The following is a 55050-nucleotide window of genomic DNA, read 5'->3' as shown; positions in this document are numbered from 1 at the left end:
CGCGGGCTCCGAGACCTACCGCGGCGCCGGGGCCGAGTCGGCCCCCGAGGTGAAGGTCGTCGCGGACTTCGCGCGCAGCCGGGTCATCGGCGGCAAGCAGCAGCTCAAGGCCGCCATCGACTTCCACACGTACAGCGAGCTGGTGCTGTGGCCGTTCGGCTGGACGTACAGCGACACCGCGACCGGGATGACCAAGGACGACCACGACGCGTTCGCCGCTGTCGGCAAGAAGATGGCCGCGAGCAACGGCTACACCCCCGAGCAGTCGAGCGACCTCTACATCACGGACGGGACGATCGACGACTGGCTGTGGGGCAGCCAGAAGGTGTTCGCGTACACGTTCGAGATGTACCCGACGTCGAGCGGCGCGGGCGGCTTCTACCCGCCGGACGAGGTCATCGACCGCGAGACGAGCCGTAACAAGGACGCGGTGCTCCAGCTGCTGGAGAACGCGGACTGCATGTACCGGTCGATCGGCAAGGAAGCCCAGTACTGCGCGACGACCTGACCCCGCGTGCGGATGCCCCGGGGCGCGATCGCGCCCCGGGGCGTACCCGCAGCTAGATCACCAGGCTCAGCAGGCCCGCCACCACGAAGCCCGCCACCGACAGCACCGACTCCAGCACGGTCCACGACTTGAGGGTGTCCCGCTCGGAGATGCCGAAGTACTTCGCCACCATCCAGAAGCCGCCGTCGTTGAGGTGCGAGGCGAAGATCGAGCCCGCCGAGATCGCCATGATGACCAGCGCCAGATGGGCCTGTGAGTAGTCGCCCGAGGCCAGCATGGGGGCGACGATGCCCGTGGTGGTGACGATGGCGACGGTCGCCGAGCCCTGGGCGACCCGCAGCACCAGGGAGATCAGGTAGGACAGCAGGATGACCGGCAGGCCCGCGCTGTCGAACGAGTCCGCGAGGGCCTGGGCGACGCCGCTGCCCTTGAGCACGGCGCCGAAGACGCCGCCCGCGCCGACGATCAGCAGCAGGTTGCCGACGGGCTTGAGGGAGGTGGTGGAGACGGTCTCCAGCGACTTGCGGGACCAGCCGCGCCGGATGCCCAGCAGGTAGTACGCCAGCAGCAGGGAGATCGTCAGCGCCACGAAGGGGTGGCCGAAGAACTCGATGACCGAGCGGACGGTGCTCGGGTCCAGCGCGATGGAGGAGAAGGTCGCGCAGAGGATGAGGATCAGCGGCGTACCGATGATGGCCAGGACCGTGGACACCGCGACCGGCGCCTCGGCCGGTGCCGCGCCCGCTTCCCGCCGCTCGGCCTCGACCGCCTCCCGCGCCTCCTCCGCCGCCTCGATCATGTCCTGCGGTACGGGGACGAAGATGCGGTTGCCGATCCAGGCGGCGTAGACCCACGCGGCGATCACGGACGGGATGCCGACCAGGATGCCCATCAGGATGACCCAGCCCAGGTCGACATGGAGCAGTCCGGCGGCGGCGACCGGGCCGGGGTGCGGCGGCAGGAAGGCGTGGGTCATGGAGAGCCCGGCCAGCAGCGGCATCGCGTACAGCACGATCGACTTGCCGCTGCGCTTCGTCGCCGCGTAGACGATCGGCGCCAGGACGAAGATGCCGACGTCGAAGAAGACGGGTATGCCGAAGATGAGGCCGGTGAGCCCCATGGCGAGCGGGGCGCGCTTCTCCCCGAAGAGGCCGAGGAGGCGGGAGCTGAGCGCCTCGGCGCCGCCGGAGACCTCCAGGATCGCGCCGAGCATGGTGCCCAGTCCCATGATGATGGCGACGTGGCCGAGGATGCCGCCCATTCCGGTTTCGATGAGCGAGATCGCGTCGGACTTCTGGACGGTGCCGAAGAGTTCGGTGACCGAGAGCCCGGCGGCCAGGCCGACGGCTATGGAGACGGCGAGCAGCGCCACGAAGGGCTGCAGCCGGACCTTGATGATCAGGTAGAGGAGCAGCGCGATACCGAGGGCGGCGACGGTCAGCAGACCGGCGGTGCCGGGGATGATCGCGAGCAGGCCACCGGTGTGGGGTGGGGTCTCGGGAGCGGGAGCGGCTGCGAGCAGCATGGGGAACTCCGGAAAGTGGGTAAGGCGTATCGCCGCACGGCGGAGGGCCGCGCGCGGGGGACGGGGGTGTGGGCTGGGTGCGGGTGATCAGGGGTCTGGTCCCGGCGACGTCGAACAGTGGGTGTGGGGGGTTCCGGGCGCGGGCGGGGGTTCGAGACCCCGCCCGCGCCCGGAAGTTCTCAAAAGGGCTGGACTCAGCCGAGGACGGCGAGGGCGTCGATCTCGACGAGCAGCCCGGCGGGGAGGCCGACGTAGATCGTCGTACGGGCCGCCGGGGCCTCCTTCAGGTCCGCGAAGAACTCGTTGTAGATCTCGTTGAACTCGGCGAAGTGGCCGGTGTCGGTGAGGTAGACGCGGATCATCATCACGTCCTCCCAGCTCGCCCCGCCCTCTTCCAGCACGGACCGCACGTTGCGCAGGGTCTGCAGGGTCTGCTCGCGCAGGGACGGCCCGACCGGGGCGGGGGCCTGGCCGGGGACCGCGGGGCCGAAGCCGACCTGACCGGCGACCTGGAGGATGTTCCCCTTCTTGACGCCGTGCGAGAACTTGGCCGGCGGGGTGGTGTGGGTGGCCGGAGTGATCGCGGTCTTGTTCAGCTTCTCGGTCATGAGGAGGGTTCCTCGGCTCTCTTCTCGGGTGGTACTTGCGGTGATTCTTCTGATGGTTCTTCGGGTCCGGCGGACGGCCGCTCCGGGGCGCCGCCCGAGTACTCCCGGCTGATGTCCTGGGCGGTGCGGCGCACGGCCGGCAGCAGGGTGAGGAGTTCGTCCGCGGTGACGACGACGTTCGGCGCCGACACCGAGCACGCGGCGACGACCCGGCCGTCCGCTCCCCGGATCGGTGCCCCGACGCAGTTGATCGACTCCTCGTGGCCGCCGAGGTCGCTGGCCCAGCCCTGTTCCCGTACGGTCTCCAGCTCCTTCAGGAACGCGGTGGCGTTCGGCGTGGAGCGGGCCGTGTACGCCGGGTACGGGAGCCGTTCGGCCAGCGCCCGCCGCTCCGCCTCCGGCAGGTCCGCCAGCAGCAGCTTGGCGACCGCGGCGACGGTGATCGCGACGGGCTTGCCGATCCGCGAGTACATCCGGACCGGGTAGCGGCTCTCCACCTTGTCGATGTAGAGGACCTCGTTCTCCTCGTACACCGCGAGGTGCACGGTGTGTCCGCACCGCTCGTTGAGCGCGACCAGATGGGGGTGGGCGATCTCCCGTACGTCCAGGTTCTCCACCGCCTCCTGCGCGAGCGCGAAGAGGCGGGCGCCGAGCCGGTAGCGCTGGTCCTGCTGGCGGTAGACCATGCCGTGCTCGTGCAGCGTGCGCAGCAGCCGCAGCGCGGTCGACTTGTGCACGCCGAGCCGCGAGGCGACCTGCTCCAGGTTGGCGGGTCCCTCCGCCAGCAGGGGCAGGATGCTCAGCGCTCGGTCGACGGTCTGGCTCATGGGTCGGTTACCTCCACCACCGCGGTATCGGACCCCGAGTGCGGCGGGTTTGCCCAGCCGGGGCCGAATCGCAGTGTGCCCCACTCGGCGTCGTCCAGTGTCACCAGGCGGTCGGCGTACGCGCGGGGCGGCGGGGTGCCGAGGTCGCCGGGGACGGTGAGGGCCGCGGCCGCCATCAGATGGCCGTGGCGCAGCCGCTGCGCGACGGGCAGGCCGCGCAGGGTGCCGGAGAGGAAGCCCGCGGCGAAGGCGTCGCCCGCGCCGACCGGGGCCACGACGTCCACGCTCAGAGCGGGCGCGAAGGTGACGGTGTCGGCTCCGTCCGCCCCGCGGGCGTACGCGGTGGCCCCGGCGGCGCCCTGCTTGACCACCAGCACGTCCGGCTCGGGCAGGGCCTCGCGGATCGCGGCCGCGCCGCCGTGTACGCCCCCACGTATGCCCCAGGCGGCCTCCGCCTCGTCCTCGCCGACGAAGACCAGGTCGCAGCCGCGGGCGAGGTCGAGCAGCACGCCCGGCCCCTCGTCCGGGGCCCGCTCGGGGTCCTCCCACAGGGACACGCGGTAGTTGAGGTCGAAGGAGACCAGCGGGCGGCCGGGGGCGCGAGTGGTCAGCTCGCGCATCAGGGCGAGGCAGTCGTCGGAGAGGGCGGGGGTGATGCCGGTGAGGTGGAGGATCCGGCCGGACCAGGTCTGTTCACGCGGCATGAGCGCCGGGGACATGGCCGCGGCGGCGGATCCGGCGCGGTAGTAGACGACCTCGGCGAGCGGCTGCTCGCCGTCCTCTTCGGGAGCCCCCTCTTCGGCAGCCCCCGACTCCACTGCCCGCTCGCCCGCCGTGCGGAAATAGATGCCGGTGGGGCGGCGCGGGTCGCGCTGGACGCAGCCGACGTCCACCCCGGTCGCCGCGATCTCCGTCAGCAGATGCTCCCCGAAGCCGTCCGTGCCGACCCGGCTGATCCAGCGCACGCTGTGCCCGGCGCCCGCCAGCCCGCACGCCACGTTGGACTCGGCGCCGCCGATCCCCCGCGCGAAGGCGGGCACCTCCGCGAGGCGGCCCGGGTGGGACGGCACGAAGGTCACCATCGACTCGCCGAGGCACACGACGTCGACACTCGGGGCTGGACGCACGATCGGTCTCGCTCCTTGGGCGTGGGGGTAGGGCCACACCGTTGACCCGGTGCTTGGCGGGATGTTAAACAGCGCTAAGCGTTATACGCAATGAACGTTGCAGAGAATGCAACCAGAATATTTCCCTGGAGGCTCCTCCATGGCCACCGACCACCGCGATCAGGCCGTCGCGCGGCTCGCCCAGGAGCGCGTCGATCACCGCTTCAAGGGGCTGCCCCCGGACGCCGAAGGCCGTACGGTCGGCGAGCTGGCCGCCGAGCGCCGCTCCCTGTTCACCGGCGGCTTCACCACCCCCGTACTGGCGCTGTCGGCCGAGGCCCTGGAGCACAACCTCCTCGCCATGGAGCGCTATTCCGCCGCCCACGGCCTGGCCTTCGCCCCGCACGGCAAGACCTCCATGGCCCCGCAGCTCTTCGAGCGCCAGCTCGCCCACGGCGCCTGGGGCATCACCGCCGCCGTCCCCTCCCACGTACGGATCTACCGGGCCTTCGGCATCCAGCGGATCTTCCTCGCCAACGAGGTCGTCGACGCCGCCGCCCTCCGCTGGCTCGCCGCCGCACTCGACGCCGACCCCGACTTCCGCTTCGTCTGTTACGTCGACTCGGTGCGCGGCGTCGAGCTGATGGACGCGGCGCTCCGCGAGGCCGGTGCGCCGCGGCCCGTCGACGTCGTGGTCGAGCTGGGCGCGGGCGACGGCGCGCGCACCGGCATCCGTACGGAGGCCGAGTGCGCCGCGGTCGCCGACGCGGTGGCCGCCGCGGGGACGCTGCGGCTGGTCGGCGTCGCGGGCTACGAGGGCGAGGTGCCCAAGGCCGATGGCGAGCGGGTACGGGCCTGGCTGCGCCGCCTCACGGCACTCGCCGCCGCCTTCGACGCGGCGGGCCGCTTCGACGGCGTGGACGAGGTGGTCGTCAGCGCGGGTGGCAGCGCCTGGTTCGACGCGGTCGCCGACGTCTTCGCCGAGCTGCCCGCGCTCTCCCGGCCCGTCCTGAAGCTGCTCCGCTCGGGCGCGTACGTCTCCCACGACGACGGCCACTACCGGCACATCACCCCCTTCAACCGCATCCCGGAGGAGGGCGACCTCCAGCCCGCCTTCCGGCTCTGGGCCCAGGTCGTCTCCAGCCCCGAACCCGGCCAGGCCTTCCTCAACGCGGGCAAGCGGGACGCCGCGTACGACCTCCACATGCCCGAACCCCAGCTCGTCCGCTCCGCCCGCGACGGCTCCGTCCGCCCCGCCCACGGCCTCGTCGTCACCTCGCTCTCCGACCAGCACGCCTGGGTCACGGTCGCGGAGGGCGCGCAGCTGGAGGTGGGCGACTGGGTCGCCCTCGGCCTCTCCCACCCCTGCACCAGCTTCGACAAGTGGCAGATGATCCCGCTGGCGGAGGCGGACGGCACGGTCACGGACTACATCCGCACGTTCTTCTGACCCACCCACCCGCCCTTCCCGGGGCCGTGGCCCGGAGCCGTGGCCCCGGGGCCCCCACCTCGGCGGGGCGGCGTCCCGCCCGGCGCCGAGCCGCCGCGGCGGTCGGGCCACCGGGCCAGACGGGTGGGCGGGGAAGGACAACGCGTCCCACCGGCGCGATCGGTAGCACCCATTGTGAGAGAGGCAAGGGGACCCATGGACCTCGTCATCCGCGACGCGCGCGTCATCGACGGCACCGGCGGTGCCGCCTACCGGGCCGACGTGGCCGTGGACGGCGGCCGGATCGCCGCCGTCGTCCGCGAGGGCGGCGGCGCCCGGCCCACCGCCCGCCGCGTCGTGGACGCCGACGGCCTCGCCCTCTCCCCCGGCTTCATCGACATGCACGCGCACAGCGACCTCGCGCTGCTCCGCGACCCCGACCACTCCGCGAAGGCCGCCCAGGGCGTCACCCTGGAGGTCATCGGCCAGGACGGCCTGTCGTACGCCCCCGTCGACGACGGCACGCTCGCCCAGATCCGTACCGCCATCACCGGCTGGAACGGCGACGGCTCCGACATCGACTTCACGTGGCGCACCGTCGGCGAGTACCTGGACCGCCTCGACCACGGCTTCGACGGCCGGGGCATCGCCGTCAACGCCGCGTACCTCATCCCCCAGGGCACCGTCCGCATGCTCGCCCTCGGCTGGGAGGACCGCGACGCCACGCCCGCCGAGGTCGAGCGCATGAAGCAACTCGTCGCCGAAGGGCTCGAACAGGGTGCCGTCGGCCTGTCCTCCGGGCTCACCTACACCCCCGGCATGTACGCCACCGACTCCGAACTCACCGAGCTGTGCCGGGTCGTGGCGGCCTACGGCGGCTACTACTGCCCGCACCACCGCTCCTACGGCGCGGGCGCCCTGCGCGCGTACGAGGAGATGGTGGCCCTCACCCGCGAGGCCGGCTGCGCGCTCCACCTCGCCCACGCCACCATGAACTTCGGCGTCAACAAGGGCCGCGCCCCCGAACTCCTCACCCTGCTCGACACCGCCCTCGCCGACGGCGCCGACATCACCCTCGACACCTACCCCTACCTCCCCGGCTGCACCACTCTCGCCGCCATGCTGCCCAGCTGGGCCGCCGAGGGCGGCCCCGAGGCGATCCTCGCCCGGCTCCGGAACGACACGGAGGCGGCCCGGATCCGCCACGTCGTGGAGGTGGAGGGGGCGGACGGCTGCCACGGCGTGCCGATCGACTGGGACGCGATCGAGATCTCCGGCGTGAACGACCCGGCCCTCGCCGGATACGTCGGCCGCACCATCGCCGCGAGCGCCCGCGAACGCGGCGAGGAGCCGTGGACCACCGCCCGCCGCCTACTCCTCGACGACCGGCTCGGACCCACGATCCTGCAGCACGTGGGCCACGAGGAGAACGTCCGGGCGATCATGCGGCACCCCGTCCACACGGGCGGCAGCGACGGCATCCTGCACGGCGCGAAGCCCCACCCCCGGGCGTATGGCACCTTCCCCCACTACCTGGGCCACTACGTCCGCGAACTGGGCATCCTGTCCCTGGAGGAGTGCGTCGCCCACCTCACCGGCCGCCCCGCGGCACGCCTCCGCCTCCCCGACCGGGGCCGCGTCCACGAGGGCTACCGCGCCGACCTCACCCTCTTCGACCCGCAGACGGTCGCGGCGGGCTCGACGTTCGAGGCCCCCCGCACCCTGCCGGTGGGCATCCCCCACGTCCTCATCGACGGCCGCTTCGTCATCGAGGACGGCCGCCGCACGGACACCCTGGCGGGCCGCGCCATCCGGCGCGTCGCCCCGCGCCGGAATTGACCCATGCTGCCGCCCGGCTCGGCGGGTGCCAGTTGCTTGCGCATCGCCTCCACTTACCAGGCCGAGAGCCGCAGGTTCTCGGCCTGGTAAGCCAGGTCCATCACCGCGGGCGGAGCGGCGCCTACCCGTAGAGGTCAGTTGGGAATTTCATCCCTGTAAGTGGTCGTGAGATACCACAGTTGTTCAGTGGTCGAAAAGTTCCTGACCAGGGCGGCCTCAGTCCACTCCACTCCGAATTGATCCCTGAGCCCCAGCCCGGCCGAACGATTCAAATACGGAGCGATATTCGTCAAATGGGTGCCTCCTCCTGACCAGTCGGAGCGGAAGCACCACTTTTGCCGATCCGAGTCGTCGGGCTCCTTGAGCTGGGGCTGGCTGGCGAGAGATATTTTGGGCTCATCGCTGCCGACGTCCAGACGGAAGGTTTTGCCGTCTTGAGAAATTTCGACATGGCAAACCGTCCACTCGCCTACCTCTCCGATTTTCCGCGTCGTCCACCGCTGCGGGTAGTTGTCATAGGTCGCGTAGCGAACGCTGCATATGAGTGCTCCGTCGAAACACCTGCCCCCTTGTACGGTGAGACGGCTCCCATTGAGGCGGTTCACCAGCAATTGCTTTTCACCCTCATACGCCATAATTACTCCCTCGCTCTCGTCGTTCACCTGCTCCGGGGAGGTCTGCGCGGAGTACGGGGAGGTAAAACTTCTACCGACGCGGTTCACTCATGCGGGTGAATCTATCGAGCCACGGTTGCATGGCGTCCGTTCCGATAGACCCACCTGGTCATCGACACCCGTGCCGCACCAAGATCGGTCCGCGCGTCGACGCCGCCGAACAGGTCGCGGTCGAGCGCCTGGCATCCCACGGCACCCAGCGCGAAGCTTGGGGCCTCTACCCCGACGACGCAGACTTCGCGGTCCTCGCCGACCCGGACGGCAATCGCTTCTGCTCATCGACACCGGCCACCGCGACCCGCAACATCACTCCTCGTTCAGCAGCGCCAAGCGCCGTCAACTCGATCTACTCCACGGAAGCTTCCATCGCCGACTCGGCGGGATACTTCTTCCCATTCCCGGATAACCCTCCGTTTGGCCTCCGGGATGGATGGCCAATGGGAGCGGGTGACAAGCTTGCCCGTGTACACAGGCTCCCAGGATATAGCGTAAAAGGGGCCTATCTCAGGGAGTAGAGTTGCAAGGGAATGAAGTGTGCGGCGGTGATACCATTTACCGATGGCCACAATTCTCAATCCGGACTCCAGGGCTTCACGTAAGTAAGGAAGAGCGAGTTCTACGTTCTGCCAAGTGTTAACAGATTGACCCTCACAGCGAATGACGACCCCGGGAACACCGCGCTCAATGAGCAGCCTACGGATTTCGCACCCCTCCACAATTCCGTTGTGGCGATTAACACCGCCAGTTGCAATAATGAGCGGAGCCAGACCCTGGTGGTATCGTTCGGCTGCGATCTCAATAGGCTTAGCCTGATTGGTCCCGAAGACGAGATGAGCAGTCGGCAACTCCTTCGGTGGCGGCGCCTCGATGTCCACGAATTTCGTGATTTCATCAATCTGACCGAGGTCTAGGTCTTCGCTGTTCATTCGCGCCCCCTCGAAGATTTTGGCTAGTCAGTCGCTGTGAACCATGAGGTGACTGGAAACCTCCCGAAATCGAGAACGATATTTGACTGTCTGTCGGGCGTCAGCGAAATCTCGTTGGAGGACCTGGTTAAATTTCCCAGCAAGAACCACGGTCGGCCATGCGGGCCGGTTGTCAATGAGGGCAGAATGCGCAGCTGAAACAGCCTCATCAAGGCGCCCGCTTCCGGCCTGAGCAAGAGCCAGGACAAGGAGAGCGCGAGCATACCCGGAAGGATGTTCACCCTGCGGACGTACACCAGGGTAGTGCGTTTCAATTACCCGATTCGTCGACGACACAGCTTCTCGGAATCGCCCCAGCAACATCAGGGAAGTTGCCGTGTACGGCGGATCTTCCGCGGGGGGGATGGAGAAGACTCCGGCCGCCTTCGCGTCGGAGGGTAGATTCTTCATTGCTTTCGCGGCATAGCGCCAGGATTTTTCCATTCCCTCGGTGTCGCCGACCATTCCCGCTGTCCGCATTTCTTGTGCAGCGAGCTTGGCGTGAATAACCGTGCCCATCACGGTGGCCGCCTGCCCCTGAGAAGCAAGTGCCATCGACTGACGTGGCCGCCCCTGATAGAAGGCGATCATGGACCTGGTCCACATGGACCAGCCCGCGAGTTCCGGTTTCCCTACCTCTTTGCTTCGGCGCTCAGCATCAGCACACCAGAGGTGGGCAGATGCATGGGCCCCCATATCGCACGCCGCGATGCCGAGCAAGCAAGACAGCCATCCAGCGGCTAGGTTTATATCCTTACGCTGCCGCACAGTCTCGCCAACTTCGAGAAATCTGTTTGCGTACGACCTGACCATCAGAAGTTCGTCGTACATCTCCGATGGCGGCATAGCGGAAATCGAATGGGCGTAGTGGTCGACAAGTTCGCCGAGACCGCCGGCGACGGCGTCAGGGCTATCGCTGCCCATCACGTCAAGAGCTTGAATGACGCGTCGGCCTCGGTCCAACTGCGCAGCGGCCATGGGTCCTACCGCCAGTGCAGCGGCACTCGCGGAGACGAAAGCGCGGCGGTTCACAGACACCACCTCCCCATGCCCTGACGTTCCGGGTACGAGACTGTCAGAGTTTTCCGGCTCTGGAGCGATCACCTTCTCGACGCTATTGCTGTCGTTGCCGTCAATTCCCTGAGGGGAACCCTCCCATGCCCGTCTCGGCAGGCCCAACATCTCGCCTGGGATTCCGAACCCATCGGCCACGCGTTCGATGACCTCGTGCCCTCGGATGCCACGAACGCCTCGGATGATGTCACTCACGCGGGAGCTGGTCATTTTCCCGATGGCCGCTGCCATCGCGGCATGGCTTGTCCCGGTGCGCCGGTTCACGAGTCGGAAGATCTCTCGGAAGTCCCGGGTAGCGCATGCACGCTGCATGGCCTCGCTCTGTAACAGCACGCCAGGAATCGTCAGTGGATAGTCGCTGCGTCGTGTTTCGCGTTCGTCCATGGGCCACCTAGCAGGGACGGCAGGGATCTCTTCTCAGAGTAGCCCCGGCCCCGGAGCGGGGTTCCCCAAATGAGCCAGCGGGGTTCCCCATTGGTGGTTCCGCTGCATGCCCTCAGGCTCGAAGCTCTTGATGCGGCATTCCCGTGCCGAGCAAGACCCCCGCGACCGCTGCACACGGCCCGGGCATGGCCAACGCTGAAGAGGAGCGTCAACATGCGGAAGAGTACCGCCCGAACGGTACTGCAGAGACTGCGCGAATTGATCAGCCCTCGTGCGGGCCGACACAGCGCGGCGTATCTCGCCACCCGTCCCGCCCGCATGGCCCCAGACCGCCGGCCGCATCCTTTCTCGTACGGCGATACGCCCACTCTTCACCTTCCGCGTGTCCCGGTCGAAGAGCGTGTGCCGATCCTCTGGGATACGGACCCGGCGCCTCCATACATCCCCCACTTCCGCCTTGGTGGCCAAAGTGTGTGGTCCAACGCGGTCGGGGAGGTGGCGCGGTGACCGCGACAAACGGCCTACGGCTACTGCCGTGGTCCAGCCCCGAAGGCAAGCCGTGCTTCCTCTCAACGGACGGCGGCAGCAGCCGCTTGAGCCGCAGGGCGGATGAGATCGAGGACCTTCAACTGTCCATGGGCACCGAACTCCTCGGCCACGCCCGCGCGCTACTCAAGGAACAGAAGGCCGACGTCCGGGAAGTCCGCTTCCTCGCGGAACGGCTCTGCGAAGCGCTGCGCGACGCACTGCGCGTCGCGGAGAGCCGGGGCGAACGCTTGCCCACACACGATGACGATGACGACAGCGATGCCGACCAGACGGGCGAAGACACCGAGCGGGTGCCCGCTGCCCCGCAAAGTCCGTTGTCTGCCACGTGACTCATGGGAGCAACGGCCGGTGGCGCTCGGTGGCCAGGGGCCAGAAGAACGTCACGTCGGGCGGCGGCAGCTCTCGCCGGGCCAACGTGCGCAAGACCTGCGTGAACGCGCAGAAACGGCAGTGGCGGAGCCTGATCGACGTGGACATCATTGGCGTCAGCGACTCGCCGGAGAAGGCGGTCACCAAGGCCGTGACGGTTCGCTGCGGCCTCTGAGCCACAGAGGAGTGACGACATGAGGGATGCCGGTCGCGGGGCCGCCAACGACCCCACGCTCATCGTGGGACTGCACGGGGTCCTGGACCGGCATCCCTGGTTCGAGCGCGCGAGCGCCGAATACGACCTCGACGAGGATGTGTTCAGCCTCGCCACCAAGCGGGCCACCGCGTACGGGTTCAGCTCGACCCTGATCGGCCGGGCGGCGGCGGCCAACGCGGAACTCTGGGAGCACAACGACGCCGGCGGCGACTGGACTGCGGACGGCCGGGTGCGACAGATGGCCTCGCTGCAGGCCCGCCTCCCGGAGCGGCGGGGCGGCCGGCGGCTGCCGCTGCTGCCCATGGTCACCGTCCTCACCGACGCGCTGCGCCGCGTCGGCCCTGTACGCCTCACCGGTCTGCACGCGCTCGTACCGCTTCACGGCACCGCCGACGTCCGCGCCGAACTGGCCACCGTGGCGGACTGGTTCGCCCTCGGCGACCCGGACGGCACGGCTCAGCTGACGGTCACGGTGTCGGCGCGGCCCTCGGCCGGGCTGTCCGGCCGAGCCGCCGAGGTGTGCGAGGGGGCGCGGGCGCGGGTCTACGAGCGGATGACCGTCGAGACAGCCGACAACCCCGGCTCGCCGCCCGGCCTGGCGCTGCCCCTCGCCGGAGAGGTACAGGCGGAGGGGATGCGACAGGCCCTGGCCTTCCGGTGCGGGGCCCACGAGTGGTCACCGGATGTCGCCGCGTGGACGGCGGAGGTCTTCGCCGACGCCCTCCGTGACGCCGGTACGGCCGAGCCGGTACTGATCACCGTCTCCGTCGCCTGAGCCGGTCGCACCGCGCCCTCAGCCCCCAGCTCCGATGATCAGGCGACTTGGTAGGCTCCCTTGCTCATCGCGGCTTCGTCGCGTGTGGAGCTGCTGTGGTGAAGGTTCGCCACATCCCTGTGATCTGCTGCCCCTTGCGGTCGCCAGGACTATGGATCAGCTCTGGGTATGCGGGCCGGGAGGCGCGGCGAGCACATAGGCGGTGACCAGCCCCGCTATGCCGAGAGCGCAGTGCAGGTAGATCGACGTGGATTCCGAGATTCCGTTCCCTGCGATGATCAGGACGATTCCGATCACGAGAATCGCCAGGAATGCCAGGTAGTGATCATGAAGCACGTTCCTGAAAGTGATGTGCACGGGTCCTCACCTATTCCTGTCTTGTTCTGGCCGGGGTGAGGTCCATTCGATCAGTTCCCCTGTCGACCGTCCACGGATTCCCGGTGGTTCCGACCGACACGGAACCCGGGCGTATTCTGTGCGTGCGATGCCGAACGTGGGCTCTCAGCCGCCCGCAAATACGGCGCTCTTCACCGAACTTCAGCGAAGTTCGGTGAAACTCTGCGCCTTCGATGGCTCTCGTGGGACGATCTCAGTCGCCCGGTGGGGTATGCATGCGAGGGGGCACCATGGGCACCAGCCGACATTCCGAGACACCGCCCGTGCGACGCTTCGCCGCGGAGCTGCGACGGTTGCGCATCACCGCCGGTGAGCCTCAGGTCAAGACGATCGCCTCGCGGGCCCAATGCAGTCCGGCGACCGTTTCCGAGGTACTCAGGGGGCACCGCCTCGCGAGTGAGACGGTCACCCGCCGCCTGGTGGCCGCGCTCGGGGGCGACTGGGCACACTGGGGCCAGTTGTGGCGTGCGGCCAAGACGGAACTCGACGATCTGAAGCAGGACACCCTGGACGCGCGCCGGGACTCAGGGGCTTTCGGTACGGCGCCGGACCTTTCCGAAGTGTTCCGGAGCACCTCCCAGATGGAGATGGTGTGCTACCCGAACCCGCCCGCCTTCTACAAGGCTGCGGCCGATCACATTCGCGCGGCCCGGTCCGAAATCCGCCTTACCTACGTGCGGCTCCACCCTCCCACTCAGTGGGGATCCACGGAACCCGCCTCTTACTACGACACGGTATTGCAGTGGGCCAGAGACAACTCGGCTGAGTGCGCGAGCGTGCGGCGCATCATCGGCGTCCCCGAGCACAAGGGCGTACCGAAAGCAACCTACTTCGAGTGGCTGAGGCAACACCAGGACGAGGTCACGGATCTCTATACCTACGAGGCGCGCGTCATGCCTTGGAGTGCTTCCTGCGCCTGGTACAACATGGGCCTCATCGACGACACGGTCACCTTCCTCTCATTCTCCGGGGCAGGTCGCCGACAGCTCACGGGATTCAGCGTCGACAATCCCCAGTTCCTGGCGCACTTTGCGGACAGTTTCGATCAGGCCTGGGGTGCGTTGGAACCCCTGGACACCTACGTGTCCAGGCACTCCACACCGACCACACGCTCAACCGAGACCCCAGCACCCGAGGACCGAAGGTCCGACACAGCCGCGGCAGCACCATCGCCGCACAAGGGACGCTGACTTCAGGGCGGTCCCGGTGTTCCGGTCACGAAATCCCACGGTCGACGGAGACTCCGCCGTGGTGGGGCGGTTCTTCGAGCCCCCACTCGAACGGCTCCTCGCCCGCTTGGACGGCGACGCCCTCGACAACGCCGTGGGCGCCTGGCTCGCCCGGCATCCGCCGACCCGGGCGCGGAACCCGGCGACGCCTGCGTGGATCCTGCACCGACAGCCAGGCCGTGCACCTGCTCGCCGCCGGCGGCCACTACCTCCTGGCCCTGCTCTTCCCGCACGCAGCCCAGGCCATGGAGATCAAGCACAGGCACACTCGGGCTCACAGCGTGAGAACGCATCGCTCCTGACTCCGGCCCTCTTCTGGGCAGGCACGAGACTCTTACGCCCCGGCAGCTCGACGGCGTGCCAGCGCAAGGATTGCGGCAATCAGTTCCGGCGCAAGATGATCCCAGATGATTCCTGGGCGACGCCCACAGGCCCTGAGGCTCAAGCAGATCACCGCCATGATCCACCACGGCAACGCCGCCTCCGAGGCCGTCGCCCACCGCCTCGGGTTCACCCCTCTGCGAGAGGACACCGTCCTCGGGCGTCCCTGCACCGTGTACGCCCTGGCCCGGGACGACTTCACCGCCTCCTCACGGCCATAGGGGGCCCGCCGCCTGACCCGGTCGCACCTGACGGCGCGCCGGATCTCGCGGTGACGGTCACCTGAGCCGGTCGCGCCGGCTCTCCCGGGCAGGCACTCACGCCATGCGTCCGGGAGCGTTAGCCGGACGTTAGCGGCACGGCGGTGGTTCAACAGCGGCGACCGACAGTCTTGTTGTCACGAGCCCGAACCACCGCTTCGACAGATACGGGGAAGCCATGTCGCACCTTTCCACCCTCCGCGCTCGCAAGGCCGCAGCCGCCATGGCGATCGCCGTTGCCGCGCTGGGACTCACCGCCTGCCAGGGCAATGAGAAGGGCGCCTCGTCCTCGCAGGACCGCACCTCGGCGAGCGCCACCCAGTCCCCCGGTTCCTCGGGCAAGGCCGATGGCGCCAAAGCCTCGAAGGGGGTCCCGAACAAGCCCGACGTGAAGTGCACCGACCGGATCAACTACGCGGGCGACCCCCGGGACAACGCCACGATCAACAGCATCGGCTCCGACACCGGCACCTGCCCGCCCGTCCAGAGCGACAAGTCCGAGGGCACCCCCAACATCGAAGGCGTGAAGTGCACCGACCAGATCAACTACGGCGAGGACTCCCGCGACAACGCCACGATCAACAGCATCGGCTCCGACACCGGCACCTGCCCGCCCGTCCAGCGCAAGTGAACCCACGCCGCGCAGGCGCCCGTTCGCCCCGTTCGTTCGCCTTCCGCCTGTGATCCAGCTCTCATCGCCGCCGTGCACAGATGAGGCGCCCCCCCGGAAGGGAGGAGCGTGTGGATCTGGCAAGCGAGTGGAAGCTGAAAATCGCCCCGCCGGGAAGGATTCGATGGAAGTCGATTTCCGGCCTTTCGGCCGCCGGGGCGCGAGCACGGCGGTGTCCCGCCGCGCTCGCGCTCACACCGACTTCGCCACAACGAAGCAGACCGCCGCGAGCCCGACGCCACCCACGAGCAGCGACGCCGCGACCCGGCCCGTCGTCGTACCCCGCGCCGACCGCCTGACAGCGAACAACACGTCCGTCGAACCCGGCACCCACCGCTCGCCAAGGAACATGAACCGCAGGTTCACGGCCCAGGCCATCACTCCGAATCCCGCCATGGGGAAGCCGAGGAAGACCCCCCCATGGACAGCCACACCTGCCTGGCGCCGGTGCCATGTTCCCTCGTCAAGCCCCCCGGCGTACACCGCGTCAAGGGCTGAAGAAACCCAGGCGAACAGGGCGATGAGGAAACACACGAGGCCCACCACCCGGCGCACCGAGCGGCGAACGCGTTGCGGTGCGGGTCCGAGCTTTCCGAGGTCCGGCTCCTGCCTCATCGTGGCCCCCGTCGCCGAATTGCCCCAGTATCCCACGCGCGGCGAACAAATAGGGCTCGGGGGAGCATGAGAGCGTGGGAGCTCGAACTCAGCGGCCGCCGCGCAGCTCCGCCTCGACGAAGCGCCACAGATGCCGTCGCGCGTCCTCGACGCTCAGGACCGGGACCTGCCGCAGACGGCGCAGGGCGAGGCCGTCGGCGAGGGCCGAGAAGCGGAGGGTGAAGTCCGCCGGGTCGGCGCAGTGGAAGTCGCCCTCGGCGCAGCCGCGCTCCACCAGGGACCGGATCTCGCCGTGCCAGCTCTCGTACCGCTCGGCCGCCCCGCGGGCGAAGGTCTGGTCGCGCTCGCCCGCGTTCCAGTAGTCGAACCACATCCGCCAGTGCCGGTCCGTGTCGTCCGTGAAGAGCGCGTCGATGAGCAGCCGCAGGCCCTCCGCGCCGCTGGTGGCGCGGTCGGCGGCCTCGGTGAGGGCGGCGTAGTAGCGCTCTATGTGGAGGACCATCGCCTCGGAGAGGACTTCCTGCACGCTCTCGAAGTGGTACGTGACGGTGCCGACCGAGACCCCCGCCGCGGCCGCGACCTCGCGCACCCCGACCCCCGCGGTGCCCCGCTCCGCGATGAGCGGAACGGCGGCCTCCACGATCAGCCGGCGCCGTACCTCGGTCGGCTGCCGGGTGCGGGCCGAGGCGGCGACGGCGCGCCGCGGGGGGCGGCGGTCGGACCCTTCGGAAGACGGCGTCACGCGGACGTCCTCGGGATGGTGTGCTGCCATGCGCGGTTGGCCACTGTCTCTCCGTTCGCCCGTGCCTCGACGCTGCTGTCCATGATGAATTCCTCCGCCGTGGCACGCAGTTCGGTCGCGGTGCGGATCTCCGCATCCCAGCCGTCGCGCCGCAGCCGGATGGTCCACCGCGAGCTTGCCACGGCCGACAGCGGATCGCCGGAGCGGATGCGGTACGTCTCGCGGGCGCTCTCCTCGTACCGCAGCCCGTCCGGGTACGTGCGCGAACCGCCGTAGTTGGGGTCCACGTCCAGCACCCACTCCCCCGTGGCGACATCGTGGGTGACGGTGCGTTCGGGGCGGGGTTCGGTGGGGGTCTCCACGGTCACGGCGAGCGGCGGGGCCTGTTCGGGCTCGTCGAAGGTGATCGGCGCCCGCGCGGCGTCGTCGGACGGGTCGCGCACCGGGAGCAGCAGGGCGCTCTCCCCGGGGCGTACGGTCAGCTGCCCTCGCTCGCCGTGCGGCCAGACCCACGGCCAGTACGCGTCGGAGACGGCGACCCGGACGCGGTGGCCGGGCGGGAAGGCATAGCCGGTGCCGTTCAGCTCGAACTCGACGTCCTCGTACGTCCCCGGCTCCCACTCCACGGCCTTCTCCCGGCCGTGCCGGGACATCAGGTTGAGCACACCGCGGGTGACCAGCGTGGACGAGCCGTCGGGGGCCACGTCGCAGACGCGCGCGATGACATGGGCGCGCCGGGTCGCGCTGTCCAGCCGCAACCGTACGCGGGGGCGGCCCAGGATCTCGACCCGCTCGGTGAGCGGCGCCGAGTCGAAGCAGACCGAGCGGCCGTCCTCCTCGCGCTGGTCCGGCGGCAGATCGGTGGCGTTGCCGAAGGGGAAGTAGCGGCCCGCGTCGAGGCCGGTGTGAAGCGGGGAGCGGACGATCACCGGTTCCTGGGATGAACCGCCCAGGGGGCGCGTCTCCCAGGTCACGGACGGGGACGGCCAGGCGTCGTCGCCGACCCAGCGGCCGGGCATCGTGTCGTACGAGGTGGCGGGCGGCACCGGATCGTTGATCCACGCCCGGAGCAGCGGCTCGTCCATGACGCCGGTGGGCTCGTCCTTGAGCCAGTGGTCCCACCAGCGCAGCGTCTCCTGGAGGAAGCCGATCGCCGGGCCCGGCGGCAGCCCCCGGTCCGGGTACTGGTGCGACCAGGGGCCGATCAGCCCGCGTACGGGCGCGTCGAGGTGCTCCACCAGGCGCAGCACGGTGTCCCGGTACGGATCGGCCCAGCCGCCGACCGCGAGTACGGCGGCGTCGACCGCCGCGTAGTCCTCGCACACGCTGCCGTGCCGCCAGTACGCGTCGCGCTCCTGGTGGGCGAGCCAGGTGTGCAGATACGGCTCCAGCGCGTCGAGCCGCTCCCGCCACATCGGCAGCCAGCGGTCCTCGCCGACGGAGGTGGGGTGCGGGGGGCGGGCCGTGAACGCCAGCATGGTGCCCGCCCAGGCGAGCATGTCGATGCCGAGGACGGCGCCGCCGATGTAGTGGACGTCGTTGTCGTAGCGGTCGTCGGCGGAGCACACCGTGACGATCGCCTTCAGCGGCTCGGGGCGCAGGGCGGCGATCTGGAGCGAGTTGAATCCGCCCCACGAGATCCCGAACATCCCCACCTTGCCGGTGCACCAGGGCTGTGCGGCGAGCCAGTTGACGACGTCCACGCCGTCGGCCAGCTCGGTCTCGTCGTACTCGTCGCGCATCACGCCCTCGGAGTCGCCGCTGCCGCGCAGGTCGACGCGTACGGAGGCGTAGCCGTGGCCGGCGTACCAGGGGTGGCGCTGGGCGTCGCGGGGGGCGGTCCAGTCGCTCTTGCGGTACGGGAGGTATTCCAGGAGGGCGGGTACGGGGGTGGTCTCCGCGTCTGCCGGGCGCCAGATCCTTGCGTGGAGCCGTGTGCCGTCGCGGGTCGGAATCCATACGTCCTCGACCCGCACGTCACGGTCGAAGCTTTCCCTGTACCTCACGCTTCTCCTCTACCTGCTGTCGTATACGCCTGCGGCGGGCCGTCCCCCACCCCGCCCCTTCCCGAAACCGGGGGCAAGCCCCCGGCCCCCCGTTGCGGGGGCTCCGCCCCGAACCCCCCGCCGGGACTCCGCCCCGGGCCCGGCCCATCAAGGTTTCGTCGTCGGGTGCGGGCCGGTGGGTGGGTTGTGCCCACCCGTCCCTCCCCCAGCTACCGCTGGGAGGTGCCCCCTCCGCGGAACGATTGCCCACAACGGGGTGCATCCAGCCCCTCCGGCGGTTGAGGAGCGGGGTCCAAGGGCGGAGCCCCTGGTTTCGGGAAGGGGCGGGGTGGGGGCTACTCATCCGCCGGCCGCCACCTGCGCACTCGGTGGTCCCCGCCCAGGTCGGTCCAGACGTCCCCCGGCTCGGCCGCGTCGGTCCAGTCGTCGGCCGCCTCGACGACGGCTTCCGCGTCCGGGTCGGGTTCCAGGGCGGCGGCCATGAGTTGGCGGGTGTAGGGGTGGCCCGGGGCCGCGAAGACGGCGTCCGTCGGCCCCTCCTCCACGACCACCCCGTGCCGCAGCACCACCACCCGGTCGGCGATGCCGCGCACCACCGCCAGGTCGTGGCTGATGAAGAGGCAGGCCAGGTCCCGCTCCCGGCGCAGATCGTCCAGCAGGCGCAGCACATCGGCCTGGACGGACACGTCCAGCGCCGTGGTGATCTCGTCGGCGATCAGCACGTCCGGCTCACCGGCCAGCGCCCGCGCGATGCCGATGCGCTGGCGCTGGCCGCCGGAGAGCTGCGCGGGGAGCCGGTCGGCGAAGTCGGGGTCGAGGCGGACGTCGGTGATGAGCCCGCGGGCCCGCGAAGCCGCCTCGTCGCGGGAACGAGCGGTGCCGAAGAAACGCAGGGGGCGCCGCACGGCGTCGCCTACCGAACGGCGCGGATTGAGCGAGGTGTCGGCGTTCTGGAAGACGAGCTGGATCTTGCGCCGGAGCGCGAGCGGTCGTCGCCGCGCGGCGGAGGCCAGGTCACCGGCCTCGTGGGTCATGGCACCGCCCGACGGGGCCCGCAGTCCGGCCAGCGCCCACGCCAGGGTGGACTTGCCGCTGCCGGACTCGCCGACCAGGGCCAGCACCTCACCCCGCCGCACCTGGAAGGAGACACCATCGACGGCCCGAGCCGAGCCGTAGTCGACAGTGACGTCCCGTACGTCGACGGCCTGACCCGCGCCGGACGGCACCGTCCGCTTCGGCCGCACCTCCCGCGTGCCGTCCTCGCCGACGAGGGCGAGCCCGGTGTCGGTGAGCCGCGGCACGCTGGAGAGCAGGCGGCGGGTGTACGGGTCGGCGGGGGCGGCGAAGAGCCGCCGGGTGGGGGCGGCTTCGACGACCCGGCCCGAGCGCAGCACGCACACCCCGTCGGCCATCCGCGCGACGACGCCCAGGTCGTGGCTGACGAGGACGGCGGCGAGGCCGAGTTCGTCGCGCAGGGATTCGACCAGGTCCAGGACGGAGCGCTGGGTGAGGACGTCGAGTCCGGTGGTGGGCTCGTCCAGGACGAGCACCTGGGGGCGGGTGGCGATGGCCATGGCGATGGCGACGCGCTGCTGCTGTCCGCCGGAGAGTTCGTGCGGGTAGCGGCGGGCGAGTTCGGCGGGGCGCGGCAGCCGGACCTGTTCGAGGAGGTCGGTGACGGGCACGTCGCCGCCCGCCTCGGCGATCTGCCGCCCGACGCGCATGGAGGGGGTGAGGGCCTGGCCCGCGTTCTGGGCGATCATCGCGACCGTCCCGCCGCGCAGCCGCCGCAGTTCGCGCGGGGGGAGCGCGAAGACGTCGCGCCCGTCGACCCGCACCGTACCGGCGGTGAGCCGCGAGCCGTGCCGCAGGTGGCCCAGCAGGGTCGCGGCGACGGTGGACTTGCCGCTGCCGGACTCGCCGACGAGGGCGAGGGTCTCGCCCCGTGCCAGCTCGAAGCCGACGTCGTCGACGACGGGGATCTCCCGCCCGCCCGACCGGTAGGCGACGCCCAGGCCCGTAACGGAAACGATGGCGCTCATCAGGAGCCCTCCCGGATGCGGTCGACGCCCCACGCCTTGGACAGCCCGTCGGCGGCGAGGTTGAGCCCGACGACGAGGGTGGCCAGGGCGATGATGGGCGCGAGGCTGGCCATGGGGACGACGGTGATGGCGGTGCGGTTCTCGGAGACCATGAGCCCCCAGTCGGGGGTGGGCGGATCGGCGCCGAAGCCGAGGAAGGACAGCGACGAGATCAGCAGCACGACCCACGAGGCGCGCATGGCGAATTCGACGCACACCACGTCGATGATGTTGGGCAGTACTTCGCGCCGCAGGATCGCCCACGTCCCCTCCCCGCGGGCGCGTGCGGCGGTGACGTAGTCCTGGGGGACGACGGCGAGCGCGGCGCCGCGTACGACGCGTACCACCTGGGGGACGCAGATGACGCCGATGGCCAGCACGATGACGCCGGAGCCGGTGCCCAGCGCGGTGACGATGACCAGCAGGACGAGGATCGCGGGGATGGACAGCACCGCGTCCAGGATCCGCATCAGCACGTCGTCCAGCCAGCCGCCGCGCAGGGCGGCCGCGCAGCCGAGGACGGTGCCGAGCGCGAGGGTGATGAGGGTCGCGGTGACGGAGACGCCGAGCGCGTACCGCCCGCCGTACAGCACCCGGGTCAGCACGTCGCGCCCGTACTGGTCGGTGCCCGCCCAGTGGTCGGCGCCGGGCCCGAGCAGCGCGTGCGAGGCGTCGCCGACGGTGGGGTGGTACGGGGTGAGCAGCGGGGCGAGCAGCGCGATCACGATGTGGACGGCGACGATCGCGAGCCCGATGGCGGCGGGGCGGGAGGTGCGTAGGGTGCGCCAGACGCGGGCGGCACCGGTGCCGGGGACCCCTGATCGGGCGGACGGCGGGGGAACGGGGGCCGCGGCAGGCGTCTTCAGCGCGCTCATCGGATCCTCCCTCCTCGGGTGCGGAGCTTGGGGTTGAGGGCCATGGAGCCGAGGTCGGCGGCGAGGTTGCAGACGACGTAGACGACCGCGCTGATGAGGGCGATGGCCTGGATGACGGGCAGGTCGCGGTTCTGCACGGAGGTGAGCAGCAGCTTGCCGATGCCGGGGTAGTTGAAGACGTTCTCCACGACGGCGACGCCGCCGATCAGCCAGGCCACGTTGAGCGCGATCACATGGAGGGTGGGCAGCAGCGCGCCGGGCAGGGCGTGCCGGGTGACCACGCGCCAGGTGGACAGCCCCTTGAGGCGGGCGGTGGTGACGTATTCGCTCGCCATGACGTCGATGACCGACGTACGGGCCATCCGCACGATGTACGCGGCCATCACGATCGCGAGCGACGCGGCGGGCAGCCAGACGGCGGGGAGCAGTTCGCCCGTGGAGGCCCCCGGCCCGTACAGCACCACGGCGGGCAGCACGGGGACGGTGACGGAGAAGGCGAGCACCAGCAGGGTGGCCACGACGAATTCGGGGATGGACATCCCGACCAGGCTGACCGTGGAGATCACGTGGTCGGGCCAGCGGTCGCGGTAGAGCCCGGCGAGGATGCCGAGGACGAGCGAGCCGGTCACCGCGAAGAGGACGGTGACGACGGCGATCAGGGCGGAGTTGCCGAGGTACTGGGCGACCTCGCCGCCCACCGGCTTGGTGGTGACCAGGGAGGTGCCGAAGTCGCCGTGCAGGGCGCCCTTGATCCAGTCGGCGTAGCGCTCCCACGCGGGCTGGTCGAGCCCCATCTGCTTGCGCAGCGCGGACACCGCGTCGGGGGTGGCGTCCTTGCCGAGCACCTGGGTGGCGACGTCGCCGGGCAGCGCCTGGACGGCCAGGAAGACCATGACGGAGGAGAGCAGCAGGGTGCCGAACGCGGCGACGACGCGGCGGACGATGAAGGTGAGCACGTTTCTCACGCCCCCTTCAGGCCGATGCCGAGGTAGTCGAACTCGAAGCCGTGCTCGGCGTAGCCGCGCACCTTCCGGGAGATGCCGGTAAGCCGGTCGGCGAACATCGGGGTGATCGCCCCGCCCCGCTCGATGACCAGGGTCTGCGCCTGCCCGTACAGCTCGCGGCGGCGGCGCCCGTCGGTCTCGCGGCGGGCCCGGTCGAGGAGCGCGTCGAACTCCTTGTCCGACCAGGCGGTCTCGTTGTAGGAGGAGCCGCTGCGGAAGACCTGGTTGAGGAGTTGGTCGACGGGGCGCCCGGTGTACCAGTAGGTGGCCATGAGCGGCTTCTTCATCCAGATCTGGGTGTAGTACGAGTCGGCGGCCGCGGTCTTGACCCGGATACGGATCCCGGCGCGGGCCGCGGACTCCTGGTAGGCGAGGGCCATGGGCGTGAAGATCGGGTCGTACGAGGACGTGTAGAGGTCCATCGCGAGCCGTTCGTGCCCGGCCCGCTTCAGCAGGTGGCGCGCCCGCTCGGGGTCGTGGGCGGGGTGGGCGGCGATGTGGTTGGGGTCGCTCGGCGGTACGGGGTTGTCCCAGCCGAGCGTGCCCGCGCCCTGGAGGGCGACCTTCCGGATGTGCTCGGGGTCATAGGCGAGCTTCATGGCCTGCCGGACCCGCACGTCGGTGAAGGGCTTCTCGGTGGTGAGCATCGGCAGCACGTACCACTGGGCGTTCTTCGACCGGGAGATGGTGGCGCGGCTGGAGGCGGCGATGACGCGGGCGGTCGCGAAGTCGAGGTTGGTCTGGGACAGCAGATCGACCTGCCCGGCGAGCAGGGCGTTGGCGCGGGCCTGCATGTCGGCGACGGAAAAGAAGTCGATGGCGTCCAGCACCGGGCGCCCGGCCCAGTGGTGCTCGTACGCCACGACCCGGCCGGGCCCGGCGGCGGTGAAGGAGGCCAGCTTGAAGGGGCCGGTGCCGATGCCGGTGCGGCCGATGGACTTGGCGCTGCCGTCGGGGACGACGTAGCAGTTGTAGTGCGTGAGCAGGCTGGGGAACTCGGCGTGCGGGCTCTTCAGCGGGATCACCAGGGTGTGCGGATCCGGGGTGCGCAGCCGCTTGGGATCGACGAGCGGGGCGAGCACCGGGCCCTGCGGGGAGGCGGTCGCGGTGTCGAGGATGTGCCGCAGCGTGTAGGCGGCGTCGGCGGAGGTGAAGGCGGAGCCGTCGTGGAAGGTGACGCCGCGGCGCAGCCGGAAGGTCCAGGTGCGCGCCTTGTCGTCGGGCTCCCAGGACTCGGCGAGGTCGGGGACGACCTTGCCGTCCTTGTCGACGCGGACGAGCCGGTTGTAGAGGGCGCCGAGGTATTCGTACGCCGACAGCGCGCTCGCCGGGTCCAGCGTCTCGGCGTCGGAGGCGGGTGGCCGGGCCATGCGCAGGGTGCCGCCGCGGTCGGGGTGCCCGGCCGGGCCGCGGGTGGGCACGGCCTCGGACGGGGACGCGGAGGCGGCGCCCGAGCAGCCGGTCAGCAGGGCGGACCCGGCGACGACACCGCCGCCCGCGGCCGCGGCGGCGAGCACCGACCGCCGCGGTATCCCGGCCGCCCCGGGGTCTTTTCGATGGGAGGTCTCGGACATGGACGGGGCGCCTTCCCGGCTCGTTTCGTTCAGCTGAACGATTGGGTGAGGTGCGTGAACGATAGCCAGCGGCTCCCCTCAGGCCAACCCCCCGTTCGCGGAAATTAACGGGGGTAACCCACTTGTTACCGACCGGCCGGCCGACCGGCGCGCAGGGGGCGCGTTGCGCCCGGCGCGGCCCCGGGGCGCTCCCGTACACCGTCCACGTGGTGAAAAACACCGAGCGTGGCCGGATACTCCGCCGTAAGGTGGCCGACATGCAGGTGATCCAGTCCACGAAGCTCGCCAATGTCTGCTACGAAATCCGTGGCCCGGTTCTCGAGGAGGCAATGCGACTGGAGGCAGCGGGTCACCGCATCCTCAAGCTCAACACCGGCAACCCGGCCACCTTCGGGTTCGACTGCCCGCCGGAGATCCTCGAGGACATGCTCCGCAACCTCGGCGACGCGCACGGCTACGGCGACGCCAAGGGACTGCTCTCCGCCCGGCGCGCGGTGATGCAGCACTACCAGACCCAGGGCATCCACCTCGACGTCGAGGACATCTTCCTCGGCAACGGCGTCTCCGAGCTGATCCAGATGTCGATGCAGGGGCTGCTGGACGACGGCGACGAGGTCCTCGTCCCCTCCCCCGACTATCCGCTGTGGACCGCCTCGGTCTCGCTCGCCGGCGGCACCGCCGTCCACTACCGCTGCGACGAGCAGGCGGACTGGCTGCCGGACCTCGCCGACATCGAGCGCAAGGTGACCGACCGCACCAAGGCGCTCGTCATCATCAACCCGAACAACCCGACGGGCGCCGTCTACAGCGAAGAGGTGCTGCGCGGCATCACCGACATCGCCCGCCGCCACCAGCTGATCGTCTGCTCCGACGAGATCTACGACAAGATCCTCTACGACGGCGCCACCCACACCCCGACCGCCGCCCTCGCCCCGGACCTGCTGACGCTGACGTTCAACGGGCTCTCCAAGGCGTACCGCGTCGCGGGCTACCGCAGCGGCTGGCTCGCGGTCTGCGGCCCCAAGGCCCACGCCGCCAGCTATCTGGAGGGGCTGACGATCCTCGCCAACATGCGGCTGTGCGCCAACATGCCCGCCCAGCACGCGGTGGCCACCGCCCTCGGCGGCCGTCAGTCGATCAACGACCTGGTGCTCCCGGGCGGCCGGCTGCTGGAGCAGCGCGACACGGCGTACGAGCTGCTGACCCAGATCCCGGGCGTGAGCTGCGTGAAGCCGAAGGGCGCGCTGTACGCGTTCCCGAAGCTGGACCCCAAGGTCTACAAGATCAAGGACGACCGGCAGATGGTCCTCGACCTGCTGCGGGCCGAGAAGATCATGATCGTGCACGGCACGGGCTTCAACTGGCCGGAGCCGGACCACTTCCGCATCGTCACGCTCCCGGCGAAGAAGGACCTGGCCGACGCCGTGACCCGGATCGGGAACTTCCTCGGCGGATACGGCCAGCCCTGAGCACGCCGGAACAGGTGTCTGCAGAAGGCTCAACTTTAGACTGAGTCTAAGTTAGGATGGCCTCCTGAACGTTTGGAGGCCCTCCATGTACGAGCCGATCCGCACCAAGTCGGTCCACACCATGGCCGCGCCCGAGCCCGATTTCCCGCACCGCTCCCGCGAGGAGGAGCTGGACATTCGGCTCGCCGGACATCTGACCGCACTGCTGACCGTGACCGACGAGTTGCGCGTCCTCACCCCGGACCCGGCCCTGGACGAGGCCGCCGAGCGCCTGGCCGACCAGGTCGTCAGGCTGCGGGACGGCCGCGCCCCGCTGCGCGCCGCCCCCACCACGGCCGAAGCCGACCCGGCCCATGTCGCCGCCCTCCACCAGCGCGCCCACACCCTGGCGGGCTGGGCCCTGGTCATCGCCACCTCGCGCGACGACGCGGAGGCCACCGCGCTCACCGCCGAGCGCCTGGAGGCCCACGCGGCGGGGCTGGGCGTCGCCGTCTGACGGCTGTCACCGTCCGACGCACAGGACGCGCAGGACGCGCCTGCGGATCGTGACCCACGATGGAGTCATGACGACCACCATCACGCTCGTCCACGGCGACATCACCGCGCAGCACGCCGATGCCATCGTCAACGCGGCGAACTCGTCCCTCCTCGGCGGCGGAGGGGTCGACGGGGCGATCCACCGGAAGGGCGGGCCCGAGATCCTCGACGCCTGCCGGAGCTTGCGGGCCTCCCGCTACGGCAAGGGGCTGCCCACCGGCCAGGCCGTGGCCACGACAGCGGGGCGGCTCGACGCCCGCTGGGTCATCCACACCGTGGGGCCGGTGTGGTCCGCGACCGAGGACCGTTCCGGCCTGCTGGCGTCCTGCTACCGCGAGTGCCTGCGCGTCGCCGACGAACTGGGCGCGCGGACGGTCGCGTTCCCGGCGATCTCCACCGGCGTCTACCGCTGGCCGCTGGACGACGGCGCCCGCATCGCGGTGGAGACGGTCCGCGCCGCGGACACGGCCGTCGAAGAGGTGCGCTTCGTCCTCTTCGACGAGCCCGCGTACCGGGCCTTCACGGCGTGGGCCTGAGCGACCTTCCGGGAGTTACGCGCTACGCGCTACGCGCCTTCGCCGAAGCGGGCCGCCTCCTTCGTCCAGGCCGCCGCCCGGTCGCTGAGCGAGAGGCCGAGACCGGCGCGATTCGGGATGACCATGCGGCCCTCGCGCAGCTCCAGCCGCTCGTTGAACAGCGGCTCCAGCCACTCGAAGTGCTCGACCCACGCGGTGCGCGGGTAGGCCGCCGAGAGATGGACGTGGATCTCCATCGCGAAGTGCGGGGCGAGGCTCCGGCCCTTGTAGTCGGCGAGCGTCATGATCTGGAGGAACGGCGTGATGCCGCCGACCCGCGGGGCGTCGGGCTGGACGAAGTCGGAGGAGCCCGCCTCGATGAGCGCCGCGTGCTCATGTGCGCTGGTCAGCATCTCGCCGGTGGCTATGGGGGTGTCCAGGGTGGCGGCGAGGGCCGCGTGGCCCTCGGCGTCGTACGCGTCGAGCGGCTCCTCGATCCAGGTCAGGTCGAACTTCTCCAGCACCCGGCCGACCCGGGTGGCGGTGATCCGGTCCCACTGCTGGTTGGCGTCCACCATCAGCGGAACGCCGTCCCCCAGATGCTCCCGTACGGTCTCCACCCGGGCGAGGTCCACGCGCGGGTCCGGCGAGCCCACCTTGAGCTTGATCCCGGCGACGCCCCGGGAGCGGGCCAGGTCGATGTTCTCCAGCACCTGCTCGATGGGCGTGGAGAGGAAGCCGCCGGAGGTGTTGTAGACGCTGACCGCGTCGCGGTGCGCGCCCAGCAGCTTGGCCAGCGGCAGCCGCGCCCGCCGGGCCTTGAGGTCCCACAGCGCGATGTCGAACGCGGCGACCGCCTGCACGGCGGCTCCGCTGCGGCCCATGGACGCGCCCGCCCACACCAGCTTGTTCCACAGCCGGGCGATGTCGCTGGGGTCCTCGCCGATCAGCTCGGGCGCGATCTCCTGGGCGTGGGCGTACAGCGCGGGCCCGCCGGCCCGCTTGGAGTAGCTGAAGCCCAGCCCCTGATGGCCGCCCTCGGTGCTGATCTCGGCGAAGAGGAAGGCCACTTCGGTGAGCGGCTTCTGCCTGCCCGTCAGCACCTTGGCGTCGCTGATGGGCGCGTTGAGCGGCAGGTACACCAGGGAGAGCCGGATCGCCGAGACCCGGTCCGTGCTCGCCTCCCCAGGCGCGGAGGCGAAGGGTTTGAAGGCGACGGAATCACTGGGCGCGACACTCATGCGGTGCTCTCCTCGGCATCGTGCTGGGTTGCAGGGCTACCATCCGTCGCCGCACCGGAAACCGTCCAGACCTGACGTGTAGGACTCCCCTTGATCACGTCCGGCCTCGTTTCACCTCCACGCACAGGCCGGGGCCCGCACCGTGCGGTGCGGGCCCCGGCCTGTTGAGGTGAGGGTTCAGCCGAGACGCTGCACCAGCGCCCGGTACTCGTCCCACAGCTCCTTCGGCGTGTGGTCACCAAAGGTGTTGAGGTGCTCGGGGATCAGGGCGGCCTCCTCGCGCCACACCTCCTTGTCGACGTTGAGCAGGAAGTCCAGCTCCGCGTCGCCCAGTTCGAGGCCGTCGGTGTCGAGGGACTCCTTGGTCGGCAGGATGCCGATGGGGGTCTCGACGCCCTCGGCGCGGCCGTCGAGGCGGTCCACGATCCACTTCAGGACGCGGCTGTTCTCGCCGAAACCGGGCCAGACGAACTTGCCCTCGTCGTTCTTGCGGAACCAGTTGACGTAGTAGATCTTCGGGAGCTTCGACTGGTCCTTGTCCTTGGCGACGTCGACCCAGTGGCCCATGTAGTCGCCCATGTTGTAGCCGCAGAACGGCAGCATCGCGAACGGGTCGCGGCGCAGCTCTCCGACTTTGCCCTCGGCGGCCGCGGTCTTCTCGCTCGCCACGTTCGCGCCGAGGAAGACGCCGTGCTGCCAGTCGAAGGACTCGGTGACGAGCGGGACCGCGCTGGCGCGGCGGCCGCCGAACAGGATGGCCGAGATCGGCACGCCCTTGGGGTCCTCCCACTCGGGCGCGATGATCGGGCACTGTCCGGCGGGCACGGTGAAGCGGGCGTTGGGGTGGGCCGCGGGCGTCTCGCTCGCCGGGGTCCAGTCGTTGCCCTTCCAGTCCGTGAGGTGGGCGGGCAGTTCCTCGGTCATGCCCTCCCACCACACGTCGCCGTCGTCGGTGAGCGCGACGTTGGTGAAGACGGAGTTGCCCCACAGGGTCTTCATCGCGTTGGCGTTGGTGTGCTCACCGGTGCCGGGCGCGACGCCGAAGAAGCCCGCCTCGGGGTTGATCGCGTACAGCCGGCCGTCCTCGCCGAACCGCATCCAGGCGATGTCGTCGCCGATCGTCTCGACCGTCCAGCCGGGGATGGTCGGCTCCAGCATCGCGAGGTTGGTCTTGCCGCACGCGCTGGGGAAGGCCGCGGCGACGTACTTGGCCTCCCCGCGCGGCGGGGTGAGCTTGAGGATCAGCATGTGCTCGGCGAGCCAGCCCTCGTCACGCGCCATGACGGAGGCTATGCGCAGGGCGTAGCACTTCTTGCCGAGCAGCGCGTTGCCACCGTAGCCGGAGCCGTACGACCAGATCTCCCGCGTCTCCGGGAAGTGCGAGATGTACTTGGTGCTGTTGCACGGCCACGGAACGTCCGCCTGGCCCGGCTCCAGCGGGGCGCCGAGGGTGTGGACGGCCTTGACGAAGAAGCCCTCGTCACCGAGGACGTCGAGGACGTCCTGTCCCATGCGGGTCATGGTGCGCATGGCGACGGCGACGTACGCGGAGTCGGTGATCTCGACGCCGATCGCCGACAGCGGCGAGCCGAGCGGGCCCATGCAGAACGGGACGACGTACATGGTGCGGCCGCGCATCGAGCCCCGGAAGACGCCCTGTTCGCCCGCGAAACTGCCTTCTTCTCCGCAAAAGATGGCACGCATCTCGGACGGGTCTTTCCAGTGGTTCGTCGGACCCGCGTCCGCCTCCTTCTCGGAGCAGATGAAGGTGCGGTCCTCGACGCGCGCCACATCGCTGGGGTCGGAGGCCGCGTAGTACGAGTTGGGGCGCTTGATCGGGTCGAGACGTTTGAACGTGCCCTTCTCGACGAGCTGCGCACACAGACGGTCGTACTCCGACTCCGAACCGTCACACCAGACCACTTCATCGGGCTGGGTGAGGGCGGCGATCTCGCCGACCCAGGCGATCAGTTCCTGGTGGCTGGTCGGGGCCGTGATGAGGGAGGAAGCCACATTGCTGGGCGCCACGATCGCTCCATCCCGCCGGAACCGCACTGCTCCGGCGTCTTGGTTTGAGGGTTTTGGGCGAATATGTGCACGCATATCCGCATATGGAGACAGCTACCCCTTGGGGGCTGCGACCCGGATGCTCAGCTCATCCGGTGCCGACCGCGCTCATTTGATCATCCGACGGTACGGGCGATCTGTCCAGTGGGCGTCTTCGTGACCATCACCACTCGAAACGACCGGTAACGCACGGTGGCTGGGTAGCATGAGTGCCATGACTGCAGCCCCGCCCGACGCCGCCGTTGACCAATCCCCAGGGCTCGAGACACCCCCGCTTCCTCTCAAACCCATGCTGCGCGGCTGGCTGCACGCCGGCATGTTCCCGGCCGCGCTCATCGCCGGAGTGGTGCTCACCGCGCTCGCCGACAGCCCGCGCGGGCGCATCTCGTGCGCCATCTTCACGCTCACCGCCTGCGCGCTCTTCGGCACGAGCGCCCTGTACCACCGGGGCAATTGGGGCCCGCGCGCGACGGCGGTGCTGCGCCGCCTGGATCACGCCAATATCTTCCTGATCATCGCGGGCACCTACACGCCCTTCACGATGCTGCTCCTCCCGCATGGCAAACAGCAGCTGCTGCTCTGGCTGGTGTGGGCGGGAGCGCTCGCCGGCATCGCCTTCCGGGTGTTCTGGGTCGGCGCCCCACGCTGGCTCTACACCCCGTGCTACATCGCCCTGGGCTGGGCCGCGGTGTTCTTCCTGCCGGACTTCCTGCGCACCGGCGGCATCGCCGTCATGACGCTGATCGTCGTCGGCGGCCTGCTCTACAGCGTGGGCGCGGTGATCTACGGGACCAAGCGCCCCAACCCCTCACCCCGCTGGTTCGGCTTCCACGAGGTGTTCCACTCCTTCACGCTCGCCGCCTTCGTCGTGCACTACGTCGGGATCTCGCTGGTCGCCTACCAGCACTCCTGACCGCCCACCGGTACCTCCCCGACAATGATCGGCATGGCCTCCGCACACACGCCCCGCGCCGGCAGGACCCCCGCCGGCCCCCGGCCCGGGCTGCGCGAACGCAAGAAGATCCAGACCCGGCAGGCGATCCGGCGGGCCGCCTACCGGCTGTTCGCGGAGCAGGGCTATGACGCCACCCCGGTGGACCGGATCGCGGAGGCCGCGGACGTCTCCCCCAGCACGGTCTTCCGCTACTTCCCGACCAAGGAGGACATCGTCCTCACGGACGAGTACGACGAGGCCATGGCCGCCGGGGTCCGGGACCGGCCGCCGGGCGAGCCGCCGATCTCCTCCCTGCGGCGCGTGCTGATCGACATGGCGGGGCGGCTGACCGGTGACGAGCGCGAGGAGATGCTGACCCGGCTCACCCTGATCCGCCAGGTCCCGGCGCTGCGCGCCCGCATGGGCGAGGGCATGGCCAGGACCGGGATCATGCTGGGAGAGGTGCTGGCCGAGCGCAGCGGCCGGTCACCGGAGGACTTCGAGGTGCGGGTGCTCGTCGGAGCGGTCCTCGGAGCCCTCCAGGAAGCGGTCTTCCACGGCATCGCCCACCACGGGGTGGAGACCGTGGAGGAGAGCGTCGACCGCGCCCTGGACATGCTCGCCCGCGGCCTGCCGCTGTAGCCCGCCGCCGCGGGGTTCCCGGGCTCCCTCCCGTCAGCCGCCGAGCCCGGCCGTCAGCGCCGCCACGTCGGCGGTCGGGGCGTCACAGGTGAAGTGGCGGCATACGTACGCCGCCGGGCGGCCCTCCAGCAGCCCCCGCCCCGCCAGCAGCGGCACCTCGTCGGAGCCGGGCGCGCCCACCGCGACCACCGCGCCGGGCGCCGTGCCCAGCAGCGCGGCCCGGTGCAGGGCGCGGGTCGCGGGGTCGCCGTCCGGCCCGACGACGGCCACCTCACGCGGCCCGTCCAACTGCGCCTCGGCGACGGCCAGACCCCAGCCGATGAACCGCGGCACCCGTGCGCCCAGCGCCCGCACCACGCCCAGCGCCCGCTCGGCCGCCTCCCGGTGGCGGCCGCTCCCGGAGACGGCGGCATAGGACAGCAGCGCCCCGGCGGCCGCCGTCCACCCCGAGGGCACGGCGTTGTCGGTCGGGTCCTGGGGGCGGCGGATGAGCGCCTCGGCGTCGTCGGCCGTGTCGTACAGCGTGCCGTCCTCGGCGGCGAAGTGGTGCAGCACGGTGTCCAGGAGCAGCCCCGCGAACTCGACCCACACGCCCTCGCCGGAGACCGCGGACAGGGCGAGGAAGCCCTCGGCCACATCGGCGTAGTCCTCCAGCACGCCCGCGTGGGCGCCCACGGCCCCGCCCAGCGAGGTGCGGGCGAGTCGGCCGCCGGTGTCCATGTGGAGGCGCACGAGCAGGTCGGCGGCCTCGGTCGCGGCCTCGACCAGGTCGGGGCGGTCGAAGTAGGCGCCGGTCTCGGCGAGGGCGGCGATGGCCAGCCCGTTCCAGGCGGCCACGATCTTGTCGTCGCGGCCGGGCCGCGCCCGCCGCTCCCGCGCCGCCAGCAGCCGCTCCCGTACCGAGGCGAGCCAGGCGGCGTCGGCCGGGGGCGCGCCGTCGGGCAGCTGGAGGACGGAGGACCCCCCGCCGCGGCAGCGGCCAATGTCACTGTCGAAGGTGCCGTCCTCGGTCACCCCGAAGGACGCGGCGGCCTGCTCGGCGTCCGCCTCGCCCAGCACCTCGCGCAGCTGCTCGGGCGTCCACACGTAGTACGCGCCTTCGACGTGCCGCCCGGTGCCGTCGTCGCTGTCGGCATCCAGCGCGGAGGCGAACCCGCCCTGCTCGGTGCGCATCTCGCGGACCAGGAAGTCGGCGGTCTCCAGGGCGACCCGGCGCGCGAGCTCCGAGCCGGTGGCCCGCCAGAGGTGGGCGTAGACGCGGCACAGCAGCGCGTTGTCGTACAGCATCTTCTCGAAGTGCGGAACGATCCATTCCGCATCGACGGAGTAGCGCGCGAACCCGCCGCCGAGCTGGTCGTAGATGCCGCCGCGGGCCATCGCCTCACAGGTGGCCTGCACCATCTGCAACGCGCCCTCGGAGCCGGTCCGGGCGTGGTGGCGCAGCAGGAACTCCAGCGCCATGGACGGCGGGAACTTCGGCGCCCCGCCGAACCCGCCGCGCACGGCGTCGAATTCGCGGGTCAGCCCCATCAGCGCGCCCGCCAGATCCTCCGCACCGGGCGGCTGCGGCGCGCCGGAACCCAGCGCGATGCCGGTGCGCTCGGCCAGGTCCCGCACGATCTTCCCGGCCACGTCCTGCACCTCGTCACGCCGGTCGGCCCAGGCCGCGCGGACGCCCTCCAGCACCTGCCGGAACGAGGGCATGCCGTGCCGGGGGCGGGGCGGGAAGTAGGTGCCGAAGTAGAAGGGCTGGGCATCGGGCGTCAGGAACACCGTCATCGGCCAGCCGCCCTGCCCGGTCGCGGCCTGCACCGCCTCCATGTAGACGGCGTCGACGTCGGGCCGCTCCTCGCGGTCGACCTTGACGGAGACGAAGTGGGCGTTCAGATACTCGGCCGTCTCGGCGTCCTCGAAGGACTCGTGCGCCATGACGTGGCACCAGTGGCAGCTGGAGTAGCCGACGCTCAGCAGCACGGGGACCCCGCGGCTGCGCGCCTCCTCGAACGCCTCGTCGGACCACGGCCGCCAGTCGACCGGGTTGTCGGCGTGCTGGAGGAGGTAAGGGGACGTTTCGTGCGCCAGGCGGTTCGGCATAACCCCATCCTCTCCCACACCGCGGCGCAAGCGCCGATTGTCCACAGGGGGAGTTATCCACAGGGCTGCCGGAAATGAGGCAGAAGCGGAAGACTTGGGGAGCAACGCGCGATTCACGCGTGGCGCTCGTGCAGGAGGGGGATCACATGCCGGGCTCACTGGCCGTGCTGCGGGACAGCCACCGGACGGAGGTCGAGCGGCTGCTGACGCGGGCCGTCGAGGAGGAGGTGCGGCGCTCCGGCGGCCGCACGGACGGCGGGGTGCTGCTCAGCCGCGCGCGGGGCTCGCTGGACGAGATGGCGGCGACCGCGGCCGAGGAGTACGGAGCGTATGTGCACGCGCTGGACGAAGCGGCGGCAGGCAGCAGACCGCTCTCGGCGATGCTGGGGCGCGAGCGGCTGTCCACCCCGGCGCTGGCCGCGGCGGTGGCGGCGGCCGCCGCCTTCGGCGCGGATCTCACCTTCGGCACCTCGGCGGGCACCGCGCTGGGCGCGGGCGTGACCGCGGGGCTGGCGGGGTCGGCGGCGGCCGTCCTCAAGCTCACCGCGGCGCACTGGCCCGCCGCCCACCGCCAGGCGGCGCTGCGCAACCAGCCCGGCGGGCCGGAGCAGTTGCGGCTGCAGTGGCTGACGGCGGTCGAGGTGCGGGGCATCCGGCCGTTCATCGATCAGCACCGGATGACCTCGGCCGCCACCCGCCAGGGCGGCGGCCAGGCCAAGCGCTCCGCCTCCACGGGCGGCGGGCAGGCGCCGCGGCTGCGGGGTGCGGACCGCAGCCAGGCGGCCCGCAGGCGCACCGTGCTGGAGCAGTCCTTCGGCCATCTCCCCCAGGGGGACGGCCCGTTCGCCGGGCGCCGCGCGCAGACGAGCCAGATCGCCCAGTGGGTGCACCAGGCGCGGGCCAGCACCGAGACCAAGCCCACGGTGGTGCTGCTGGAGGGCCCGCCGGGCTCGGGCCGCACCACGCTGGCCGTACGGGCGGCGCATGAGCTGCGCGACCAGTTCCGGGGCGCGTGCCTGGTGGACATGCGCGGGGACAGCGCCGACCAGGCCCCGCTGTCGACCCGCGACGCGCTGCTGCATCTGCTGAACCGGCTCGGGGCGCCCCGCGACCAGCTGCTCTTCCGGGAGCGGGCGAGCCAGGACCAGCACCGCAAGCGGCTCATCGAGCTGTATCACCAGCATCTGACCGGGCTGCCCGTCACGATCGTGCTGGACGACGCGAGCGACGCCGAACAGGTGTGCACGCTGGTCCCGGAGCGGTCCGACAGCCTGATCCTGGTCACCTCGCGCACCCCGCTGACCCTGCCGCCGGAGCTGGCCGCGTGGGTGCACCGGCTGGAGATCGGCCCGCTGGACCAGTCGGGCGCCGAGGAGCTGCTGCGGGTCTCCGCCGAGAACCCGGCCGGGCCCGGACCGTACGACGGGCAGTCCGTGGAGCGGATCGCCGAGCTGTGCGGGCGGCTGCCGCTGGCGCTGCGGATCGCGGGCTCCTCCCTCGGCCCGCGCACCCCCGCCGCCCTCGCCACCGACCTGGAGGCGTACGGGCCGGTCGGCCCGGTCGAGCGCACCCTGTGGTTGCGGTACACCGACCAGCAGGACGGCGCCCGGCGGCTGCTGCGGCGCCTCGCGCTGGCCGGGCGGGCGAGCCTGGGCGCGGCGGCCGCCGCGGCGCTGCTGGGCGCCGATCAGCAGGAGGCGGCCCGCCATCTGGACGCGCTGGGCCGCGCCGGGCTGATCCAGCATGTGCGCGGCAGCCGCTACCGGCTGCACGACCTGGTCCGCTCGTTCGCCGCCGCCCGGCTGGCGGACGAGGAGGAGCCCGAGCAGCGCACCGCCGCCCAGGAACGGCTGATCCGCAGCTACGCCGAGCTGGCGGACTCGGTGATCCGCCTGGTCGACGGTAAGACGTCCACCCGCGCCGATGTCTTCACCAAGGGCGCGGCGGGCGGCCACGGCTTCACCTCGCTGGACGCGGCGCTGGGCTGGCTGGACGACGAGTCGAGCTTCATCACGGCGGCGCTGCGCCATGCGGAGGGCGTGGACCAGTCCGCGGTGCTGCATCTGCTGGGCGCGCTGTGCGACTACTGCCTGCTGCGTGGCGACCTGTACCGGCTGGGCGAGATCAGCGAGCTGACCCAGGCCGTCGACCAGGGGCTGCTGGTGCGGTCCGTCCAGTGGCGCACCGGTATCGCGGCCCGTCAGCTCGGCGAGCTGGACCAGGCCCGTACGACGCTGTCCTCGGTGGTCGACCTGTATTTCGAGGCCCAGCACGAGGCGGGCGCGGCCCGCGCGCTGTGCAGCCTGGGCATCACCCTGCACCACCAGGGGAATCTGGTGGAGGCCGCGGCGAAGCTGCGCGAGGCGCTGGCCCTGCAGACGCCCGAGGCGCTGCGCGGGGACCGGGGATGGACGATGCACGCGCTGGCCGCCGTGGAGCGGGACCGCGGGCAGCTCGCCGAGGCGCTGGAGCTGCTGCGGCAGGCGCTGGAGCTGCACCAGGAGTCCGAGAGCCTGCACGGCCAGGCGTGGGCGCACTTCCAGCTCGGTCAGGCTTGTCTGCGGATGGGCGATGTGCCGCGCGCCGAGGCCGAGCTGCGGGAGGCGCTGGGCGCGTACGGCCGCACCCACGACCAGCGCGGTGAGGCCTGGGCGCTGACCCAGCTGGCCCGCGCCCGGCTGGTGGCCGGGGAACCGTCGGTGGCCGTGGACCAGCTGCGCCAGGCCCTCTCCCGGCACCGGGACAACGACGACGCGCGCGGTGAGGCGTGGACGCTGTACTACCTGGGTCAGGCGCTGGAGGAGCGCGGCGACCGGGACGCGGCGGTGCGCGAGCTGGAGCGGGCCCGCACGATGTTCAGCCGGATGCGGGACGTGTACGGGCTGGCGTGTGCCCGGCATCACTCGGCGCGGGTCACCCGTGATCTGCGGGCGGCGCAGACCGGCTCGCTGCGCAACAGCGGCTTCGCGCGGCAGCTGCTGCAGGACGCCCGGCAGGACTTCCACCGGGTGGGGGTGGCCCACGGCGAGGCGTGGTCGTGCGTCGAGCTGGCGGTCATCGACGCGGGAAACGGCCGGGCGGTGCAGGCGCTGGAGCTGGTGGACGAGGCGGCCCGGCTGTTCGCGGGGTACGAGGACCGGCGCGGCGGGTCCTGGGCCCGGTTCCTGCGCTGCACGCTGCTGCCGTTCGCCTCGGCGGGCGGCTCGGTCATCGGCACGGCGGTGGCGCAGGAGGAGCTGGCGGAGCTGCGGCGGGAGCTGCGGGAGCCGGGCGGCGCCGCGGCGGGCGGGGATCCCCGGCTGGAGGAGTGCGCGGAGGCGTTCGCGCTGGTGCTGGAGCGCGGTGTGGAGCCGGAAACGGGATGGCAGGCATGGCAGCTCGGCATGGTGCCGAGCCGCCGCTCCCGCGAGGTCATGGCCGTGCTGCCGGACCGCCCCCGCGCCTGATCCCGCCCCGCGAGCCCGGGCCCGGTCCGGGCCCAGGGTGAGGAGGTGCCGCTAGGCCGTGCGCTCCCCCTTGGTGCCCTTCGGGGAGGCGGTGGCCCGGGCTTCACCGGGCTGCGTCTCCCCGGTCTGCGGCTCCTCCTCGAAGTCCACCTTGTTCATGTGCTTGTTCATCGACTTCATCAGGAGCCACACCGCGCCGCCGATCAGTGCGAAGACGACGAACCCGAGCAGGCCCGGGGTCACCTTGTTCTCGTCCAGATCCTTGGCGAGCGGGACGAGATGCGTCATGGCGAGGGTGCTGGTCGCGCTCATCATGCGGTCAATTGTTGCGGATGCCCGCGAAGAGGTCGTCCTCGGGGAGGGAAGTGTCCACGAGCGACTTCGCGAGCTCGTATTCCTCCGTCGGCCAGATCTCCTTCTGGATGTCCATGGGCACCCGGAACCAGCCGCCGTCGGGGTCGATCTGCGTGCGGTGCGCGATCAGCGCCTTGTCGCGGATCTCGAAGAAGTCGGCGCAGGGCACATAGGTGGTCAGGGTGCGCTCGCGCCGGGAGAACTCCTTCCAGCGCTCCAGCCACTCCCCGTACGGCGACTCCAGGCCGCGGGCGAGCAGCCCCTCGTGCAGGGCGACGGTGCGCGGCCGGTTGAAGCCCTGGTTGTAGTAGAGCTTCTGCGGCTGCCAGGCCGGGCCGGCCTCGGGGTACTTCTCGGGGTCCCCGGCCGCCTCGAAGGCCACCATCGTGATCTTGTGGGTCATGATGTGGTCGGGGTGCGGGTAGCCGCCGTTCTCGTCATAGGTGGTGATGACCTGCGGCTTGAAGGAGCGGATGAGCTTGACGAGCGCGCCCGCCGCCTCGTCCACGTCCTGGAGCGCGAAGCAGCCCTCGGGGAGCGGGGGCAGCGGGTCGCCCTCGGGAAGCCCGGAGTCCACGAAGCCCAGCCACTCCTGCTTCACGCCGAGGATCTCGCGCGCCTCGTCCATCTCCTTGGCGCGGACCTCGTGGATGTGCTCCTCGATGTATGGATCCCCCTGGAGCTTGGGGTTGAGGATGGAGCCGCGCTCACCGCCCGTGCAGGTCGCGACCAGCACGTCCACCCCCTCGGACACGTACTTGGCCATGGTGGCCGCGCCCTTGCTCGACTCGTCATCCGGGTGGGCGTGCACGGCCATCAAACGCAGCTGCTCAGTCAACTTCGATCCTCAGTGATTCGTCGCGGAAGACGGCTTCTATAGTGACCCACAGCGGGCCGGAATAATTCCGGGTCTCCCAAGCAGGAGGAAGCGATCATGTCGGCGGTGCGCCAGGGCCTTCCCGAGGGGCGCTACGGCCGCTCCGTGGATGAGCGGGCCGACCGCAAGCTGAAGATCATCGGTTCGGTGCTGGGTGCCGGCCTGATCGCGCTGATCGCCTGGTTCGGATACGCGTACGTCATCGATGAGGACGTCAGCGGCCAGCTGACCGGTTTCAAGGTCACCTCGGACGACACCGTCGAGGTCCGGCTGGAGATCACCAAGGACAAGGACGCCACCGCCGAGTGCACGGTGCGCGCACAGGACACCTACCACGAAGAGGTGGGTCGCAAGAGCTTCACCTTCGGGCAGCGCCAGGACGACATGGTCAAGATCGTGACGGTGCGCACCACCTCGCGTGCGACCAGCGCCGAGCTGGTCGCCTGCGGCTCCGCCGCGGACGGCTGAGCCGGGCGGAGACCGGCTGGACACCGGCCGGAGAGCTACGTCAGCCACACCAGAACTCGCCCGTTTTGCCCCGGTTCATGCGCATGGAGCTGAGTTCCCTCCTCCCTGTTTCCTGTCGGAATTGTTAGGCTCGTGGTTTCGCCCGGCTTTGAAGGCGCACCCTTCTGAGTAGGGCGTTCATTTGTATTCCCAGCACCGACGAGGAGCACCTGTGACCCAGACCAGCGAGAACGTCACCTGGCTGACCCAGGAGGCGTACGACCAGCTCAAGGCCGAGCTGGAGTACCTGTCGGGTCCGGCACGTATCGAGATCGCGAAGAAGATCGAGGCCGCCCGGGAGGAAGGTGACCTCCGGGAGAACGGCGGTTACCACGCCGCCAAGGAGGAACAGGGCAAGCAGGAGCTCCGGGTGCGTCAACTGACGCAGCTCCTGGAGCACGCGAAGGTCGGTGAGGCACCCGCGGACACCGGCGTGGTCGCCCCCGGCATGGTCGTCACCATCGCCTTCGACGGCGACCCGGACGACACCCTGAGCTTCCTTCTCGCCTCTCGTGAATACGCGAGCGCGGACATCGAGACCTACTCGCCGCAGTCCCCGCTGGGCACGGGTGTGAACGGCAAGAAGGTCGGCCAGGACGCCGAATACGAACTGCCCAACGGCCGTACGGCATCGGTCCGCATCCTGGACGCCAAGCCCTACCAGGGCTGAGCGCCCGCTCAACGCCCTCGCGACTCGCGGCGAGCCCCCGGCCAGGACGGCCGGGGGCTCGTCGTATGCGTCCCAGGGAACTCAGGCGGTCGCCGAGCGATACTTCCGGACCGCGAGCGTACGGAAGGCCACCAGAATCAGCAGCGACCACAGCACCGAGGCCAGGATCGGGTGCTGCATGGGCCAGGCGTCCGGGGCCTTGAAGCCGGGCGGCAGGTTGCCGAACAGCTCCCGGCAAGCCTGGACGGTGGTGCTGAACGGGTTCCACTCGGCGATGTGCCGGAAGAACGTGGGCAAGTTGTTGGAGTCCACGAACGCGTTCGAGATGAAGGTCAGCGGGAACAGCCAGATCAGCCCGCCGGACGTGGCCGCTTCCGGCGTCCGCACCGAGAGGCCGATCAGGGCGCCGATCCATGAGAAGGCGTAGCCGAGCAGGAGCAGCAGGCCGAAGCCCGCCAGCACCTTGCCGAAGTTCTCGTGGGTGCGCCAGCCGATGAGAAGCGCGACGACCGCGAGGATCACCAGCGTCAGCGCAGTCTGGACCAGGTCGGCGAGCGTACGGCCGGTGAGCACCGCCCCGCGCGCCATCGGCAGGGAGCGGAACCGGTCGATCAGCCCCTTGTGCATGTCGTCGGCGATCCCCGCACCCGCGCCCGCGGTCGCGAAGGTGACGGTCTGAGTGAAGATCCCGGCCATCAGGAACTCGCGGTAGTCCTGCTGCGAGAGTGAGCCGCCGACCTGGATGGACCCGCCGAAGACGTACGTGAAGAGGATGACGAACATCACGGGCTGGATCAGGCCGAACAGAACCACCTCGGGAATCCGGGCCATGCGGATGAGGTTCCGGCGGGCGATCACCAGCGAGTCGGCCATGGTGCTCATGAGCGGGCCGCGACGCGGCCGGGGGGCGGTGGCGACAGTGGCGCCGGACTCTTCGACAGCAGCCATCACTTGCCTCCCTCGTGAGCGCCGTCTTCCGTACCGGTGCCCTCGGTGCCGTGGCCGGTGAGCGAGATGAAGACGTCGTCGAGCGTCGGGCGGCGCAGCCCGATGTCGTCGATCTCCACTCCACGGGTGTCCAGTTCGCGGATGACCTCGGCGAGCAGCTTGGCCCCGCCGACCACCGGCACGGTGACCTTGCGGGTGTGCTCCTGCACCGTGGTCTCGCCCTTGCCCAGCACCCGCAGCACATGCTCGGTGATCGCGATGTGCTCGCGCTCGTGCACCACGACCTCCACCCGCTCCCCGCCGATGCGGGCCTTGAGCTGGTCGGAGGTGCCGCGGGCGATGACCTTGCCGCGGTCGATCACACAGATGTCATGGGCCAGATGGTCGGCCTCCTCCAGATACTGGGTGGTCAGCAGCAGCGTCGTGCCGCCGGCCACCAGTTCCTGGATGACCTCCCACAGCGCCTGCCGGTTGCGCGGGTCGAGCCCCGTGGTCGGCTCGTCCATGAACATCACGGGCGGGCTGACGACCAGAGCGGCGGCGAGGTCGAGCCGGCGGCGCATGCCGCCGGAGTACGTCTTGGCGGTGCGGTCGGCCGCGTCCGCGAGGTGGAACCGCTCCAGCAGCTCGTCCGCGCGGGCCTTCGCCTCGCGCGCGCCCATCTGGTACAGCTGTCCGACCATCCGCAGGTTCTCCCGGCCCGTCAGATACTCGTCGACGGCGGCGAACTGACCGGACAGGCCGATGGACCGGCGGACCTCATTGGGGTCCTTGAGCACATCCACCCCCGCGACCACCGCCGTCCCGCTGTCCGGGCGCAGCAGCGTGGTCAGTACGCGCACCGCGGTGGTCTTGCCGGCGCCGTTGGGGCCGAGCAGTCCGAGCACGGTTCCTTCCGGCACGTCGAGATCGACGCCGTCCAGAGCCCTTACTTCGCCGAAGGTCTTCACCAGGCCCTCGGCATGGATCGCGCCTGGCATGTTGGCACTCCCAGAGTTGGGTGTTCCCGGGTTGAGTCAGTTCCACAAAACATCGTTTGACATGATGTGCGGCGAATGTTTCTCGCCACGCAGGGACGCGTCCCCTCAATAAAGGCATATGTCCGCCCACAAGGGCAGCGTCGCGACAGTAAGCGGAGAGAATCATAGCGCAGTCGCGATACATCGCGATACACGCGTACCCACGGACAGTCTGCCGCGCACCGTCAGACCATCACGGTGTATCCGGCCCCGTGCAGCGCCTCCCGGACCTCGGCGCAGTGCTCCGGCCCCTTCGTCTCCAGCTGAAGCTCCACCTCCGCCTCGCTGAGCCCCAGCCGCGGATTGATCCGCACATGGCTGATGTCGAGCACGTTGGCGTCCACCGCCGACAGCTCCGCCAGCAGCGTCGCCAGTGCCCCCGGCCGGTCGGTGAGCCGCAGCCGCAGCGACAGGTAGCGGCCCGCCGCGGCCATGCCGTGCCGCAGGATCCGCTGCATCAGCAGCGGATCCACGTTGCCGCCCGAGAGCACCGAGACCACCGGCCCCTCGAAGGCCGCCGGATCCGACAGCACCGCCGCCACCGGGCTCGCCCCCGCCGGCTCCACCACCAGCTTCGCCCGCTCCAGGCACAGCAGCAGCGCGCTGGACAGTTCGTCCTCGCTGACCGTACGGACCTCGTCGACGAGCGCGTTGATGATCCCGAACGGAACGTCGCCCGGCCGCCCCACCTTGATGCCGTCCGCCATCGTCACCGGCGCCTCGACCGACACCGGTCGGCCGGCCGCCAGCGAGGGCGGATACGCCGCGGCGCCCGCCGCCTGCACGCCCACCACCCGTACGTCCGGCCGCAGCGCCTTCACCGCCACCGCGATCCCGGCCGCGAGCCCGCCGCCGCCGATGCCCACCACGACCGTGCGCACCTCGGGGCACTGCTCCAGGATCTCCAGCCCCACCGTGCCCTGCCCCGCGATGATGTCCGGGTGGTCGAACGGATGGATGAAGACCGCGCCCGATTGCTCCGCGTACCGCTGCGCCGCCCACATCGTCTCGTCCACGATCTGGCCCTCGAGCCGGACCTCCGCGCCGTAGTCCCGCGTCGCCGCGATCTTCGGCAGCGGCGCGCCCTCGGGCATGAAGACGGTCGATCGCACCCCCAGCAGCGAGGCCGCGAGCGCGACGCCCTGCGCATGGTTCCCGGCGCTCGCCGCGACCACCCCCGCGGCCCGCTCCTCGGGCGTCAGACGGGCGATCCGCACATAGGCGCCGCGCACCTTGAACGAGCCCGTTCGCTGCAGGTTCTCGCACTTCAGCTGCACCGGGGCGCCGACCAGACCGGTCAGATAGCGGCTGCCCTCCAGCGCGGTCAGCCGGGAGACCCCCGAGAGCATCTTCTGCGCCTCGCGCACATCGTCCAGGGTGATCGCGAGCGGGGCGGACGGTACGGAGCGTGCGGGGCGCGGGGCCGGGGCCGTACCGGACCCGTCCGCTCCGTCGGGTCGTGGAGCCATGGCCCCAGTCTTGCAGCTCGCCCGGAACACGGCCGGGCCGGGGCGAGCGGGGTGTGGCCGGTTGTGGGCAGGTTTCTGCAGCCCCCGTACGGGCAGCGCCCAGGCCGCGTACTCTGTGCCACATCCCACAGACCACCGCATGAAGTGAGCCCTAGGCCATGCCCATCCAATCGGACATGACGACTCAACTTGACACAGGCGTACTGGATTCACTCCAGCACCAGGTCGCGGTCTTCGCCCGCCGCGCGGAGCAGACCCGGCTCGGCGGCGTCGGACAGGCCCGCAACTCGATGGACCGCGCCGCCTACCTGCTGCTCAACCGGCTCGACCAGGAAGGCCCCATGGGGGTCAAGGCACTCGCCGGGGGCATGGGCATCGACTCGTCCACCGTGACCCGGCAGGTCGCCCCGCTGGTCGACTCCGGCCTGGTCAAGCGCACGTCGCACCCCGAGGACGGCCGCGCCGTCGTCCTCCAGCTCTCCCCGCGCGGCAAGGCTCGCCTGGAGGAGGTGCGCTCCTCGCGGCGCGAGCTGATGGCGCAGGTGACGGACGACTGGACGGTGGAGGAGCGCGATATGTTCTGCGATCTGCTCACCCGCTTCAACGTCGCCCTGTCCGCCGCGCACGGCGCGGTGCCGCAGGCGGCGGCACCGGCGTCCTGAGCCGCCGGCGCTCCCGACCGCCCGGCCCTTGACCGGGCGCCCCTGCCTGCCGTGTCCTTGAGGAACGAACGGCGGAGGGCGCGGTGCGAGAGCAGCGGGCAGCACGGGAGAGCCGCCGGACCCGGGAATTCGAGGCATTCGTCGCGGGCGCCGGTGGCAGGTTGTTGCACGCGGCCACACTGCTCACGGGGGAACCGACGGGGGAAACCGAAGCCGCGCAAGCCCTGCTGACCGCCGCGCTCGCGCGCACCTACGCCCGCTGGGACCGGCTGCGCGGCGAGGATCCGTACGACCGCGCCCGCCAGGAGCTGGCCGCCCTCTTCGCCCACCGCGCCCGCCGCTACCGCCGCCCGCGCGGCGGCGTGCTGGACCGGCTCACCCCGCGGGAGCGGCTGGTGCTGGTGCTGCGGCTGTACGAGGGGGTCGCGGAGGAGCAGACGGCTGCCACGCTCGGCCTGCCGGTCGAGCGCGTACGGGCCATCTGCACGCGCGCGGTGACCCTGATGCGCGCCGCCCCGCACCCCCCGGGAGCCCCCGGCACACCCCCGCCCCCGGTCACCGGCCGTCCGGCGGGGGCGGCGCGGTGAGCTTCCCGGACCGCAAGGAGGACCAGGTCCGGGGGATGCTGGAGGGGCCGCACCCGGTGCTGCCGCCGGATCTGGCCGCGCGGGCGGCCGGGCGCGGGCAGCGGATGCTGCGCCGCCACCGGGCGGCGCGGACCCTCGGCTGGTCGCTGCTGCTCGCCGCGGTCCTCGCGTTCACCGTCTGGGCGGCGGTCGTCCACCCGTGGGCGGGACCGCCCGCCGACACCACCCCTCCGCTGGAGGGGTGGTGAGCGGTGCCGAGGCTCAGGCGAGCGCCTGGGTCAGATCCCCCAGCAGATCGTCGATGGACTCGATGCCCACCGACAGCCGTACGAGATCCGCCGGCACCTCCAGCGCCGAACCGGCCGCCGAGGCGTGCGTCATCCGCCCCGGGTGCTCGATCAGCGATTCGACGCCGCCCAGCGACTCGCCGAGCGTGAAGAGCTTGGCCCGGTTGCAGACCTCGACCGCCGCCTCCTCGCCGCCGGTGACCCGGAACGACACCATGCCGCCGAAGGCCCGCATCTGCTTGGCGGCGATCTCGTGGCCCGCGTGCTCGGGCAGCCCCGGGTAGAAGACCTCGGTCACCTTGGGGTGGGCGGTGAGCAGCCCCGCGACGCGCGTGGCGTTCGCGCTGTGCCGGTCCATCCGTACCCCGAGCGTCTTGATGCCGCGCAGCACCAGCCAGGAGTCGAAGGGGGCGGCGACGGCGCCCATCGCGTTCTGGTGGAAGGCGAGTTCGTCGCCCAGGCCCGGGTCGGAGACGATCAGCGCGCCGCCGACGACGTCCGAATGCCCGCCCATGTACTTGGTGGTGGAGTGCACGACGACGTCCGCGCCGAGCGCCAGCGGCTGCTGCAGATACGGGCTGGCGAAGGTGTTGTCCACGACCAGCCGGGCCCCCGCGGTGCGGGCGATGTCGGCGAGGGCCGCGATGTCGGTGATGCCCAGCAGCGGGTTGCTCGGCGTCTCGACCCAGATCACCTTCGTACGGGGGCGCAGCGCGGCCCGTACCGCCGCGGGGTCGGAGGTGTCGGCGACCGACCACTCCACGCCCCAGCGCTCGACGACCTTGGAGAAGAGGCGGAACGTACCGCCGTACGCGTCGTCCGGGATCACGACGTGGTCGCCCGGCACCAGCAGCGTGCGCAGCAGGCAGTCCTCGGCGGCGAGGCCGGAGGCGAAGGCGAGCCCGCGGCGGCCTCCCTCGAGGGCCGCCAGGTTCTCCTCCAGGGCGGTGCGGGTGGGGTTGGCGGAGCGGCTGTATTCGTAGCCGCCGCGCAGGCCCCCCACCCCGTCCTGCTTGTAGGTGGAGACCTGGTAGATCGGCGGAACGACGGCGCCGGTGAGCGGGTCCGCCTCCTGGCCCGCATGGATGGCGAGCGTCTCGAAGCTCTGGGAGTGCTGGTCGGTCATGGGCCCGAGGGTAACGCGCGGCGAGCACCTCCATGATCCGGCGGCGGGCCCGTCCAGGATTCAACGGCCGCGTTCCATGTCCGCCGTGGCGCATAGGCTGGACCACAAGCCGTCACGGGACTTCACACGGGGACACCTCATGGAGCTTCTGATCTTCCTCATCGCCGTCGTCATGATCGGCGGGCTGATCGTGCTGCCCGCGCTGCGGCGCAGGCGCGGCGGCCGCGAGACCCTGCAGGGCGCGATGCGCGCCACGGACCCGGGTGAGTACGGTTTCGTACCGCGCGAAGAGCTGGACGTCCGGCTGCCCGGCCCGGACCACCAGCTCATCGAGGCGCTGGAGGAGGTCCAGGCCGGCCAGGACTGGGAGCCCGCCTCCAGGCTCCTCGCGCTCACCGAGGCGACCTCCGAGCTGCGCTGGCAGCGCGTCCAGACCCTCGCCGGAGCCGCCGCCTTCGAGCTCGCCCAGGCCCCGGGCCGGGGCGGGATGTGGCTGCGCACCTGGCGCGTCGCGGCCCCCGAGGACCCGGGCGCGGCCGCCGTGCAGGCGGAGTTCCTGGTCCGGCAGGCGCTGCTCGACCCGTCCTCGCAGGACTTCCGGATGATCCTGGAGGAGGCCCGGGACGTCTGCCACGAGGCGGCCCGGCTGGCCCCGGACGACCCCGTTCCGTACATCGTCGAGCTGGGCGTCGCCCGCGGTCTCCCCTACCGGCAGGCCGACTTCGAGGAGCTGTGGACCAAGGTCACCGACCGCGCGCCGCACCACATGGGCGCCCACCTCGCCGCCCTCCACTACTGGTGCGAGAAGTGGCACGGCTCCCAGGACCGCGCCGACACCTTCACCCACGCCGCCGCCGGTTCGGCCCCCGAGAAGAGCCTCCTCCCCGCCCTCCCCCTCTTCGGCGTCTTCGAGCACCTGCCCGAGGTCAACCTCGTCCGCAGCCTGTACCAGAGCGACGTGATCACCAAGGCCGTCGAGGGCGCCCTGTACGCCGTCCGCCAGGCCCCCGCCGACCACCCGGTCCTCCCCCACGTCCGTCATCTGCTGGTCTGGTTCCTGGTCCGCTCGGAGCGGTACGCCGACGCCATGGAGCAGCTGCGCCACGTGGACGGCCACGTGGGCGCGGTGCCGTGGTCGTACGGGGCGGACCCGGCGGCCGAGTACGCCGTCTACCGGGCGCTGGCGGTGGCCGGCTGGGAGGGCCGCGGCGGCTCCCCGGCGACCCTGCCCAAGTGAGCGGCCCCGCGGAATTCGCCGCGCCCGCCGCCCGTTGTAAGGGGTAGCCACGTTAAGGGTCAGCCACCTCTGTCCCCTGCCTGTGTCCCCTTGCCTGCCGCCCCGAGGAGCCGTCCCGATGCTGTTCAACCGCCGCCAGAACCACCTCCCGACCCCCGAGGAGGCGCTGAAGGGCCGCCCCGAACCGGGCTTCACCGTCCCCGACCGCCACACCGTCCTCGGCAACCCGCTCACCGGCCCGTACCCGGAGGGCCTGGCCGTCGCCGACTTCGGCCTCGGCTGCTTCTGGGGCGCGGAGCGCGTCTTCTGGCAGGCCCCCGGCGTCTGGACCACCCTGGTCGGCTACCAGGGCGGCCACACCGAGAACCCCACCTACGAAGAGGTCTGCAGCGGCCTCACCGCCCACACCGAGGCCGTCCGCGTCGTCTTCGACCCCACGGTCACCTCGTACGGCGCCCTCCTGAAGCTCTTCTGGGAGTCCCACGACCCCACCCAGCACTTCCGCCAGGGCAACGACGTCGGCACCCAGTACCGCTCGGCCGTCTACACCCACTCCCCCGAGCAGCAGTCCGAGGCCGAGTCCTCCCGCGCCGCCTACCAGTCCGTCCTGACCGGCTCCGGCTACGGCGAGATCGCCACCGAGATCCTCCCCGCCGGCCCCTTCTACCCGGCCGAGCCCTACCATCAGCAGTACCTGGACAAGAACCCCGCAGGCTACTGCGGCATCGGCGGCACGGGCGTCTCCTGCCCCATAGGCGTGGCCCCGGCGGACGGCTGACGCGGCCGCTCGCAGGGCGTTGCCGCTTTGTGGCCCCCGGATGCGCCGCCCGCTCCGAGGGCGACCGGTCGTCAGCCGTTGTCACCACTTTCGCCATGGGCGGTGTTGGAGAAGGCGTCGTGCCACGCGGCCTTCGCTCCGGAGTCGCCGATCCGGTACACGTCCACGACCGCACCCGCGGCCACCGCGACGGAGAGCACAGCCGCCGCGACACGGATCACCAACGCGGTCCGGGACGTGACCGCCCGGGTCCGCTCCCCGGGGCCCGCCTCCGCCGACGTCAGCCTGCGGGTCGTCCACCAGACCGCCGTCGCCATCACGAACAGGCCCGCGGCCCAGGGAAGCAACCCGTCGCCGAGTTCGGTGTGCCTGCGCACCAGCGCGTTGCTGTCGACGTGCTCCTCCAACCACTCGCCGGCGTTCGTGGCCACGGGCACGCTCGCCAGCGTCACGAGGGCCAGCAGCGGAAGCACAATCCCCATCCGCCGGGCGGCACTCGGCCAGACCGCGCCGATCACGACCGCCAGGGCGCTCAGGGGAACGAACACGACGACGAAGTGCACGACCAGGACGTGTACGGGCAGTCCGTTGACAACGGTGAGGCTCATCAGATTTTCCTCCAGAAGCGCCCAGGAGAGGCCGGCACGCGCACGAACGCTCCGTGCGCGGGCCTGTGAGGCGCGCCAGACTGTCACGGGAACTTCTGAGCTTCCTCTGAACCCGCTCGGCACTCGGCTGCGGCGAATGGCGAGGTCGGCGGAGTGGTGCGACCATCGAATCAGGTCTGTCGGCCGGGCAATGACATCACTGATGTGCGGTTGCTGTTCCTCCCCGGAGGGAGTTGCCATGGCCAAGAATCTGATCCTCTGCTGTGACGGCACGTGGGACCTCGCCGACCAGCCCCACAAGACGAACGTCACCAAGGTCGCCTTGGCCGTCCGGCCGCAGGCGGACGGCGTGGAGCAGCGCGTCTACTACGGTCGCGGTGTCGGCACACGCCGGTGGGAGCGCCTGCGCGGCGGCGCGTTCGGCATGGGGCTGTCCAGCAACGTCCTGGACGCCTACCGCTTCCTCGTCGACGCCTACGAGCCCGGTGACCAGCTGTATCTGTTCGGATTCAGCCGGGGGGCCTTCACTGCCCGCAGCCTTGCCGGCCTGGTGCGCAACTCCGGCATCCTGCGCCGGGAGCACGCCCATCGGATCAAGGAGGCGTGGGCCCTGTACCGCGACCGTATCGAGAAGCCGACCGGCACGGCCGCCACGCTGTTCCGCCAGACGTACGCGTACGAGACGGGGATCCGCTTCATCGGAGTGTGGGACACGGTCGGTACCCTCGGCATCCCGGTTCCGGGCCCCCGGTGGCTCAAGCCGTTCGTGGCCTCGGTCAACCGTCGGTGGGCGTTCCACGACACCGAACTGAGCAGCTGGGTGCAAGGGGCCTTCCACGCGCTGGCCATCGATGAGCAGCGCACGCCCTTCATCCCGACGCTGTGGCACCAGCAACCCGGCGCCGGCGACAACGGCCAGGAGCTGAAGCAGGTGTGGTTCGCCGGAGTGCACAGCGACGTCGGCGGCGGCTACAGCGAAACGGCCCTGTCCGACATCACCCTCCTGTGGATGGTCCACCAGGCTCGCCGTCACGGGTTGGAGTTCGACCCCGAGGTTCTCAGCCTCAGCGACACCGGGCCGCGCGCCGTGCCCGCGAGCACCGGCATGGACTTCCCTGTGCGGCCAGACATCATGGGCCCGATCCACGACTCACGCACCGGCTTCTACCTCATGGAACGACCGTGGCACCGGCCTATTGGACAGGCCGTGGACACGTCGGGTCGTGCCAACGGGTGCGAATACCTCTCGGAAACCGCCCACATACGCCACGACGAGGACGCGTCCTACCGACCGCCCGAACTCGACCACTATCTCGCCCAGGGGCGAGTACGCCTCGAACCGGTGCCCCTGACCGCTCCCGACGCGCATCGAGCCCCTGCCGGACCGCGCCGATCCGCGTGAGGTCTTCCCGGATCGAGAGACCGAGGACGAGGTTCGCGCTCCTCCCAGGCTGCCCGCGCGGTGGAGTCACCGAGCACGCGGTGACTCCACCACCGACATCACGCGGCCACGATTGTCTCTTTCGTGCCGCACGCTGCCTGACCTCCTCGTCCGTGCAAGGCCAGCGCGGTGTGGACCGCCCGCTGTTCAGAACGGAAAGGCGTCAAGTGGCCATCCTCAGCCCCTGTGGGGCAACATTCGGCCACGTGTGCCCCAGAGGCGCATGACGATGACCACCGAGCGGGATCTTCCACTTCATGAGTACTCGGGGGACAGCTGCGCTCGGTGGACTTGGACAGTGGTGGGGTGTATTGGCCGGAGCGTTGTTGATCGCGGCATGGATCAACTCCGCTGCGGGACCAGCAGTCGTTGTCGCCCTCTCCGTTGCAACGGCGGCGTGGTGCTTCTTTCAAGCACCTGTCACCTGTGGCGCTCCAGTACGCGGGCGCGCGGACGGCTGTCGTAACAACGCATCGGGGCTGCTGTTGGGCTGTCACATCCGGCAGCACCGATGGGAGAAGCTCAAGATGCTCATCCTTCGCCGACGCCTCCGGGAATTCTGCTCAGGGCTGTTCACGGACGGCAAGGCAACCGTTGTCACGCTGGCTGGTGTAGGAAGCTTCCTGTCCGGCCTCGTCGCTCTCATCCCCGGCGTCGCTCGCTGATCGGGCCTGAGGGACACGTGGCAGGCCCCTCATAGGTGCAGGAGCTAGGTACTCCGCTGGGCAGCACGCACTCGATAGGCTGCTCCCAGGGAATCTCATTCCTGGGAGCAGAAATGACCACCCCCGCCGCTGGGAAGCCGCTCATCCCTCAGCCGCCTGCCACCGTCGCGGCTCTTCGCCAGGCCATCGCGCAGATCGCGCCCGCCGCCCTTCCCGCCTTCGCACGGGAGTTGGATCAGGCCGCCGACCTCGCTCCGCTCCAGCGGTTCATCGCCCAGTGGGCCGTCTACGTCCACATCCAGCGGCAGCCGAACATCGCGAAAGAGTTCCGTCACTGGGAGGACGCTGCCGAGACCGGCGACGCGACACAGGCCCGACGTGCCGCGTCCCCAATCGGCAAGATCCTGGACGACGCACACGCCGCGCTCGGCCTTCCACTGCCGTGAGTACGGCTGGGCGGAGCACCGTCACGGAACGGAGCGTTCACCGTTCTCGAGATACGCGGGGCGCTGCTCGGCCAGGGCCCGGAGGGCTTGGGCTGCCCGGCGGCGGGTGCGGGGCGGGAGCAGGGGCAGGGCGTCGTCCGGGGAGACGAAGTCACAAGCCGAGAGTTCGTGATCGCGCGGGTACACCCCGCTGACCTGGCCGGGCGAGAGCGTACCTCCGTCGAAGACGAACGCGAGTTGGTCGTCCCAGGGACCGTGTGGCGCGACCCAGTCGACACAGACAAGTCCTCGCAGTTCGACGGCGAGGCCCAGTTCCTCGGACAGTTCGCGTCGCGCCGCGTCCGCGGGCGACTCGTTCGCCTCGGCCATCCCGCCAGGGAGATCCCACGCTTCCTTGTACGTCGGCTTGACCATCAACAGGCGCCCGGCGGTGTCGTGCAAGAGCACGTCGGCTGACACGCGCTTGCGTTCCTGTTTGGCGTTCCCTTCCGCCAAGTAGGCGTCCCATTCGGCGGTGCCTGGCTGGGGGTGCGTGGCCATGGGGCGATGCCTCCGTCAGATCATCCAGGGGCGCGAGCGAGCTTCCTTCAGGTGGCGACGGCGACGGCAAACCGTGAGGAAGCCGAGAAACTTGCGGGTTCGGTGGTGACGGCTCGGCTCGCGGCCGGGGCGCAGATCGTGGGACCGGTGATCTCCGTCTTCTGGCACCAGGGTCAGTTCGGGACCGGGGAAGAGTGCCAGCGCTTGTTCAAGACACGTGCCGAGCGCTACGCCGACCTTGAAGCGCACATCCTGGAGCACCACCCGTGGAAGAACCCCGAGGTGTCGGCCGTGCCGATCGTCGCAGGTTCGGATGCCTACCTGCGGTGGGTGGAGCGGACCACTGAGCCGAACCGATGAACTGATTCCTCACGCCCTGGTTTTTTCGAGGACTTCGGCCACCGCCGGAAGCTCCCTGTGGGACCTGAACTGTTGGAAAATCGGTGCGAGGCGCTGGCGTGGGCGGACGGACGCGACTCCGGCCGAGAGTTCCAGTGCGCGGCCTGTGACGGACGCGGCCTCCTCGATTTCTCCGGCGGCCAGGTAGGAATCTGCCAGCCACGACAGGTAGAGGCTTTTGTCACGAGCATGGGTGTCGTCGTACCGGGAGAGAAAGTCCTCCAGCACGGGAACAGCGCGGAGGGGGCGGCGAAGTTCGGTCCAGCATCGGCCCGCCATGATCTGCAGTCCGTTCCCATCCCACGCTGCCCAGTCGGGCTGGGGCCTTCCGTCGTCCTCGGTGAGCGCGGTTTGAGCGATGCCGAGAGCACGTTCGGTCTCGTCGGCGTCCCCTGCGGCGGCGTATGCCCAGGCCAGACGTCCGTAAAGCAGCGCGCGTACGCCGGGTGGGGCGTCGGGACCTGCGGTGCCGCATGACTCGACCGCGATGTCTATCCCGACGGTGCGATCGCGACTGAGTCTCTGGTAGGCGAGGAAGGCGAGAGCGTTTCCGGCAAGGGCGGTGTCTCCTGCCTCGGTGGCGGCTTGGTGACTGTCCTCGTAGAGGCTGGTGGCGTCGCCGTGCCGGCCGGCGTCGAATGCGGCCCAACCCGCTTGCTGGGCCTGTTCGGAGAGGACCGACAGGAGCGCACGACCGGTCTCCTCGCTGTAGCTGCTCTCCCGCAGCATCGTCTTGGTCGCCTGGTACTCGCCGAGGTAGATGCGGTAGGTGTCGCCTCCGCCAAGGATGTCATCGAGACGCCGCAGTCGTGCTGTGCGCTGTCGCAATTGGTCCGGCACGTCTCGACCGATCTGACGGCCTGCCTTGAGCTGGGCCAACTCGGGCAGGCCGAGGACCAGACCTGCTCCGGCTGAGGCCCGGAAAAACTCTCTACGCCGCACTGTTTCGCTCCCCTCTCGGGTCGTCGTGGGTGTCGTGCGCGGTGAGGTCGCTTCCCAGTCACGGGGAGCGAGGCCGAGTAGGTGTCCGGGGATGCGCAGGCCATCGGCAATCGTCGCGATCTTGTCGAAGGACGTAATGCGGCCCTGGCCGCGTGCCAATGTGCCGACTCGTTCGGGCTTGAGGTCACACTCGGCGGCAATCTTCGAATAGCTGATCTTGGCTAAGTCTCGGGCAAGAGAAAAGACCACGCCGAAGTCATGAGCCACGATCGCGGCACGCATTTCCGGGTGGTTCAGAAGCTCACGCGGTAGTGCAGTCGGGGGTTGGTAAGCAGTCATCGTGTGCCCCGTTACGCCTGATAGTGACATTCTGTCACGCGATCCTGACCGTCAGCTTACCCATGACGGGGATAGCCGGGGGCGGGAAGGCAGCGCCGTTACTCCGCAGCACAGTTGGCAAACGCAAGACCCCCGCGACCGCGCGCACGGCCCGGGGGCGTGGTCAACGCTGCAAGAGGAGCGTCAACATGCCAAACGATATCCGCCACATCGTGTGGTGGCTGCTGTGGTCATTGCTGCCCGGCCGGGGGCGCCGGCTCGTGGTCCCGACAAGTCCTCCGGTGAGCTGCGTGGATGACCCGACGCTGCGGCTTCCGCGCGTGGTGCTGCTGTGCGCTCCGCACGGGATGGTGGTGATCCGGTGAGCACGCAACCGCGTCTGCTGCCGTGGAATGGGGAGTCCGGCAAGCCGTGCTACCTGGTCCCCAGTGAGGACGGCAAGGGGTACCTGTCGCGGCTCGCCGACGAGATGGAAGCGGTGCAACTCCGCATGGGTGCCGAACTCCTGGGCCATGCCCGCGTGCTGCTCGGCAACCCCAAGGCGGAAGCCGGAGAACTTCGCTTTCTTTCGAATCGCCTGGTCGAGGCGCTGTACGACGCACTCCGGGTCGCGGAGAGCCGCGGCAGGCGACTTCCCGTGCCCGACGAGAAGGGGGCAGGCGGATGAGCCCGGACCGTCGCGCTCAGTCCGAGTGGCGCATCGAGGTCGCTCCGGTGGGGCTGCGCGTACGCCGTGAAGGGGTCCGGCTCGCGCTGCTCCTTCGGGGCGTTCGGCTCGGTCACCCCGTGGCCCTCGCCCCGCTGGTGCTGACGCTGGACGAGTCGGAACAACTGCATGCGGGACTGTGCTTCGCGCTCGGCCCGGAACCTGCGCGAGCGGACGCGCCTGAGTGCCGAAGGGCGGTTCGTTATCCCGGCGGGCGAGAGCGGTACTGAGGTCGGCTCGGGGTATGGCCAGACGTTCAAGGAGTCACCGTGAGCAAGGAGTCACCGTGAGCAAGAGTTACCACACCTCATGGACGATCCCCGAGGAGCATCGAGCCGATCCGGCGTACGTCGAGGCGAGCGCCGCGATCGACTTGGGCCAGGGTGTCTACGACCGTCGTACATCGTTGGGGATCGACCAGGCGTCGCTCGCCGAGCGGACAGGGCTGTCGGTGGAGGAGATCGGCCGCCTTGAGGGAGGGGGCACAGTGCCTACGCTCCCCCTCGTCCGCATGCTGGCCAGGGCGTTCTCCTGCCCATCGGCGTAGCCGAGGCGGATGGTTGAAGTTCTCCCGCCGGTTCTCTCGGCGACGCTGCACGCGCTGCTCACCGGATTCGTTCCGGTGAGCAGCGCCCTGCATGCCCGGAGCCCCTACACGCACGTGGTGACCGCCGCGTTCGCCCCGTGCCTGCGGCGGCGGTAGTAGTGCAGCGTCACCGCGCCCAGCAGGGGGCCCCAGGCGACGAGGGGGAGGTAGGCGGCGGTGAGGAGCCAGTTGCCCCAGGGCGTGATGTCCATGTGGGCGTGCAGGGTCGT

The 55050-nt window shown here is 70.5% G+C and carries 56 protein-coding genes (2 of these 56 cut by a window edge); 28 read left to right on the top strand and 28 right to left on the bottom strand.

Annotated elements, in window-relative coordinates; translation table 11 throughout:
• Nucleotides 1–508 carry the final stretch of a M14 family metallopeptidase gene (locus ACH4SI_RS08985; RefSeq protein ID WP_398294294.1) on the top strand. It extends 851 nt beyond the left edge of the window, so only the last 508 of its 1359 coding nucleotides appear in the window; the start codon falls outside the window, past its left edge; its stop codon occupies nt 506–508.
• 52 nt (nt 509–560) lie between these two features.
• Here the strand turns inward: ACH4SI_RS08985 and ACH4SI_RS08980 are convergent, their stop codons facing one another.
• The 4 genes from ACH4SI_RS08980 to ACH4SI_RS08965 form a co-directional block, all read right to left on the bottom strand.
• Nucleotides 561–2033 (bottom strand): GntP family permease, encoded by a 1473-nt coding sequence (locus ACH4SI_RS08980; RefSeq protein ID WP_398294292.1) that lies wholly within the window; start codon nt 2031–2033, stop codon nt 561–563.
• 194 nt (nt 2034–2227) lie between these two features.
• Complete coding sequence (locus ACH4SI_RS08975) at nt 2228–2641, bottom strand: RidA family protein (protein ID WP_398294290.1); 414 nt, start codon at nt 2639–2641, stop codon at nt 2228–2230.
• Nucleotides 2638–3468 carry an IclR family transcriptional regulator gene (locus tag ACH4SI_RS08970; protein ID WP_398294288.1) on the bottom strand — a complete coding sequence of 277 codons (831 nt, stop codon included), beginning with the start codon at nt 3466–3468 and terminating at the stop codon, nt 2638–2640. The genes ACH4SI_RS08975 and ACH4SI_RS08970 overlap by 4 nt, the downstream gene beginning before the upstream one ends.
• Nucleotides 3465–4595 (bottom strand): sugar kinase, encoded by a 1131-nt coding sequence (locus tag ACH4SI_RS08965; RefSeq protein ID WP_398294286.1) that lies wholly within the window; start codon nt 4593–4595, stop codon nt 3465–3467. Before ACH4SI_RS08965 ends, ACH4SI_RS08970 begins: the two co-directional genes overlap by 4 nt.
• Nucleotides 4596–4734: 139 nt before the next feature.
• On the opposite strand from ACH4SI_RS08965, the gene ACH4SI_RS08960 reads away from it, so the two are divergent.
• A complete protein-coding gene (locus ACH4SI_RS08960) occupies nt 4735–6024 on the top strand; it encodes an alanine racemase (protein WP_398294284.1) in 1290 nt (429 codons plus the stop codon).
• A 195-nt stretch (nt 6025–6219) separates the two neighbouring features.
• Nucleotides 6220–7842 carry an amidohydrolase family protein gene (locus ACH4SI_RS08955; protein WP_398294282.1) on the top strand — a complete coding sequence of 541 codons (1623 nt, stop codon included), beginning with the start codon at nt 6220–6222 and terminating at the stop codon, nt 7840–7842.
• A 134-nt stretch (nt 7843–7976) separates the two neighbouring features.
• Here ACH4SI_RS08955 and ACH4SI_RS08950 read toward each other — a convergent pair whose 3' ends face one another.
• The 3 genes from ACH4SI_RS08950 to ACH4SI_RS08940 all read right to left on the bottom strand — a co-directional run bounded on the left by ACH4SI_RS08950 (nt 7977) and on the right by ACH4SI_RS08940 (nt 10939).
• Nucleotides 7977–8504, bottom strand: a complete 528-nt coding sequence (locus tag ACH4SI_RS08950) for a hypothetical protein (RefSeq protein WP_398294280.1) — start codon at nt 8502–8504, stop codon at nt 7977–7979.
• Between the two features lie 329 nt (nt 8505–8833).
• The gene (locus ACH4SI_RS08945; RefSeq protein ID WP_398294278.1) at nt 8834–9442 is read right to left on the bottom strand and encodes a YdcF family protein; all 609 of its coding nucleotides are present in this window, start codon (nt 9440–9442) and stop codon (nt 8834–8836) included.
• A 27-nt stretch (nt 9443–9469) separates the two neighbouring features.
• Nucleotides 9470–10939, bottom strand: a complete 1470-nt coding sequence (locus ACH4SI_RS08940; protein ID WP_398294276.1) for a transcriptional regulator — start codon at nt 10937–10939, stop codon at nt 9470–9472.
• 503 nt (nt 10940–11442) lie between these two features.
• Between ACH4SI_RS08940 and ACH4SI_RS08935 the strand changes: the two genes are divergently transcribed.
• From ACH4SI_RS08935 to ACH4SI_RS08925, 3 genes are read left to right on the top strand one after another with little or no spacing between them, the layout of a single operon-like run.
• Nucleotides 11443–11817, top strand: a complete 375-nt coding sequence (locus ACH4SI_RS08935) for a hypothetical protein (protein ID WP_398294274.1) — start codon at nt 11443–11445, stop codon at nt 11815–11817.
• Between the two features lie 29 nt (nt 11818–11846).
• Nucleotides 11847–12032 carry a hypothetical protein gene (locus ACH4SI_RS08930; RefSeq protein ID WP_398294272.1) on the top strand — a complete coding sequence of 62 codons (186 nt, stop codon included), beginning with the start codon at nt 11847–11849 and terminating at the stop codon, nt 12030–12032.
• 19 nt (nt 12033–12051) lie between these two features.
• Entirely contained in the window at nt 12052–12849 is a 798-nt protein-coding gene (locus tag ACH4SI_RS08925; protein WP_398294270.1) for a hypothetical protein, read from the top strand.
• A gap of 156 nt (nt 12850–13005) precedes the next feature.
• Here the strand turns inward: ACH4SI_RS08925 and ACH4SI_RS08920 are convergent, their stop codons facing one another.
• The gene (locus ACH4SI_RS08920; RefSeq protein ID WP_398294268.1) at nt 13006–13206 is read right to left on the bottom strand and encodes a hypothetical protein; all 201 of its coding nucleotides are present in this window, start codon (nt 13204–13206) and stop codon (nt 13006–13008) included.
• Nucleotides 13207–13475: 269 nt separating this feature from the next.
• Here ACH4SI_RS08920 and ACH4SI_RS08915 point away from each other — a divergent pair, with 269 nt between their 5' ends.
• The 3 genes from ACH4SI_RS08915 to ACH4SI_RS08905 all read left to right on the top strand — a co-directional run bounded on the left by ACH4SI_RS08915 (nt 13476) and on the right by ACH4SI_RS08905 (nt 15746).
• Nucleotides 13476–14435 carry a helix-turn-helix domain-containing protein gene (locus ACH4SI_RS08915; RefSeq protein ID WP_398294266.1) on the top strand — a complete coding sequence of 320 codons (960 nt, stop codon included), beginning with the start codon at nt 13476–13478 and terminating at the stop codon, nt 14433–14435.
• A gap of 446 nt (nt 14436–14881) precedes the next feature.
• Nucleotides 14882–15076, top strand: coding sequence for a hypothetical protein (locus tag ACH4SI_RS08910; protein ID WP_398294264.1), 195 nt, complete (start codon nt 14882–14884; stop codon nt 15074–15076).
• 217 nt (nt 15077–15293) lie between these two features.
• Nucleotides 15294–15746 (top strand): hypothetical protein, encoded by a 453-nt coding sequence (locus ACH4SI_RS08905; protein WP_398294262.1) that lies wholly within the window; start codon nt 15294–15296, stop codon nt 15744–15746.
• Between the two features lie 231 nt (nt 15747–15977).
• Here ACH4SI_RS08905 and ACH4SI_RS08900 read toward each other — a convergent pair whose 3' ends face one another.
• The 7 genes from ACH4SI_RS08900 to ACH4SI_RS08870 form a co-directional block, all read right to left on the bottom strand.
• Nucleotides 15978–16400 carry a hypothetical protein gene (locus tag ACH4SI_RS08900; RefSeq protein WP_398294260.1) on the bottom strand — a complete coding sequence of 141 codons (423 nt, stop codon included), beginning with the start codon at nt 16398–16400 and terminating at the stop codon, nt 15978–15980.
• Between the two features lie 88 nt (nt 16401–16488).
• Nucleotides 16489–17142: a TetR/AcrR family transcriptional regulator gene (locus tag ACH4SI_RS08895; protein ID WP_398294258.1), complete on the bottom strand. Its 654-nt coding sequence runs from the start codon at nt 17140–17142 to the stop codon at nt 16489–16491.
• Nucleotides 17139–19148: a CocE/NonD family hydrolase gene (locus tag ACH4SI_RS08890; protein ID WP_398294256.1), complete on the bottom strand. Its 2010-nt coding sequence runs from the start codon at nt 19146–19148 to the stop codon at nt 17139–17141. The genes ACH4SI_RS08895 and ACH4SI_RS08890 overlap by 4 nt, the downstream gene beginning before the upstream one ends.
• 335 nt (nt 19149–19483) lie before the next feature.
• Nucleotides 19484–21190, bottom strand: coding sequence for a dipeptide ABC transporter ATP-binding protein (locus tag ACH4SI_RS08885; protein WP_398294254.1), 1707 nt, complete (start codon nt 21188–21190; stop codon nt 19484–19486).
• The gene (locus ACH4SI_RS08880; protein WP_398294252.1) at nt 21190–22104 is read right to left on the bottom strand and encodes an ABC transporter permease; all 915 of its coding nucleotides are present in this window, start codon (nt 22102–22104) and stop codon (nt 21190–21192) included. The genes ACH4SI_RS08885 and ACH4SI_RS08880 overlap by 1 nt, the downstream gene beginning before the upstream one ends.
• Nucleotides 22101–23060, bottom strand: coding sequence for an ABC transporter permease (locus ACH4SI_RS08875; protein ID WP_398295196.1), 960 nt, complete (start codon nt 23058–23060; stop codon nt 22101–22103). Before ACH4SI_RS08875 ends, ACH4SI_RS08880 begins: the two co-directional genes overlap by 4 nt.
• Before the next feature lie 5 nt (nt 23061–23065).
• On the bottom strand, nt 23066–24682 hold the full coding sequence (locus ACH4SI_RS08870) for an ABC transporter substrate-binding protein (RefSeq protein WP_398294250.1): 1617 nt from the start codon (nt 24680–24682) through the stop codon (nt 23066–23068).
• 257 nt (nt 24683–24939) lie between these two features.
• Here ACH4SI_RS08870 and ACH4SI_RS08865 point away from each other — a divergent pair, with 257 nt between their 5' ends.
• From ACH4SI_RS08865 to ACH4SI_RS08855, 3 genes are all read left to right on the top strand, one after another.
• On the top strand, nt 24940–26151 hold the full coding sequence (locus tag ACH4SI_RS08865; RefSeq protein WP_398295194.1) for a pyridoxal phosphate-dependent aminotransferase: 1212 nt from the start codon (nt 24940–24942) through the stop codon (nt 26149–26151).
• A gap of 85 nt (nt 26152–26236) precedes the next feature.
• Nucleotides 26237–26647, top strand: a complete 411-nt coding sequence (locus ACH4SI_RS08860; protein ID WP_398294248.1) for a hypothetical protein — start codon at nt 26237–26239, stop codon at nt 26645–26647.
• A gap of 67 nt (nt 26648–26714) precedes the next feature.
• Nucleotides 26715–27224 (top strand): O-acetyl-ADP-ribose deacetylase, encoded by a 510-nt coding sequence (locus ACH4SI_RS08855; protein WP_398294246.1) that lies wholly within the window; start codon nt 26715–26717, stop codon nt 27222–27224.
• A 29-nt stretch (nt 27225–27253) separates the two neighbouring features.
• Here ACH4SI_RS08855 and ACH4SI_RS08850 read toward each other — a convergent pair whose 3' ends face one another.
• Nucleotides 27254–28444, bottom strand: coding sequence for a mandelate racemase/muconate lactonizing enzyme family protein (locus ACH4SI_RS08850; RefSeq protein WP_398294244.1), 1191 nt, complete (start codon nt 28442–28444; stop codon nt 27254–27256).
• Nucleotides 28445–28621: 177 nt separating this feature from the next.
• The gene (locus ACH4SI_RS08845; RefSeq protein WP_398294242.1) at nt 28622–30472 is read right to left on the bottom strand and encodes a phosphoenolpyruvate carboxykinase (GTP); all 1851 of its coding nucleotides are present in this window, start codon (nt 30470–30472) and stop codon (nt 28622–28624) included.
• Nucleotides 30473–30725: 253 nt separating this feature from the next.
• Between ACH4SI_RS08845 and ACH4SI_RS08840 the strand changes: the two genes are divergently transcribed.
• Nucleotides 30726–31424, top strand: a complete 699-nt coding sequence (locus ACH4SI_RS08840) for a hemolysin III family protein (protein WP_398294240.1) — start codon at nt 30726–30728, stop codon at nt 31422–31424.
• Nucleotides 31425–31448: 24 nt separating this feature from the next.
• Complete coding sequence (locus ACH4SI_RS08835) at nt 31449–32087, top strand: TetR/AcrR family transcriptional regulator (RefSeq protein ID WP_398294238.1); 639 nt, start codon at nt 31449–31451, stop codon at nt 32085–32087.
• A 33-nt stretch (nt 32088–32120) separates the two neighbouring features.
• On the opposite strand, the gene ACH4SI_RS08830 is transcribed toward ACH4SI_RS08835, so the two are convergent.
• Nucleotides 32121–34181, bottom strand: coding sequence for a thioredoxin domain-containing protein (locus tag ACH4SI_RS08830; RefSeq protein WP_398294236.1), 2061 nt, complete (start codon nt 34179–34181; stop codon nt 32121–32123).
• 146 nt (nt 34182–34327) lie between these two features.
• On the opposite strand from ACH4SI_RS08830, the gene ACH4SI_RS08825 reads away from it, so the two are divergent.
• A complete protein-coding gene (locus tag ACH4SI_RS08825) occupies nt 34328–37627 on the top strand; it encodes a tetratricopeptide repeat protein (RefSeq protein ID WP_398294234.1) in 3300 nt (1099 codons plus the stop codon).
• Between the two features lie 51 nt (nt 37628–37678).
• Here ACH4SI_RS08825 and ACH4SI_RS08820 read toward each other — a convergent pair whose 3' ends face one another.
• Both ACH4SI_RS08820 and mca read right to left on the bottom strand, forming a co-directional pair.
• Nucleotides 37679–37939: a hypothetical protein gene (locus tag ACH4SI_RS08820; protein ID WP_398295192.1), complete on the bottom strand. Its 261-nt coding sequence runs from the start codon at nt 37937–37939 to the stop codon at nt 37679–37681.
• A gap of 7 nt (nt 37940–37946) precedes the next feature.
• Entirely contained in the window at nt 37947–38819 is an 873-nt protein-coding gene (gene mca / locus ACH4SI_RS08815) for a mycothiol conjugate amidase Mca (RefSeq protein ID WP_398294232.1), read from the bottom strand.
• A 96-nt stretch (nt 38820–38915) separates the two neighbouring features.
• Here mca and ACH4SI_RS08810 point away from each other — a divergent pair, with 96 nt between their 5' ends.
• Nucleotides 38916–39326 carry a DUF4307 domain-containing protein gene (locus ACH4SI_RS08810; protein ID WP_398294230.1) on the top strand — a complete coding sequence of 137 codons (411 nt, stop codon included), beginning with the start codon at nt 38916–38918 and terminating at the stop codon, nt 39324–39326.
• 211 nt (nt 39327–39537) lie between these two features.
• Complete coding sequence (greA, locus tag ACH4SI_RS08805) at nt 39538–40035, top strand: transcription elongation factor GreA (RefSeq protein ID WP_398294228.1); 498 nt, start codon at nt 39538–39540, stop codon at nt 40033–40035.
• Nucleotides 40036–40116: 81 nt separating this feature from the next.
• Here the strand turns inward: greA and ACH4SI_RS08800 are convergent, their stop codons facing one another.
• From ACH4SI_RS08800 to ilvA, 3 genes are all read right to left on the bottom strand, one after another.
• Nucleotides 40117–40983 (bottom strand): ABC transporter permease, encoded by an 867-nt coding sequence (locus ACH4SI_RS08800; RefSeq protein WP_398294225.1) that lies wholly within the window; start codon nt 40981–40983, stop codon nt 40117–40119.
• A complete protein-coding gene (locus ACH4SI_RS08795) occupies nt 40983–41963 on the bottom strand; it encodes an ATP-binding cassette domain-containing protein (RefSeq protein ID WP_398294223.1) in 981 nt (326 codons plus the stop codon). Before ACH4SI_RS08795 ends, ACH4SI_RS08800 begins: the two co-directional genes overlap by 1 nt.
• Before the next feature lie 224 nt (nt 41964–42187).
• Nucleotides 42188–43351, bottom strand: coding sequence for a threonine ammonia-lyase (gene ilvA, locus ACH4SI_RS08790; RefSeq protein ID WP_398295190.1), 1164 nt, complete (start codon nt 43349–43351; stop codon nt 42188–42190).
• Nucleotides 43352–43629: 278 nt separating this feature from the next.
• On the opposite strand from ilvA, the gene ACH4SI_RS08785 reads away from it, so the two are divergent.
• The 3 genes from ACH4SI_RS08785 (at nt 43630) to ACH4SI_RS08775 (ending at nt 44968) form a co-directional block, all read left to right on the top strand.
• Nucleotides 43630–44133, top strand: a complete 504-nt coding sequence (locus ACH4SI_RS08785; RefSeq protein WP_398294221.1) for a MarR family winged helix-turn-helix transcriptional regulator — start codon at nt 43630–43632, stop codon at nt 44131–44133.
• Between the two features lie 83 nt (nt 44134–44216).
• Nucleotides 44217–44720, top strand: a complete 504-nt coding sequence (locus tag ACH4SI_RS08780) for a sigma factor-like helix-turn-helix DNA-binding protein (RefSeq protein WP_398294219.1) — start codon at nt 44217–44219, stop codon at nt 44718–44720.
• Nucleotides 44717–44968 (top strand): hypothetical protein, encoded by a 252-nt coding sequence (locus ACH4SI_RS08775; RefSeq protein ID WP_398294217.1) that lies wholly within the window; start codon nt 44717–44719, stop codon nt 44966–44968. The genes ACH4SI_RS08780 and ACH4SI_RS08775 overlap by 4 nt, the downstream gene beginning before the upstream one ends.
• Nucleotides 44969–44981: 13 nt before the next feature.
• On the opposite strand, the gene ACH4SI_RS08770 is transcribed toward ACH4SI_RS08775, so the two are convergent.
• Nucleotides 44982–46133, bottom strand: coding sequence for a cystathionine gamma-synthase (locus ACH4SI_RS08770; RefSeq protein WP_398294215.1), 1152 nt, complete (start codon nt 46131–46133; stop codon nt 44982–44984).
• A 139-nt stretch (nt 46134–46272) separates the two neighbouring features.
• Between ACH4SI_RS08770 and ACH4SI_RS08765 the strand changes: the two genes are divergently transcribed.
• Together ACH4SI_RS08765 and msrA are read left to right on the top strand one after the other, a co-directional pair.
• Nucleotides 46273–47370: a hypothetical protein gene (locus tag ACH4SI_RS08765; RefSeq protein WP_398294213.1), complete on the top strand. Its 1098-nt coding sequence runs from the start codon at nt 46273–46275 to the stop codon at nt 47368–47370.
• A 118-nt stretch (nt 47371–47488) separates the two neighbouring features.
• Complete coding sequence (gene msrA, locus ACH4SI_RS08760) at nt 47489–48148, top strand: peptide-methionine (S)-S-oxide reductase MsrA (RefSeq protein WP_398294211.1); 660 nt, start codon at nt 47489–47491, stop codon at nt 48146–48148.
• 71 nt (nt 48149–48219) lie between these two features.
• Here the strand turns inward: msrA and ACH4SI_RS08755 are convergent, their stop codons facing one another.
• Nucleotides 48220–48756: a DUF2231 domain-containing protein gene (locus ACH4SI_RS08755; protein ID WP_398294209.1), complete on the bottom strand. Its 537-nt coding sequence runs from the start codon at nt 48754–48756 to the stop codon at nt 48220–48222.
• A 238-nt stretch (nt 48757–48994) separates the two neighbouring features.
• Here ACH4SI_RS08755 and ACH4SI_RS08750 point away from each other — a divergent pair, with 238 nt between their 5' ends.
• Nucleotides 48995–50158 (top strand): DUF2235 domain-containing protein, encoded by a 1164-nt coding sequence (locus ACH4SI_RS08750; protein WP_398294207.1) that lies wholly within the window; start codon nt 48995–48997, stop codon nt 50156–50158.
• A gap of 817 nt (nt 50159–50975) precedes the next feature.
• Entirely contained in the window at nt 50976–51308 is a 333-nt protein-coding gene (locus ACH4SI_RS08745) for a hypothetical protein (RefSeq protein WP_398294205.1), read from the top strand.
• A 21-nt stretch (nt 51309–51329) separates the two neighbouring features.
• Here the strand turns inward: ACH4SI_RS08745 and ACH4SI_RS08740 are convergent, their stop codons facing one another.
• Entirely contained in the window at nt 51330–51848 is a 519-nt protein-coding gene (locus ACH4SI_RS08740) for an NUDIX domain-containing protein (RefSeq protein WP_398294203.1), read from the bottom strand.
• A gap of 6 nt (nt 51849–51854) precedes the next feature.
• On the opposite strand from ACH4SI_RS08740, the gene cutA reads away from it, so the two are divergent.
• Nucleotides 51855–52208, top strand: a complete 354-nt coding sequence (gene cutA / locus ACH4SI_RS08735; RefSeq protein WP_398294201.1) for a divalent-cation tolerance protein CutA — start codon at nt 51855–51857, stop codon at nt 52206–52208.
• A gap of 9 nt (nt 52209–52217) precedes the next feature.
• On the opposite strand, the gene ACH4SI_RS08730 is transcribed toward cutA, so the two are convergent.
• Entirely contained in the window at nt 52218–53471 is a 1254-nt protein-coding gene (locus tag ACH4SI_RS08730; RefSeq protein WP_398294199.1) for an XRE family transcriptional regulator, read from the bottom strand.
• A gap of 245 nt (nt 53472–53716) precedes the next feature.
• Between ACH4SI_RS08730 and ACH4SI_RS08725 the strand changes: the two genes are divergently transcribed.
• The 3 genes from ACH4SI_RS08725 to ACH4SI_RS08715 all read left to right on the top strand — a co-directional run bounded on the left by ACH4SI_RS08725 (nt 53717) and on the right by ACH4SI_RS08715 (nt 54781).
• Nucleotides 53717–53893 carry a hypothetical protein gene (locus tag ACH4SI_RS08725; protein WP_398294197.1) on the top strand — a complete coding sequence of 59 codons (177 nt, stop codon included), beginning with the start codon at nt 53717–53719 and terminating at the stop codon, nt 53891–53893.
• On the top strand, nt 53890–54195 hold the full coding sequence (locus ACH4SI_RS08720; RefSeq protein WP_398294195.1) for a hypothetical protein: 306 nt from the start codon (nt 53890–53892) through the stop codon (nt 54193–54195). The genes ACH4SI_RS08725 and ACH4SI_RS08720 overlap by 4 nt, the downstream gene beginning before the upstream one ends.
• Before the next feature lie 325 nt (nt 54196–54520).
• Nucleotides 54521–54781, top strand: a complete 261-nt coding sequence (locus ACH4SI_RS08715; protein WP_398294193.1) for a helix-turn-helix domain-containing protein — start codon at nt 54521–54523, stop codon at nt 54779–54781.
• Nucleotides 54782–54885: 104 nt separating this feature from the next.
• Here the strand turns inward: ACH4SI_RS08715 and ACH4SI_RS08710 are convergent, their stop codons facing one another.
• On the bottom strand, nt 54886–55050 hold the final stretch of the coding sequence (locus tag ACH4SI_RS08710) for a hypothetical protein (RefSeq protein WP_398294191.1). It continues 390 nt past the right edge of the window; the window shows 165 of its 555 coding nt (coding positions 391–555); its start codon lies off the right edge, out of view — the gene reads right to left on this strand; its stop codon occupies nt 54886–54888.

Source organism: Streptomyces sp. NPDC021212 (genome assembly GCF_044332925.1).
Taxonomy (GTDB): Bacteria; Actinomycetota; Actinomycetes; order Streptomycetales; family Streptomycetaceae; genus Streptomyces.
Note: the sequence above shows the minus strand (reverse complement) of the source record. Positions and strands in the feature narration are given on the sequence as shown.

Excerpts from the sequence above, each read along its gene's own strand:
- ACH4SI_RS08750 (WP_398294207.1), top strand. The coding sequence starts at position 48,995 with ATGGCCAAGAATCTGATCCTCTGCTGTGACGGCACGTGGGACCTCGCC.
- ACH4SI_RS08810 (WP_398294230.1), top strand. The coding sequence starts at position 38,916 with ATGTCGGCGGTGCGCCAGGGCCTTCCCGAGGGGCGCTACGGCCGCTCC.
- ACH4SI_RS08800 (WP_398294225.1), bottom strand. The coding sequence starts at position 40,983 with ATGGCTGCTGTCGAAGAGTCCGGCGCCACTGTCGCCACCGCCCCCCGG.
- ACH4SI_RS08960 (WP_398294284.1), top strand. The coding sequence starts at position 4,735 with ATGGCCACCGACCACCGCGATCAGGCCGTCGCGCGGCTCGCCCAGGAG.
- ACH4SI_RS08980 (WP_398294292.1), bottom strand. The coding sequence starts at position 2,033 with ATGCTGCTCGCAGCCGCTCCCGCTCCCGAGACCCCACCCCACACCGGT.
- ACH4SI_RS08865 (WP_398295194.1), top strand. The coding sequence starts at position 24,940 with ATGCAGGTGATCCAGTCCACGAAGCTCGCCAATGTCTGCTACGAAATC.
- ACH4SI_RS08955 (WP_398294282.1), top strand. The coding sequence starts at position 6,220 with ATGGACCTCGTCATCCGCGACGCGCGCGTCATCGACGGCACCGGCGGT.
- ACH4SI_RS08795 (WP_398294223.1), bottom strand. The coding sequence starts at position 41,963 with ATGCCAGGCGCGATCCATGCCGAGGGCCTGGTGAAGACCTTCGGCGAA.
- ACH4SI_RS08880 (WP_398294252.1), bottom strand. The coding sequence starts at position 22,104 with ATGAGCGCGCTGAAGACGCCTGCCGCGGCCCCCGTTCCCCCGCCGTCC.
- ACH4SI_RS08870 (WP_398294250.1), bottom strand. The coding sequence starts at position 24,682 with ATGTCCGAGACCTCCCATCGAAAAGACCCCGGGGCGGCCGGGATACCG.
- ACH4SI_RS08945 (WP_398294278.1), bottom strand. The coding sequence starts at position 9,442 with ATGAACAGCGAAGACCTAGACCTCGGTCAGATTGATGAAATCACGAAA.
- ACH4SI_RS08740 (WP_398294203.1), bottom strand. The coding sequence starts at position 51,848 with ATGGCCACGCACCCCCAGCCAGGCACCGCCGAATGGGACGCCTACTTG.
- ACH4SI_RS08725 (WP_398294197.1), top strand. The coding sequence starts at position 53,717 with ATGCCAAACGATATCCGCCACATCGTGTGGTGGCTGCTGTGGTCATTG.
- ACH4SI_RS08730 (WP_398294199.1), bottom strand. The coding sequence starts at position 53,471 with ATGCGTGCCGCGATCGTGGCTCATGACTTCGGCGTGGTCTTTTCTCTT.
- ACH4SI_RS08910 (WP_398294264.1), top strand. The coding sequence starts at position 14,882 with ATGATTCCTGGGCGACGCCCACAGGCCCTGAGGCTCAAGCAGATCACC.
- ACH4SI_RS08900 (WP_398294260.1), bottom strand. The coding sequence starts at position 16,400 with ATGAGGCAGGAGCCGGACCTCGGAAAGCTCGGACCCGCACCGCAACGC.
- ACH4SI_RS08770 (WP_398294215.1), bottom strand. The coding sequence starts at position 46,133 with ATGACCGACCAGCACTCCCAGAGCTTCGAGACGCTCGCCATCCATGCG.
- ilvA (WP_398295190.1), bottom strand. The coding sequence starts at position 43,351 with ATGCTCTCGGGGGTCTCCCGGCTGACCGCGCTGGAGGGCAGCCGCTAT.
- ACH4SI_RS08860 (WP_398294248.1), top strand. The coding sequence starts at position 26,237 with ATGTACGAGCCGATCCGCACCAAGTCGGTCCACACCATGGCCGCGCCC.
- ACH4SI_RS08975 (WP_398294290.1), bottom strand. The coding sequence starts at position 2,641 with ATGACCGAGAAGCTGAACAAGACCGCGATCACTCCGGCCACCCACACC.
- ACH4SI_RS08765 (WP_398294213.1), top strand. The coding sequence starts at position 46,273 with ATGGAGCTTCTGATCTTCCTCATCGCCGTCGTCATGATCGGCGGGCTG.
- ACH4SI_RS08825 (WP_398294234.1), top strand. The coding sequence starts at position 34,328 with ATGCCGGGCTCACTGGCCGTGCTGCGGGACAGCCACCGGACGGAGGTC.
- ACH4SI_RS08970 (WP_398294288.1), bottom strand. The coding sequence starts at position 3,468 with ATGAGCCAGACCGTCGACCGAGCGCTGAGCATCCTGCCCCTGCTGGCG.
- ACH4SI_RS08745 (WP_398294205.1), top strand. The coding sequence starts at position 50,976 with ATGACCACCCCCGCCGCTGGGAAGCCGCTCATCCCTCAGCCGCCTGCC.
- ACH4SI_RS08855 (WP_398294246.1), top strand. The coding sequence starts at position 26,715 with ATGACGACCACCATCACGCTCGTCCACGGCGACATCACCGCGCAGCAC.
- ACH4SI_RS08830 (WP_398294236.1), bottom strand. The coding sequence starts at position 34,181 with ATGCCGAACCGCCTGGCGCACGAAACGTCCCCTTACCTCCTCCAGCAC.
- cutA (WP_398294201.1), top strand. The coding sequence starts at position 51,855 with ATGCCTCCGTCAGATCATCCAGGGGCGCGAGCGAGCTTCCTTCAGGTG.
- ACH4SI_RS08925 (WP_398294270.1), top strand. The coding sequence starts at position 12,052 with ATGAGGGATGCCGGTCGCGGGGCCGCCAACGACCCCACGCTCATCGTG.
- ACH4SI_RS08785 (WP_398294221.1), top strand. The coding sequence starts at position 43,630 with ATGCCCATCCAATCGGACATGACGACTCAACTTGACACAGGCGTACTG.
- msrA (WP_398294211.1), top strand. The coding sequence starts at position 47,489 with ATGCTGTTCAACCGCCGCCAGAACCACCTCCCGACCCCCGAGGAGGCG.
- ACH4SI_RS08905 (WP_398294262.1), top strand. The coding sequence starts at position 15,294 with ATGTCGCACCTTTCCACCCTCCGCGCTCGCAAGGCCGCAGCCGCCATG.
- ACH4SI_RS08940 (WP_398294276.1), bottom strand. The coding sequence starts at position 10,939 with ATGGACGAACGCGAAACACGACGCAGCGACTATCCACTGACGATTCCT.
- ACH4SI_RS08755 (WP_398294209.1), bottom strand. The coding sequence starts at position 48,756 with ATGAGCCTCACCGTTGTCAACGGACTGCCCGTACACGTCCTGGTCGTG.
- ACH4SI_RS08885 (WP_398294254.1), bottom strand. The coding sequence starts at position 21,190 with ATGAGCGCCATCGTTTCCGTTACGGGCCTGGGCGTCGCCTACCGGTCG.
- ACH4SI_RS08840 (WP_398294240.1), top strand. The coding sequence starts at position 30,726 with ATGACTGCAGCCCCGCCCGACGCCGCCGTTGACCAATCCCCAGGGCTC.
- ACH4SI_RS08915 (WP_398294266.1), top strand. The coding sequence starts at position 13,476 with ATGGGCACCAGCCGACATTCCGAGACACCGCCCGTGCGACGCTTCGCC.
- ACH4SI_RS08820 (WP_398295192.1), bottom strand. The coding sequence starts at position 37,939 with ATGAGCGCGACCAGCACCCTCGCCATGACGCATCTCGTCCCGCTCGCC.
- ACH4SI_RS08835 (WP_398294238.1), top strand. The coding sequence starts at position 31,449 with ATGATCGGCATGGCCTCCGCACACACGCCCCGCGCCGGCAGGACCCCC.
- ACH4SI_RS08850 (WP_398294244.1), bottom strand. The coding sequence starts at position 28,444 with ATGAGTGTCGCGCCCAGTGATTCCGTCGCCTTCAAACCCTTCGCCTCC.